Origin of the sequence: Paenibacillus oceani, from assembly GCF_014705615.1 — a bacterium.
GTDB classification, from domain to species: Bacteria; Bacillota; Bacilli; order Paenibacillales; family NBRC-103111; genus Paenibacillus_AB; species Paenibacillus_AB oceani.
Window position 1 is genome coordinate 230,686 of record NZ_JACXJA010000007.1, and the last position, 57,671, is coordinate 288,356.

The following is a 57,671-nucleotide window of genomic DNA, read 5'->3' on the forward strand; positions in this document are numbered from 1 at the left end:
GGAGGTAATCGCATGAAGGTGAAGCGGCTTGCCGCACTAACAGCAACATTAGTCGTGCTTGGGGCAGGAATCGTATACGCTGGCTCCCCGTGGGGAGATTATAAAGGTTTTGACAAAGTAAAAGTGCAGGTAAACGGATCGGCGGTGCCCGATGGCGATGTTCCTGCGTTTATGATCGACGGCCGCGTCGTGCTGCCGCTTCGTGCTTTATCCGATTCGCTTCAGGCCGTCGTCCAGTGGGACGATTCAGCGAAGACGGTTAATATGTATAAACCGAATGTACATATGTTCGTCGCCGAGAAGCTCGGCAAGAAAGATTCGCTCGAAACGCCGTTCGGAGCCGTACCGCTCGGCAAAAAGCTGGATTTTGTCGTATCCGCGCAGGTCGACAGCTTGACTACACCGATCGATGCGTTCAAGATCGATCTGGTGTCTCCGGCCGGTGACGTGATCCGGACGACGGAAGTGCCGATGGAACAAAGCAAGGAGAGCTTCTGGTATACATGGCCGCTTGAAGCCGTCCATTTTGAAGAGTCCGGCACCTATAAGATTGAGTTTAAAATCAAGATCGACAAATCGCAAGATTACGCCGTCGTCTCTGAGAAAAAAATCATTTCCCAGTAAGCTCCGCGCGCCATTCGTTTCATTGACCGTCGATAGGGAACATGGTACGATAGGATGGGTTTGAAATTCAATCGATGAAACGAGGGTTTTGCATGAGCGACCATCAGCACGACGAAAATTGCGGCTGCGGAGAGCATGAGGAAGACGTATTTATTTTAACCGACGAAGACGGCAACGAACACGAGATGGTGATCGTATATACGTTTGAAACGAAAGAGAAAGCGTACGCCGTATTGCTGGACCGCAACGACCCGGAATCGGACAGCATCATTTTCCGGATCGATGAAGAAGGCGAGGAGTCTTTCCTGGTCAATATCGAAGACGATGCCGAGTGGGAGCACGTTACGGCAGTATACGAGCAGATCGTAGAATCAGAAACCGAGGCATAAGATAGCGAAAAGAACCCCCTTTGCACGAGAGTGCAGAGGGGGTTCTTTGGTTTTGCTAGAAGAGTAGCGCCGGACAGAGAGAACGTGATTCTATCACTTGCGCGGATTAAAGTACATCGTCCGGCCGTTGAACAGCCGAAGCTCAGCCTTTAAGTGACGCGCCAAATATTTGCACAATTCGTTGCCTTTGGACTTGTCGCCGTGCGTCGAGTCATCGGGAAGCGTCACTTGAATGTACGTTTTTTCTTTCTCTTCTTCAGTTTGGGTGCCGACGCCGAACAATATGTATTTATACAGAGGATTGCTGCCTTTCAAGTAAAACCATTTGCCCTGGCCTTCCGGCTTCGTCTCGATCGAATAAGGAAACGCGGAAGCGGCATAGTCCCATCCTAGCTGACGGCCCGTTAGCCCGGTTTGCTCTTGGTAACGGCCGAGGTGATCTTTCAGTTCGTCCAGCGTCAGGGTGGATGCGGCCGATCCGTCCACCAAATAAATGTAAGCGCTTTGCGCCATCGTTACACCGCCCTTGTCGTTCCGTTTGTCAATGACCATCATAGCACTTCATCCCTTCATTGACAATATCCGCTGACGCCGGCGGATGAACCAATCCCTTATCCGGGACGAGACGGATACATTTATCATTGTCAAACTGGCGAGGAGAATGGTATAGTAACTGTAAAATATTATAAATATTCAGAAAATTCAAACGAACGGGGCGTGATTCGCATGTTTGAACGTTTGTATGATACGTCCGAGCAAGCTCAAGTACAATTTATCGGCTATGCTTCCGACCGGGCACGCTACGATTTCGGAATTGTGTATACGAACGCCTTTTTCGGCAAACCGATCGTATTTTGTATGCAGACGAACCGTTCGACTCTTCTCGATTATGAAGATCTCGATAATTTGACTTATCTGCAAAAAGCGTTCCAGCTCACAACCGCCGAAGCGGAGGAAGTATCGGCACTGATGAAGCAATTTATTCCGACCTTGTCGATTAAGGATCAATATTAAAGGTTCGGACCGGAAACCAAAACGGAGAGGGGCCAGGGGCTCCTCTCCGTTTTGTATGGGCTGCCCGCCGGCAGAACGGCAAATTTCTCAGAAAATCGGCTTGGTCTCGACGATCACTTTGACGAATTCGATCGTGCGGTCTTCCGGGCCTTTGACCGGCAATCCGACCTCCAGATGATCGACGATATAATCGATGTTGTCCTGAGAGATCACTTCGCCAGGAAGCAGGATCGGTATCCCGGGCGGGTATACATAAATAAATTCGGCCATAATGCGCCCCGCAGATTCTTTAAACGGCACAATCTCCGTATCTCCGTAAAAAGCGTCGCGGGGGGTCAGCGACAGCTGCGGAATTTCCGGAATGTGAATAACGAGCTCGTTCGAATGATTGACGTTGTGCGTTTCCTTGGAGAGCTCCGCCAGTGCCCGGATCAAAATGTCGACATTCTCCTGCGTATCGCCCGGTGTGACGAGGCAGAGAATGTTGTACATATCGCTCATTTCAATCTCGAGGTTGTACTTCTCCCGCAGCCAGTTCTCGGCGTCATACCCCGTAATGCCCAGATGGCGTACGTGCACGGTCACTTTGGTCGGATCGTAGTCAAACGTCGCTTCCGTTCCCAATATTTCTTCCCCGAAGCAATGCAGTCCGGGTATTTCATTAATCGCCCTGCGGGCGTATTGGGCCAGCTGCAAAGCTTTCTCCGCGATCGCTTTGCCGTTCAGCGCCAAGTTTCTGCGAGACGTATCGAGTGAGGCCAGCAGCAAATAAGACGTCGAAGTGGTCGTCAGCATGCTGATGATCGTCTGAATCCGGCGCTGGTTGATTCTCGGACCTTGCACGTTCAGAATCGAGCTTTGCGTCATCGAGCCGCCGAGCTTATGAACGCTGGTGGCCGCCATGTCGGCGCCGGCTTGCATTGCCGATATCGGCAAATCGTCATGGAAATGAATCAGCGCCCCGTGAGCCTCGTCGACGAGTACGGGAATATCGTAGCTGTGCACCAGCTCGACGATTTCTTTCAGGTCGGCGCATACTCCATAATAGGTCGGGTTGATCACGAGCACCGCTTTAGCGTCCGGATGCCGGCTTAACGCTTTTTTGACGGAGCTGGTCGTGACCCCGTGATCGATCCCCAGATTGGCGTCGCGCACCGGCGACAGGAAGATCGGTTTGGCACCCGAGAAAATGATGGCAGACAATATCGATTTATGCACGTTGCGGGGAACGATGATTTTATCGCCTTCTCCGACGACGGACATAATCATGGTCATAATCGCGCCGCTCGTGCCTTGGACGGAGAAGAACGTATAGTCGGCTCCGAATGCGTCGGCTGCGAGCTGCTGCGCTTCCAGGATTACCCCTGTCGGCTGGTGAAGATCGTCCAGCGGCGCTATATTGATCAGGTCGATCGAAAGTGCGTTATCTCCGATAAACGAGCGAAACTCGGGATCGGAGCCGACCCCCGTTTTGTGTCCGGGAATATGAAACTGAATCGGGCGTTTGGCCGCATGCCCGGTCAGTGCGGTAAATAAGGGGGTGCGGTTATGATCCATGCGGTCATCCCTTCCTTCCGGCGATTTCGAATGATATGCTTAAAGAGTTGCTCAAAAAGTCCACTCTTGATCACGGACTTTTTGAACTCACGCTTAAAACTAAACAAGCTTGAGTATATCAAATTGGGCGGGTGATGCAAGTTTTTATTTCATTAAAACTTGCACCATTGATGCAAAGTTTTTATTTCATTAAAACTTGCACCATTGATGCAAAGTTTTTATTTCGTGAAAAACATGCATCGTCGATGCGAACTTTTTATTTCATTAAAACTTGCACCGTAGACTTCCCTAAGCGAACATCGGCTTCGCGACGTTTTGCGGCCCTGCTCCTGGGGTAGACTAACCAATAAGTAGATTCTTATATCGGCTGAGGTGAACAAGTGAACCGGTTACTATCGTTTTGGAACGAACAGAAAAAATTTCTTACTCCTTTCGTGGTGATGCTTTTGGTCATTATGTTTATTGTTGAATTCGTAAAGGGAGCGATTCTCGTCTCGATATTGCCGATATATATGAAGTCGGTGCTCGGGATTACGACGTTTTTAATCGGGTGGACGCTTGCGCTTCAATACATAGGCGACAACTTGTTCCGTTCCCCGATCGGCTGGCTGATCGATAAAGTCGGCTATCGTCCGGTTATGCTGGGCGGGGTGATCGTGACGCTGCTATCGGTGCTTATTCTCGTGTTTTTTCGTCAGCCGTATTGGATCATGCTGTCCTGCACGCTGCTCGGAATCGGCACATCGCCTTTATGGCCCTGCGTCATTACGGGGGCGACGAATTCGACGGGAGAGAAGGCGACCGGCACTACGATGTCGGTCATCAATATATCGTGGTTATCCGGGGTCGGCATGGGGCCGGTCGTCATCAATTTTTTTATCGGAGACACCTACAGAACAGCGTTCGGAATTTTGCTCGGCCTGATGGTGCTGACTGTCGTCGTCTCGCTGTTTTTGCCTGGCAAAGGATACGGTTCGGATCTGAAGTCCCTGGTGAACGATTACCGGGCCGAGCACGGGTCGCGCGGGTCCGCAGAAGGCTTCTTTACCCGGCAGGCACGCAAGATCCGTTTATATATGGATGAAGTGCGCCGTTCGCTCCATGTCAGTTGGGTATTTTATCCTTCGTTGTTCGCCCAGACGTTCGCTCTCGGGTTGCTGACGCCGGTGCTAACGCTGTATGCGAGGACGATCCTGAACTTGACGCCTGCCCAGTACAGCCTGTTTCTGGTTGCCGGGGGAGCGGTTACGGTACTTTTTCTTATCCCTGTAGGCAAGCTTGTGGATCGTTTCGGCGTCCGCTGGTTTATTAATATCGGGCTCGTGCTCAGCTCTGTGACGCTGCTGACGTTCACTTCGGTGAAGTCCGTCGGCTGGGTGCTTGTGCTGGTGATGCTGCTCGGGGTCGGTTATGCCCTGATCATCCCTTCCTGGAATGCGCTTATCGCCTCGGTTATTCCGAAGGAGAAGCGCGGCGCGATCTGGGGGTTTTTCCTCACGATCGAAGGATCGGGCAACGTGCTCGGACCGATCCTATCGGGCAAGCTGTGGGATTCGATTGGCTATCAGGCGCCGTTTCTGTTAAGCGGGTGCGTGCTTGCCGTCCTTTTCGTTCTACAATTGTTCATTTTTGTCGACCGTAAAGTTATGGTAAGATGATTAAAGCGCCTGCAAACGCAACGGTTTGGCTAGTGTTGTATACTACGTTTTCGGAGGCCTTTCGTCCATGAACAAGCAGATTGGGGTCATCATGCTCATTCTGGTGACCATCTTTATCGGATTCGGCATTATCATTCCGGTCCTTCCGGAAATTGTCAGTCCTTTTCATCTCAGTATGATGCTAACGCTTTACTCCGCGATCTCGTTCGTGATGTCGCCGTTTTGGGGCTCGTTATCGGACCGGATCGGCAGACGGCCGGTGCTGCTGCTCGGTCTTGTCGGATTTGCCGTGAGCTTTCTGATTCTCGGCCTTGCCGGCGATTCGTTATGGCTGATGTATGTGTCCCGCATTCTTGGCGGCGTGTTCTCCGGCGCGGCGACTTCCTGTGCAGTCGCTTATGTGGCGGATATTACGACGGAGGACAACCGGACGAAAGGGATGGGGCTGGTCGGCATGTCGATCGGGCTCGGGTTCATTTTCGGTCCGGCGATCGGCGGGCTGCTGGCGGGCTTCGGCTTGTCGATTCCGTTTTTCGTCTCCGCAGCCTTGTCGCTGATCACGTTCCTGTTTGCGTGGAAACGGCTGGTGGAGTCGCTTCCGGCAGAGAGCAGGGGACAGAGCGGCCAGAAGCGGGTGTCCCGATGGACCGCTTTCTCGGGTCCGCTCAAATATTTGTATGTGCTGTCGTTTTTCGTGACGTTTACACTGGCCGGCATGGAGGCGACGCTGCAATACTTCCAGATGCTCCGGTTTAATGCGACTCCGATGGATATCGGCATTATGTTTCTGGCCAGCGGCATCGTAGGGGCGGCCATTCAGGGAGGCGTCGTCCGGAGGCTGGTTAAACCGGGGGACGAGCCCAAAGTGATCGCGATCGGGCTGCTGCTGTCTTCGGTCGGATTTTTCCTGATCCTCCTGTCGTCGAACTTGCTGACCGCTTCGATTTATTTAACCGTATTCGGCGCGGGCAACGCTTTGATCCGTCCGTGCGTGTTGTCGCTTATTACGCAGAAAACGAAAGTCGGCCAAGGCGTAGCGACGGGCTTGAACTCGTCCATGGACAGCCTCGGCAGAATCGCCGGACCGCTGATGGGGATGGGTGCCTTTCACCTCAACGTCAATATGCCGTTCGCGATCGGCGGCGTCCTGTGTCTGGCCGCAATCCTGCTGCTCGTTCCGTACCGGGCGCTTGACCGCCGGATGAAAGCGGAAAGCGCGGCCGGCTGATCGCAGCCTGCTTGCAATGGGAGTGGCTCCTGCCGGTAACATTCCTGCGTCCGCGTCCGCTGTGTTCACCTCGAGCCGCAGATTTTTTCTAGCTGCACATATCCGCTACGAAAACATATAAAGCCCCCCGGTAACGCCTGACGGCATTTCCGGGGGGCTTTGTTGATGCGTTGTGCGTCTGGCTTGTTACTTCGTTACCGAAACGGTAATCGATGCGCTGGAGGTCACTCCGGCATAGTTGACCAGCTCGGCCCGATACGTATACGTCCCGACCGGCTTGTTGCTTATAAGCGTCGCCGCCGATTGCGCCTGAGGCGTCCGGGCGGTCAACGTCTGCATGTCGATCAGCGTTCCGTTCTCGTACAGCCGGTACGACTCTCCGTTCGTTCCCCACCACATATTCATACTGATCGTAAAGTTCCCGTCCTTATCCCAATTATCGTGAGAGAGAATAGCTTTGGCCGGTGCGGCATCGGTTACGTTAACGGTCAGCACGCCGCTTTTCGTCGTGCCTTAAGCGTTCGTAAGCTCCGCATAGTAACGGTAGGCCCCGTTAGGTTTATAAGTGACGGACGTAACGGTCGCCTGCGCATGAGGCGAATTGTCGAGAAGCGTCCGGGTGTCGATCACCACGTCGTTCTCATACAATTTGTACAAGCTGCCGTTATTGCCCGACCACATGTTCATCATGATGTTGTAGCTGCCGTCCGCCAGCCCGGTGTCGTGTCCATTATCGTGGGATAAAACCGGTTTCCCCGGCACTCCGGTGCTTTTCGTTACAATATTCGTCACGGTAGCGGTTTGGCTGCCCCGATTGCCCGCCTCATCGATAAATTCGAACGTAAAGCTGCCGTTGGTTTGAAACGTATAGCTGGCCGATCCGCCGTTGTTCGTAATCGTAACCGGTTCGCCCGGCGCCAAGGCAGCCGTAACCGGGCCGCTGGTCGGCGAAGTGCTGCTGTAAGTGACGGAAGCGGCCGGTGCCGTCGTATCGATCCGCAGCGAAGCAGTCTTGACGGCTTCGCCATTGCCCGCCATGTCCGTCGAACGGTAGCTGATCGTATAGGAGCCATCCTGATCGAGGACGAACGGGCCCGTATAAGCGTTCCAGGCGGCTCCGCTGTTCAGGCTGTACACGGTGTCCATTACGCCCGCACCGCGGTCGTAGGCGGACATGGTGACCGTAACCGGGCTGACGTACCATCCGTTCAAGCCGTCCGGCTGCCCCGGCGACAGTTCCACAGTCGTTACGGGAGCCGTGCAGTCCATCAGCATGTTTTTCAAGTATATCTTCCGCTTGTCGTCCACGTTGTAGCGCAGCTCCATCCAGGTCCGGACGTTCTGGAACAGCTGATCCGTTTGCACCGCATTCAAGCTAGCCAGTTGGCTCATCGGAGCGCCTTTCGCCGTGCCGTCCTTAATCAGAGGCAGGACGACACGGTTATAGAAGGCGATGTCTTGCGTAGCGGGGTTCTGGGACCAATAGGCGGTCAACTCCGCCGATTTGGTTTGGAACGACGCCCAGGCTTTGGCCAGCACATATTTCTGGATCGCCATCCGCTGCTCCGCCGTCGGAGCCTGAAAGCGCAGCAGGTTGAACTTCCCGGGCTGATGGACGTGCCCTCCCCAAGTCTGGCCGTCGGATGGGGACCAGCGGATCAGGTTGAACTGCCAGTCTCCGCCGTCCAGAGGCAGACGGTCGTACACGTTCTCCCAAGGAATAACGACCACCGTTCCCCAGCCGGTCGGAATTTGTCCCGTATTCACCTTGACGCTGCCTTTCAGCGGACGGTTATCCCGGTACTCGGTCTGCCATTCGTAATATTCGATCGGCCCTCCGTCCGTCGGCACAATCATCTGATGGTAGGGGAGATCGCCTTCTCCAGGGACTACAAAAAACTCGAACGAGCTCGGCTTCAGGCTTCCGCCCGCATCGTTCTCCCATTCGTTCGCCTGGAAAAACATATACAAGCCGTCCTCGCGATATACCATATAAAAGGAAGTTTCGCGCGGGCCGCCCGGCGGAATCGGGGTACCGGGCCAGTAAACGCCGAACCGCGTCTCCTTATATGCCGGATTGTTGAAATAAGAGCTTTGCGCCCAATCCGTCGGAGATTGGAGCGATTGCTCCGTCCAAGTGACCGGATACATCTTCTTCGTCTCGGCCTGCGCACTCGCTGGGCTCATACCTGAAGCGGCCCATACAAGCGCAAGTAGCAGGATGATAACTCGCCCTGATTGTCGGAACATCGTACCGCCTCCTTAGTGGGTAGTTTCCAAATCAAGCAACAGCCCGATATGCCGGATCATCTCCAGCCGGAGCAGATCCTGATTCGTCGAACGTTCGTCGACTTCTTCGAGCCAGAACAAGGCGTTGTTCGCGGCGGCAACCCGATCGGCCTGACCCGACGCAATCGCTGCGGCGGCAGCCTGCTTCAGCTTGGTCGCATAGCGGATATCGTCGATCCCTTCGCGGAATCCTTCCCAGGCGATCGTGTCGATCAATTTCGTTCTTGTCGGATAGACGAGGTTGAAGTTACGGAATTCGTCCTGGATCGAGTTGTCGTTCCAGATGTTCGGAGGGCCTTCATAGAAAATATAATTGTATGTAGCGTCATAGTTGGCTTTGTACGTCCACATCCCGTGACGCTGGCGCATCAGGTCGGGATTTTCCGGTCCGGTATGCGGATACGCGTAATTCGTGATCATTTTGTCGCTGCCGAAGGAGTGCCACATATCCGCCTTTTCGCGGGTCGGCTCTCCGACGATGTTCAAGAAGTTTTCTTTCACATCCAGCTCGAAGTGGCGTTCGGTGCCGGTAGAGAACACTTTGACTCCCTTGTCGTGCATGTACTGCCACATCTCCTGCTGGAACTGCAGCATCGTCCAGGAAGGCTCATCCCAGCCGTCAAAATACAGGTTCGTGTGGCCGACGAAGTTGGAGACGTAATCGTACGCCTCGTCGAGCGCGGCCTTTTGCGCGTTAACGCCGTTTCGCCATGCGTAGTAGAGGGTGTCCATCGCCTGCTTGTTCGCTTCGGTCGGGTTCGCTTCATAAGTCGCCTTGGCAGCCAAATAACCTGTGTATTTATTGAATATATCGTAGGGAGGAAACGTCTGCTTCACGCCGAACAACGGGTTCAGACTGAGGCCGGCCTGCTGCATAAGCTCCAGCTGCTTCGTGAAGGTCGCCCGGTCGGCAACCGAATATAGCGGTCCGGGGATATGAAGCGCGTTATGATCGGCGAGATTCTGGTAATCGTTTAACAGCTTGGTCTCAACGAGAGCGAGATCCCCTTTGGCTTGAACCAAATGTTCCTTCACTCGGCTTTGGTGGTAAAGCATGACGTAAAAGTCTTTGTTCACATCGTAATACGTTTTCGGCTGAGGAAGCTCATAAGGAAGGACGCGGACATGTAAGGCGAGGCTGCCTGCCGGGACGCCGTCCGCTACGATGTCGATCGAGCCGGTATAAAAGCCGGCGGCGGCTTGGCCGGGAACTTTCAAGGTGAGCCACATCTGCTTCGATTCCCCCTGCTTCAGTTCGATTGGCAGAAGAGTCAGGCTGTCCTCGACCGGTTCCTCGTATGTGTTGAATTTGGTCGCCGGGATGTTGGAGATGTCTTTATACTGGGAGCCGGTCGGGTAGTCGACACGCAAGGAGTTGCCTTTGCGGTTATGGTCGACGAGAATGAGGTTTTCATCGTGCAGCAGCAGCTCGGGAACCAGCACTTGCTTGGAGGAGTCGCTAAAGTAGCTTTGCCAGGCCGTTCCGCCCTGATACCAGGTTTTGACGACCCGCAGGTCGATAGCGCCGGCCGGAATCGTGCCGCCTTCCCCTGTCAAATCGCTGACGGCAAAGGTGACGGAGCTTACGTCGGAGAGCGGGGCGAGGACGAAGGAAGCTGCTTCGAATTCCCCTTTCGCCGAGATGACCGACAACTGATCGGATAAGACGCCGTCTTGCGGAAGCGTATCCGGCAGCCGCTTTTCCGGGCTGATCGGGGGAGCCTCGTAGACGATAAAAGGCGAGTGCGTCCAAGGGGCGTAGCTGCCGAGAAGGTTGACGTCCGAAGCGAGCTTAATGGCGTAGCCCAGCGCTTTGTGCGTTTTCAGGCCGACCTCGGGCGTAATGTCGGCTGAGCCCAGCACTGTATTCGCTTGATTGCGAACGCTTTCAAGAAATTGCTTCAACGGAAGCCGGTCGGTAATGCCGAGGAGCGCATTCAGTTCACTGACTTGGGCGGCCAGCCTTTCTCTCGACCAGGAGTCGCCTGGAGCGGGGGAAGCAGAATTCGCCATAGCCGGCGAGACAACGAGAAGCAAGGTGCAGAGCATAGTGACGACAAGCATCAGACGCTTGAACAACAAGATCACTCCCTCGTATTCCATTGTGACGGTTGCAGTCTGCGCACACTGCAGCCTTATATTTCACTCCACTGCGGCTTGACTCGGGCGGCCAACCCCGATACAGCTGCCGCACTGCAGGAAATAACGAACTCTCCATATCTGCTTCACCCTGCTGTAGCTGTAACCATCGGCGTTCTCGTGTATCCATTCTCCTCCTGTCCTCTTAGAAAACGGTTCGATTCATATTATACATTATAATTTATGTATGTAAATGTTTTTCTCATTTGCGCATTTTGCATCGAAATCATGCGGGTTCAGGATAAAATAAGCAGATAAAATCTTTGTTTTTTTTCATTATGCAATTTATTTATATTTATAAAAGTGGTAATATGCAGTTAACTGGAACAGGAACGGACCTGGAGAAAGACGGATTCGGCATGAAGTATTCCCGTGGAGGATGGACGAATGCGGAACAGAATTAGCTGGTGGAGAGCGGGCTTGACCGGACTGGGGTGCCTGACGCTGGCTTTGTCCGGATGCACATTGTGGCCGAAGGAAGAATCGGTGCTGAAGCCGCCGCTCGTATTGCCGCAGAAGGAAATCTACAATTTGCACGAAGTGAAGCGGGGGACTGTGACCCGGCAGGTGAAAGGGATGGGCTTGTTCCAATCGTCCGACGTCGTCAGCCAGCACTTTTATTCTACGGGCAAAGTAACGGCCGTTCCGGCAAAACCCGGAGACCGGGTCCGGCAGGGAGACCCTCTGATCGAGCTGGAGATCGGGCTTGGCGATATCGCCGTCAAGGAACGGGTCCGGGACTTGGCGAAGGCGAAGCGCAATCTGAATCTGGCCAAGGAAATCCGGGACGAGGAGCTGATTCCGATCCGAATATTGGAGGTGGATATCGCCGAGCGATTATGGAACGATGCCCAGTCGCAACTGGACGGCAAAACGATGCGGGCGCAAATCGACGGCATTATCGTCGCTATGGAAGAGGTGAAGATCGGAGATACGGTTGAACCGGCTAAACCTTATGTAACGATAGCCGATCCGCAAAGGATCGAGCTGACCTACACATCGTCCGGCTCCGATAATGTGCAGGAGGTCCGGGCCGGGATGCGGGCCGACATCGTGTACCGGGACCGGCAGCTGCAAGGGACGGTGGTCCAAAGTCCGGCAAACGCACCGTCTATCGGTCAGAAATCGCAAAACGCCGGTTATGCGAACACGATATATGTGCGGCTGGACGATGCCGGCATCCGCCCGGAGCTGAACGACAGCGCGGAAATTCAAATCATGCTCCAAAAGAAGGAGAACGTCATCGTCATTCCGAGGTTCGCACTAACCTCTGTTCTGGGGCGTACTTACGTCAAAGTGCTGGAAGGAGAACGGATTCGGGAGGCCGATGTAGAGACCGGGCTCGAGTCGGCTACAGAAGTCGAGATCGTCAAAGGGCTGGAAGAAGGGCAGCAGATCATGATCCAGTAACGGCCGGGCTCCGCACTCCACTAAGTCGGGAGGTATCGTGTTGGCACTGCTTCTCATGATGGTGCGCAAGCTGGCGAATAACGGATGGCTGGCGGTTTGTCTTCTCGGCGGGCTTGTTATGTCCGTGGCGCTCGTAAGCAGCATCCCGATCTATACCGATGCGGTATTGCAGCGGATGCTCATTAAGGATCTGGAGCAATTCCAGATTACGTCCGGCCGTTATCCCGGAATTCATTATGCGAAGGCGGTTATGGGAGGCACTTCCTATTGGGATACCGGGGACTACAAGCCGGAGGACCGGCCGCAGGCGGTACGGACGCTGGACGACTTCATGCGCAAGGAAGCGGCTCCCGGATTCGGACTGCCGGTAAGCGAGCTGGTGCGCGAGAGAAGGACGACCTATTATTCGGTGATCCCGGCGGAACAGACCCGGATCGAATCGGGGACGAACCGGCAAATCGAGCTGGCGGCAAGGTCCGGCTTGTCCGAGCATGTTCGTCTGGCAGACGGCAGATTACCGGCCGATCGGCCTGTGGACGGGATCTACGAGGCGCTTGTGACCGAGCAGTCGCTGAAGGCGTTAAATATGGTGCTTGGCAACGTATTCGTTATAAACGACGAGGAAGCGAAGACGAACATCCGGATCACACCCGTCGGCGTCGTCGCCAAGAAGGATCATGCCGATCCTTACTGGTACAACCAGTTTGAAGACTACGCCAAAACGTTTTTTATCGACTTCGAGCTGTATGAACGCGACTTTACGACAGGGGATGTGCTGCCGACGGCAAGCGCCGGCTGGCTGTTCCTGCTTGATTACTCCCGGATGGGCCTTGATTCCATGCACCGGTTCGTTGAGACGAGCGAACGAATCGACACTTATTTATCAGACCGGTTCCGTACCTACCTTGCCGAAGTCCCTGCCATGCCGACCTTGCAGACGTACTTCCAACGGGAAGCCGACTTAAGGAAGATGCTCTGGTCGCTGTACGTGCCGATTATGATCATGCTCGCTTATTACCTGTATATGGTGTCCAGCCTGATTACGGAGCGCCAACAAACGGAAATTGCGGTGCTGCGCAGCCGCGGAGCCAGCCGGCTTCAAGTCGCGGTCGGCTATATGATCGAAGGGCTGTTGCTGGGGGCTGTTGCGCTGGCGGTCGGACCGCCGCTCGGCTTGCTGCTCGTCCGCTTGCTCGGCGCTTCGAACGGGTTTCTCGAATTCGTCAACCGTTCGGCTCTGCTGGTCCGGTTGAGCGGCGAGTCGTACCGGTATGCGCTGTATGCGGTCGCAGCCTCCGTCCTGATGACGCTTTTTCCCGCGCTTGCCGCAGCCCGCCTGTCGATCGTCAGCCATACCCGGCAGTTGGCCCGCCGCGGGAGCCGTTCGCTATGGCACCGATTCTACATAGACTTCGTGCTGGTCGCGGCCGCGGTATTCGGCCTTCGCCGGTTCGACAGGCAGCGCAGCGACTGGATGCGAATGGGAGCGGACGGCTCCGAAATGACCGTCGATCCGCTGCTGTTCTTTTTTCCCGCGATGTTTATCCTGGGTGCAGGACTGCTTATGCTGCGCTTTTATCCTTGGCTGATCCGACTCCTCTATTGGACCGGCAGGAAAAGATGGCCCCCGGCGCTTTATGCGACGCTGATCCAAGTCGGAAGAGCCGGAGCGCCGTATTTGTATGTGATGATGTTTCTGATCATGACGATCGCAATAGGCCTGTACAGCGCAAGCGCGGCAAGGACTTTGAACGATAACGCGGAGCACAAGATCCGTTACAATAACGGCGCGGACCTTGTGCTGAAGCAAGCCTGGATCAGCGACGCCCCGCTTTCGGGCTCCGCAGGTCCAACCGGCCGTTTACCGGGCAGCCCCGGAGAGCAGGCGAGCGCCGGCGCTATCGGGGGGGATACGCGTTCGGCGAAGCGGACTCACTACGTGGAGCCGCCGTTCCAGCTGTTCCGGGAGCTTCCGGGCGTACAGTCCGCGGCCAAAGTGTTCGTGAAGGAGGAAGCGAGGTATGCGGCCGGCAAGGAGGGCGGACCGATCCGGCTAATGGGCATTAACACCGCTGAATTCGGACGTACGGCATGGCTGAGGAACGGCTTGCTGGAGCATCATCTGAACGACTATTTGAATCTGATCGCGACCGATCCGTCAGCGGTATTGATTTCCCGAACGATGGCCGATCAGGGGATCAAGTCCGGAGACGTGATTTATATCGATTGGAGCGGCGTTCCTGCGAAGCCTTTTACCGTTTACGGCGTAGTCGATTACTGGCCGGCCATGAATCCGAATCCGTCCGGGCGTGTCCGGGGCGGCGTGCTCCCGGAAATCCCCCGCTTCGTGATCGGTCATCTCGAGTATATCCAGCTGGCGCTGGCACCCGAGCCGTATGAAGTGTGGATCAGATTAAAGGATGGGGAAAGCAGGCAGCCCCTGTACGATGCGCTCGCGGCGGACGGCATGAGCCTGATCTCGGTGGCGGATACGCGGGAGGAGGTCGTCGCAGCCAAAAACGATCCTTTTCAGCTGGCCGTAAACGGGGTGATGACGCTCGGCTTTCTCATCGCCTTGATCATCAGCTTTGCCGGTTTTCTGCTGCACGGGGTACTGTCGCTCTCCGGACGGCTCGTGCAGTTCGGGATCTTGCGGGCCATGGGCATATCGTTCCCGCAGCTGCTAGGGATGCTGGCTGCCGAGCAGCTGCTGACGACCGCCGCCGCCGCGGTTATGGGCGGGCTTGTCGGTTGGGTAACGTGCGCTTGGTTCGTCACGCTGTTCGAGATCTCCTTCAGCCCTGCGGCGCAAGTACCGCCATTCCGGGTAACGTTCGATTCCGGCGATTCGCTGAAGCTGTATGTGATCGTGACCGGTATGATCACGGCGGGGCTGGTTGTTCTCGGCTGGCTGCTGTCCCGTATCCGAATTCACCAAGCGGTCAAGTTAGGAGAGGATTAGGCGGTGATGATCTTGGGGCATGGACAAAGGACGGACCGATCCGCTGCGAGAGGAGGACGGCGCTTCACGGTCACCCTGACCGCCGTACTTCTGGCGGCAGCGCTCCTGGCGGGATGTTCGCTACTCCCGAAACGAAGCGAGTCCGGTCCCGGGCTGATCGAGAATGTCCGGGTAAAAGCCGACGTCTGGGCAGTGAAAAAGGGGACGCTGACCGTCGAATTAACTGGAGCCGCTATAGTCGTCCCGGCCCGGGAAGAGTTTTATTCTTTTCAGGTTAACGGCACGGTTGGGGAGGTACGGGTCAAGCGGGGGGACCGGGTCGGCCGGGGAGACGTGTTACTGCGGCTGCAAACCGCGGATTTCGCTTTATCGCACGCCCGGCAAAAGCTTGCCGTCGAGAACATGAAGCTGGTGCTTCGCCAATCGCTGAAGTCCGGTCATCCCGACGATATAATGATCGACCGGATGAACCTCGAGATCGAGCAGTTGAAGCTGTCCCGGCTGCTGGACAATCAAAGCAAAAGCGAGCTCGTCTCGGCAGCAGACGGAATCGTGACGTTTCTGGACGATATCGTAGCCGGGAGTAAGGCCGAGACGTACCGGAACGTGGTCGGCGTCGCTCCATCCGGTGCGTTGCGGCTTCAATATACGGGAGACCTGTCCGCTTACGTAGGCGGGATCAGGCCGGGGATGCCTGTCGCCATACAGGTGGAAGGGGCGACGGTGAACGCCCGGGTAGCGGGGGCGCCTTTGACGATTTCTCAAGATAACGGTCATCAGCAGCAAGCCGAAACTAACGAGGATACCCTTTTTTTCGAATTCGCAGGCCCGCTCCCGGACGGACTGACGCTTGGGGCCAGCCTGAATTTCAAGCTGGAGCTGGCCAGCAAGCCGGATGTGCTGACGATCCCGCGCCGGGCGCTTCGGTATGAGAACGGCGCGGTTTACGTACAGATTGCAGACGCGGATGCACGCCGGGCTGCGGAGGTGCAGACAGGGCTCGTCACCCGTACGGAAGCGGAGATCGTAAGCGGGTTGACGGAGGGACAGCTCGTTGTGATCAGTCCGTAGCCGACAGGCGAGTGGGATTGGATATTTCATACCTGTGAAAAATGTCGGATTTTCGCTGGATATTTCATTTGAGATTTTTATATTTATCACAAATAAGAAAATAGTACACATCTATGAAAAATTTGTTGACTATCCGGATTTGCGGATATAAAATTTTGTTAGCGTTTCCTATTCGTCGGATCGTGCGGAACAGTTCAAGGATAAGGGAGAGGACGGCCATGGGCGAAAGCGGCAAGAAGCTGAAAGTAGCAGTCCTCGTCACGGAATACCGGTACAACTCCCACGCGGATGTCATTTTGGGGCGTCTGTTGGGCGATTTTGCTTATTGCCCCCGGGTAGAGGTCGTTTCGATGTATACGGATCAGGTGCCGGACGGCGATATGAGCCGGGAGGCCGCGGACCGGTGCGGCATACCGGTCTGCCCGTCGATCGCCGAGGCGATCCGGGCCGACCATTCGGGAGGGCCTGTGGACGGCGTGATCATAATCGCCGAGCACGGAAATTACCCCAAGAACGAGAAGGGGCAGATTTTGTACCCCAGACGGCGTTTTCTCGAGGAAACGCTGGCGGCGCTCGATGAGCTTGGGCGTGCGGTTCCGATTTTCTCCGACAAACATCTGGCCTACACTTACCGCGATTCACGGTGGATGTACGACGAGATGAAGGCGAGAGGCATTCCGTTCATGGGCGGCTCCTCGATCCCGTATGCCGATCTGGTGCCGGCTCTCGATCTGGGGCGTGCGCGATCGATGAAGATGATCCTGGTGATCAGCAACGGAGGGCTGGAATGTTACGGTTTTCACGCCATGGAAGTGCTTCAATCGATCGCGGAGTTTCGCGAGGGCGGCGAGACCGGGGTGCGGTCCGTGGAGTTGATCCGGGGCGGCCAAGGAGAAGTATGGGAAGCGATGGACCGCGGGGAATGGCCGGAAGATTTGCTGCTGCATGCGCTCTCCGTTTATCCGGATTTGCCGCAAGTGCATCCGAGAACGAGCGAGCCGGACCCGGCTATGTACAGAATCGAATATGCGGACGGCACGAAGGCTTTCATTATTCAGTTCAAGCGGCTGCACGAGCATTGGGCTTTCGCCTTTCGCGACCGCGAAGGCCGGATCGCCGCTTCGCGATACGACAACGACCTCGACCGGCCGTTCAGCCATTTTGAACGGTTGACCCGGGCTATCGAGACGTTTTTCCTTACGCGGCGGCCGCCGCAGCCGCCGGAACGGACGCTGCTCACATCGGGCATGATCAGCTTTGCGATGGATTCCTTATTTGCAGGAAAGAAGCTGGAGACGCCCGAGCTGATGATCCAGTATGCGGCGCATCCGGTCTTGGAGGGAGAAGAATGAATAACAATCTGTTTGCCGGAATTCCGGAGGAGCTTACCCGGTTTACCCAGCTGCCCAATCAGGAAGGCCACAATGCGGTGTGGGATTTCGTGCGGTCGCCGGACGACCGGTTTTATGTAAGCGTATGCGGGGAGAACGAAAAGCCGCTCACCGCTTTACTGTACGAGTATTACCCCAAGTCGGGCGAGCTTCGGCTTATATTCGATGTGGCGAAAGTGTGGATCGTCGATTCGCAGCAAATGCCGCCGAGCAAAATCCATACGAGCATCGATTTTTTGCCGGACGGCAGACTGATTATGGCAACCCATAACACGGCCCCGGCGCCGGGCCACAAGCAGTGGATGTATGAGCAGTATTACGAGCATCCGTGGGAAGGGTATCCCGGCTCGATCCTAATGATCGTCGATCCGGATACGAACGAGGTTCAGGTGAGAGGCATTCCCGTGCCGAGGGAGAGTATGTACGGCGGCATGCTGGGCAATGATCCGCGTTATTATTATTTTCTCGGTTACATGAGAGGGCACTTGTACCGGATCGATCTGGAGACCAATGAGGTGAAGGATTACGGCAAGGTGTCGGAATTCTCCTCCTGCCGGCTCGTCAAGGATGCCCAAGGCCGGTTGTACGGCAGCTCCTATACAGGGGGGATCTGGCGATTCGATCCGGAGCGGGAAAAGGTGCAGGATTTGAAGGTGAATTTCGTCTCTCCTAACGGAACGAAGCATCGGAGGCAGTTTATTTTCGCCGTGCATTCTCCGCGGAATTCGCTGTTTCTCGTAGACAATATGGACGGGGAGATGATCGAGCTCCATACGGAGACGCTTGCGGTTACGAGGCACGGCCCGATCCATCTGCGCAATGAAACGCCGGTGAATCCGTACGGGATCGGAGGACTGGCGGCCGACGACAATTTCGTTTTGTATTACGGCTTGAAAACATATGACGGCTATTTCCCGATCCGGCTCGTCCGGTGGGATATTTTGAAAGGCGGAGAGCCGGAAAATCTGGGGCTGATCGCACCGCAAGGCAAAGACTCCCAGTACATATGCGAGATGATTTTCGACCGCGACGGCTGGCTGCATATGGTGGACGTATGCGGAGAGTTTTCCCCGTACATCCTCGCCGTCGATCTGAAGAAGCTGCAGCCTCCGGGACCGGGCGCCCCGAACGTGCCGCTGAGGCCGTACACCGAACCGGACTATAACGATGTCGGCCGCCCGGCGTTTATGCATATCGTGGCGGGCGGCACGCGGACCATGCCGCTTCACCAGTATATGAGCTGGAACGATACGGCGGTCCGTCATGTGCGTTCCATCGCGGAGCGCGTATTCACGATAAACGGCGGCGCTCAAGTGCTGCTGGCCGAGTCGGATGCCGGAACGGGACGGCTTATGCAAACAACGGTGATTTATGACGGGGGCGCTCCTCTATCGTGTGTGGATGTGGACGGCCGGAGGACGGCGGTTCTTACGGCGGACGGCAAAATCGTGGAAACGGATCTGCAGGCCGGCACCGGTACGATTATTTTCGAAACGCCGGAGGGAACGAAGCTCACGAAGCTGCACCTGACTCTCAAAGGAAACAGGCTGCTGGCCAGCGACCCGGCAGGCGCCGTGTACGTATGCGATCCGCAGAAGCGCTCCCTTCAGTTGCTGCATGGTCTGGTCTTGACCGAGCCGGATGCCCATCCGATCCGGCTGGACGACGACCGGCTGCTGCTGTCTGGCGCCGCTGACGAGCTGGTGCTCTACGATCTGGCGGAGGAACGTGCCGTGACGCTGCCGGTCAAGGTTCCCTCCATCCGGGGAAGAACGTTCCGGGCGACGGTAACGGGAGGAGCGGCGCTCGCAGACGGAACCGTAGTTGCGGGGACGGCGGACGGCATGTTGTTCACGTTGTCCGCAGATCACCGGAAGACGACGTCCTACGCCCGGTTATATTCCAGCGGGCAACTGCGTTGCTTCGTCAGACGGAACGGGGAGGAAGTATTCGGCGTATACGGCGGAGCCAGGGACGCCGGCCATGTGTTCCATTTTTCGCGCGAGCACGGGTTTACGGATCTGGGAAGACCGCGGGTTATTAAAGACAATGCGGAGCTGAGGGAGCTGGATTCCGAGTGGGCCAGCATCCATTCCATCTCGTGTCTCGCCTACTCGCCCGAGGACGATTCCTTATGCGTCGGTTCGGGAGAACTGTACGGCTGCGTGGTGCGTTATACGAATGTCGCGGTTCCCGGACAGGGCGGGGAGTTAGGTTGAGTGACGAATACGAGGCCGGCGTCACGCGGGAAATGGCACCGAAGGCCGACTATATGCTGGGCAACGATTCGAGACGGATGATCAACGGACAGGGCCGAAAGGGGAATGCAAGATGAAGGGACGGGAGCAGACGAAGGCGGGTTTTCGTTCCGTCGAAGAGCGATACGATGTCGTGGTGTGCGGCGGCGGACTGGCGGGTTTCTCCGCAGCCGTCGCCGCGGCCCGTCACGGCGCGAAGGTGTGTCTCGTGCAGGACCGGCCGGTGTTCGGCGGCAACAGTTCGTCGGAAATACGCGTTCCCCCGCAAGGAGCGGCCAGCTTCCATGCTTACGCACGGGAAACCGGCATCATCTCCGAGCTGCTGATCGAGGAGAGGGCGCGCAACCACGAGAATCCGACGTGGGACAACGGATATATCAACAGCGTCTGGGATATGGTTATGTACGATATGGCGATGCACACGCCGAATCTGACGTTCCGGCTGAATTCGACGGTTACGGATGTAAGAATGCGGGATGAACGGACGGTGGAGGCCGTAATCGCCCGCGTCAGCCATGCGGAGACCGAGCTGACGATTTATGCGGATACGTTCGTCGACTGTACCGGCGACGGTATCGTTGCCGCGTTGGCCGGCTGCGAATGGAGGCTCGGGACGGAGAGCCGGGACGAATTCGGCGAGCCGCACGCTCCGGAGCAAGCCAGCGATGCGGTCATGGGCAATTCGATTCATTTCAAAGCAAAGGATGTAGGCTATCCGGTGCCGTTTACCGCTCCGGACTGGGCGGTCCGCTACGACAACCCGGACTTTTTCTACAAGCAGGGCAGATGGCCGAGCGATGTGCGAAGCGGGTTCTGGTGGATCGAGCTGTCCGTGCCATGGCATACGATCTACGACAACGAGACGCTCCGCCACGAATTAACCCGGCACGTATTAGGCGTCTGGGACTGGATCAAAAACCGGGACCCGCGGCTGAAGGAGGAAGCGAGGACGTACGCGCTCGACTGGATCGGGCAAGTGCCCGGCAAGCGGGAAAGCCGGAGGATCGTCGGCGAATACTTGATGACCGAGCATGATCCTTTGCAGAAGACGGTATTCCCGGACGAGGTCGCCTACGGCGGCTGGTTTATCGATTTGCATGAGCCTGGAGGACTTCTCGCTCCGTTCAGCGAACATTCTGCTATAGGGGGAAATTCTGGAACTTCCTACATGTCGAAAAGTTATGTCGGACCGTACGGAATCCCGCTGCGCATCTTGATAGCGAACAAGATGAATAATGTGATGATGGCCGGCCGGAACGTCAGTGTCACTCATGCGGCGCTCGGCACGGTGCGCGTCATGGGGACGACGGCGGTGATGGGGCAGGCGGCGGGGACGGCTGCCGCCCTGGCGATTCGCGCCGGCATCCCGGTGCGCGACGTTCCGGAGCGGGCGATCGGCGATGTCCAACAGGCGCTGTTGCGCGACGGGTGTTTCCTGCCGAACGTGGTGAACGAGGATGAGCGCGATCTGGCCAGACGGGCCGAGGTCCGTGCGAGCAGCGAAGCGGTTCTGGCCGGCGCACTTCCTCCGCCGGACGGGGAAGACCGGCCGGCTGCACAGCCGCTAACGCACAGGAGAGGCCAATGGATCTGCGTCGGCGCGGATCGTGTGGAGGTGTTGACCGTATGTCTGGCCAACGGGTCGGGCGCCGCTCAGACTGTGGAAGCCCGGTTATATGCCGCGGAGCATATATGGGATTACCGGGTCGAGCCGGGAGAGCCGCTCGCAGCGGCCGCGCTCACGGTACCGCCGGGAGAGGAGCAATGGGTGGAATGGCCGGTCGGCCTCGACGTATCGCAGCTCCGGGGAAGCTATATCCGCCTGGATCTGCTGGCGAATCCGCTCGTCGGCTGGCACGCAGCGGCCGCGATCCAGCCCGGGCATGTAAGCGCCTACGAGATCGGCAACGGCCTGATGCGGCGGTTCGGAAGCGGGACGACGATGAGCTTCCGCATCTCGCCGTCCCAAGCGTGTTACGGGGCGGACAACGTCCGCAGCGGCGTCACCCGCCCTTACCGGAGCACGAACTTGTGGCGCTCCGACCCGTCCGAGTCTGACGCTCCTTGGCTGGAGCTGACATGGGCGGGGCCGGTGGAGATCGGGCGGATCGAACTGACCTTTCCCTGCCAGCTGCTTCGCGACTACCGGAACTATCCGGGGCTTTACCGCGATCCGGAATGTCCGAAGGATGTTGCGGCAGAAGCGTTTGTAGACGGCAACTGGACCGGGATCGGGGCGATCGCCGGCAATTATCAGCGGATGCGGTCGATCGTTCCGGAACGCCCGGTCCGGACGGAACGGCTGCGAATCACCGTTCGTTCCACGAATGGCGATCCGTCTGCGGGGATTTATGAAGTCAGGTGTTATCCTACTTCCTAGAAAGTGGTGAACCGCGTGAGTATGCTGGACAATAAAGTGGTGCTGATCACCGGCGGTTTAGGCGCTTTGGGCCGGTCGGCCGCGCGCATGTTTTTGGCAAGAGGAGCGGCGGTGTTCCTATGCGACCGCGCTTCTCTTGCGGCATTTCCGGAGATCGGAGCGTTGGAAGCGCAGTACGGGGACAAGCGGTTCGCCTTCATGCAGGCCGACCTGTGCGACGAGCGGCAGGTGATGGACGTCGTAGCCGAAGTCGAACGCCGCTTCGGCAGGCTGAACGGGACGTATCATAATGTGTTCGCGAATGTATGGAAGCCTGCGCTTGAGATCACGCTGACGGAATGGGAGGATACGATCCGGGGGACGCTGACGAGCACGTTCCTGGTTAATAAATACGCGCTCGCCCTGATGATCCGCTCGGGCGGCGGATCGATCGTTAATACGTCCTCGATTCTCGGGGAGATCGTGTCGGAGGGCTGTCTGGCTTATGGAGCCGGCAAAGCGGCGATCCATCAGTTTACGAAAGTGCTGGCCGCCGATTACGCGTCAAACGGGATACGCGCGAATGTGCTCGTTCCCGGCGATTTCAGGGCGAAGGAAGATTTCGCGCGCCAATCCGAGAAGGAAAAAGAAGCGATTCGCAGCCGAACCTGGCTGGGCCGCAGCGGCAGTGCCGACGAGATTAACGAGATGGCCGCCTTTTTATTGTCGGACGCTTCCTCTTATATAACCGGCTCGATTTATAAAGTGGATGGAGGGTTTCATGCATGATGCCAAAAACGATAGAATGCAAATTTACAGAGGATGAGACCAGGAGATGGGAGACGCTGCAGGCGGAACAACTGGTCGATGTCGTCAGCGGCGGTCAGGTGCAGCAACCGACGCGGGTGAAAACGTGCTGGGACGGGGATGCGGTTTATTTCCGGTTCGAATGTGTCGATGATCATACGGTCGCCGATTATACGCAACGCGACGATCCGTTGTACGAACAGGATGTAGTGGAAGTATTTATAGATGAAGAGGGGACGGGGCGGCATTATATCGAGCTGGAGCTCAGCCCCTTGAACGTAGTGTTCGATGCCCGCGTGGACAACGAGGACGGGCGGATTCGCGTACATACGGAGTGGGATGCGGATGGAATGGAGACGAAGGTATGGAACGAAGGCGATCTTCGACTCTACGAGATCCGCTTGCCGTTTATCCATTTTAGCCGGCGGCCGGAAGCGGGCGCGTTGTGGAGCATCAACTTTTACAGAATCGACGAGGAGCGGGACAACAAACGGCATTACCAGGCATGGTCGCCGACGGGGGCGGTCAATTACCATATTCCGTCGCGATTCGGCACGTTACGGTTCGTCAAGTAACCGTACGCCATGGGGGAGGAGACGGGGCAAATCATGAAATCCTTCTTGTATCACGAGCATACGAGGGAAGAACTAACGGCCAAAGCCAAACAGGGTTATATGGCCGTCGTTCCGCTGGCGGCAACGGAACAGCACGGGCCGCATCTCCCCGTATACACCGACAGCCTGATCTGCGGGCATATCGCTAACCGATCGGTGCTTCGGGCGGCCTCTTCGGTTCCGCTCCTGCTCTGTCCGCTTATCCCGATCGGCTGCTCGCATCATCATCTCGCCTTCGGAGGAACGCTGAGCTTCTCTTCGGCGACTTATATGCAGATGCTTCGGGATATCGGGGAAAGCCTCGTCGCGAACGGGTTCCGTAAAATTGTATTCCTTAACGGCCACGGCGGAAACGATCCGATCATGCAGCAGACGGCGAGCGATCTGGCCGTTTCGCATCCGATCTGGACCGCCTCGGCTTCCTACTGGAGCGTTGCGAAGGAAGCGCTGCGGCTCGCCGATGCGGAACAAGTCGGCATGGTGCCGGGCCATGCGGGAGGGTTCGAGACGTCGGCGATCTTGGCCTTGCGCGAGGAGCTGGTTCATACCGACAGGGCTTCCGAGGAACATCCCCAGCGTCCCTGGATTCTTTCGGGGCCGCCCGGAACATTTATTGGCAGGCACGGAGAACTGACCGGAGCGGACGGATATACCGATTCCCCGCACCGGGCAACTGCGGAGAAAGGGCGCGTATATTTGGATGTAATCAGCCGTAGCGTCGCCGAATGGCTCGTCCGGACGTATCAATCGATGGAGACCGGGGAGAGGAGCCTGGCTGAGGGCGAAAAGCAGGAAAATGGCATATAAGCCAAGAACATACAAAGGGGAGGGCGAGCCGCAGCTCGTCGCTCCCCTTCACTGAACGTACGGGATTTATGCTTTCAGTTTGGCGATCACGTCGATTTCGACAAGCAAGTCGAAATTGAGTTCGCAATAGACGAGGGTGCGCGCCGGGTAAGGGCAGGGGAAGAGGCGGGCGTAAATTTGGTTGAACAGCTCGTAGTGTTCCCGTTTGCATAGATATACGTTGACCTTTACCACGTCCCGCAGCGTTAATCCGGATTGAGACAAGATGCGTTCAATGTTCTGGACGGTTACGATCGTCTGATGTTCCAGATCGTCCGCCGTAATATCGCCTGTATGCGGATCCACTCCCCCTTGCCCGGATACGAACAGCAGCGATTCCGTAGGCGTAGCAGACGAGAAGGGAACTTCATCCATTCCGTATTTTTGTAACTTCGTATCCAATGCTCATGTTCCTCTCCGCGGAAAAGGTTCTGTACGTATCCGATTGGCCCCGGGGAGGCGAGACGGCCGGTTTCCGCTTACTTCCGCCCCGTTCCTCCTCCGAGGGGCCGATATCTACCAGCCTAAAGCTTTGCGGGTCTCCAGAGCTTTGGTGTTGTAAGCCTCGATCACCGGGAATACGGTGCTGATATTGCCTCCTTCGCGGATCAGTTTATCGATGGAAGCGTTGACCTTGCCGGCCAAATCGCCAAGATTGACGGTGCGCGGATCGCTGGAGAAGCAGCACATTTTGGCGGACAATTGCAGCGCCTCGACGTTTTTGCCTTTCCAGAGCGGCACCTCGCCGAAATATTTCTCCAACACGGGATCTTTGACGAACGCGCTGGAGCCGGTTTCAATCATCGTTTTCTGGGCTTCGATATCGAACAGGAAGCTGATGTACAGGAACGCTTCCTCTTTATGTTTGGACGCTTTCGGAATCGAGATCGGGCCTGCCTGATGAATCGTCGCCTGCATCTTTTTGCCCTTCGGCATCGGCAGAACGTCCCACTCGAACTTCGCTTTCTGAATTGTCTCCAGCATCCAGTCCGCACCGAGCATGAACAGGACATTGCCTTTTATGAAAGCTTCTTCCGCTACGGCAGGGATACCCAAATCTTTTTGCTCTTGGACGGTAGGCTGAACGTGCCATTTGTTCGTCAAATCCTGAACCCATTTGAAGTCTTCCTGAATGGCCGGCGTATGGGCGACGCTCTGGGAAGAGTCTTTGTTCATATACCGGTAGTTATCGGCGCTTCCGTTCGCCATCGTCAGGATGCTCGTAAATTCATGGCCCATGCCGACCATGCCCCAATCGTTTGCCGCCGTGTTCGTCGCTTTTTTGGCCATCTCGAGGAAGTCGTTGTACGTCCAATCGTTTTTGGGCATCGTCATCCCGTATTTCTTCATCAAATCTTTGTTGACGATGATCCACATCGGGATGTCGGAGAAAGGGACGGTCCACTGTTTGCCGCCGGTTGCGAACGATTCCAGCAAGTTATCGATTTTGTTCGCGCTTTGAATTCTTTGATCTTTCTTGATGTAAGGAGTCAAATCTTCGAGCAGATCGCCGCTCATCCATTCCGATAACCCGTTGTCGAGAAAGACGAGGTCGGCCTGATCGCCGGCTATGACGTTTTTGATGATGCCCCCGTTGATCTTCGTACTGGCGTCGATCGTAATCCAAGGGTACTTCTCGGTGAACTTGTCGAACAGCTTCTGGAAAGGTCCTGCGTTCCAGGTTAATACTTTTAAAGTAACCGGGTCCTTTTTCTCAGGTGCGGCGGTATTCGGAGCCGGGGTGGTGCCGGCCGGATCGGCAGGTATCCCGGAGCTTCCGCCGGAACAAGCGGCTAATAAAGGCAGGAAGGTGAGGACCAGGATGAACATGCTGATCAGCGCGAATTGCCGTGAACGCTTTTTACGGAATTTCATTGGATCGCCTCCACATATCGATTCGAGTGACACCCAGTTTCATCATTTCATAACCCTTATCTGCGACAGCGATTGTCGCGGTTCATCCAGATGGTTACAATCCCGTAATCCCCCCTACATATCATTCGCATATTCGGATAGTAAGCGCATACATCTCGGGTTTTCTGAACGATTCGGAATAGGGAGCCGGATCAAGCGAGAAGCGGAACCGCTCATCGAAAACGCTTCGGACGAAAGCTTTTCTTTCTCGATTTTATCATGAACATTTCTCAAGTCAAGAAATAAATTTCATGTATACGATAAATAAATAAATGATAAGCGCGGACAAAAAGTGATTTACCGTATATATATGTAATAATATTTGTGTTTACGTGATTATTTTATTTTGCTATGATTTATTCATGTATAGGAAAAGTTTTTAAGATTTGAATGTGGGGGTAGGTCCGTATGGGAAGCGTTGCATTCAACCACGTGTATAAGTACTACAAGGGGGAAGCGAATCCGTCGGTCAACGATTTTCACCTGGATGTAGCGGACGGGGAGTTCCTTGTCTTGGTCGGACCTTCGGGATGCGGCAAATCCACGACCCTTCGGATGCTCGCCGGCCTGGAGGAAGTATCGCAGGGCGATATCTACATAGACGGCAAATTCATCAACTACGTATCCCCGAAAAATCGCGATATTGCGATGGTTTTCCAAAACTATGCCCTGTATCCGAATATGACTGTGTTTGAAAATATGGCGTTAGGCTTGCAGCTTCATAAGGTGGCGAAGCACGAGATCGAGCAGCGGGTCAGCCGGGCGGCCAAGATGCTGGAGATCTCGCATTTCCTGACGAAGCGGCCCGGTCAGCTGTCCGGCGGGCAGAAGCAGCGCGTAGCGTTGGGGCGTGCCCTCGTGCGGGAGCCGCAAGTGTTTCTGATGGATGAGCCGCTCTCGAATCTGGACGCCAAGCTCCGGACGCAGACCCGTGTGGAGATCAGCAAGCTGCACAGCGAGCTGCGAACGACGATGGTGTATGTCACCCACGATCAGACGGAAGCGATGACGATGGGAACGCGGATCGTCGTGATGGAGAAAGGCAAGATCCAGCAGGTGGCCCCGCCCCAGCACTTGTATGACCATCCGAATAACATGTTCGTAGCCGGATTTATCGGCACCCCGCAGATGAACTTTATACCGGGGGCGATCGTATCGGAACACAACGTTTTTTATTTTGAGAACAGGCGGCTGAAAATACGGGTGCCGGAAAGCCGCTGCGCCCAAATTGCCGCAGCCCGGACGAATTTGCGCCAAGTCGTGCTCGGCATCCGGCCGGAATATGTGCTGAGCGAGTCTTGGGCGCTCGAACAGTATCCGGATTGGCGAATAACCGCCATCGTCGATTCGAGGGAACCGATGGGCTCCAACACGTTTCTGCATGCCAAGTCGGGGGACGATACGTTCATCTCACGAGCGGAAGCGCATACACCGATTCAGCCCGGCGATACGGTATCGCTTGTCGTGCGTATGGATCGGGCGCATTTCTTCGACTCGGAAAGCGGAGTTTCCTTTGCGGCGCAGGGGGATCTTCGATCATGAGCCGGCGCTGGAGAAGAAGCGGACGTATCTTGTTCGGCACGTTAGCAGTGTGCGGGATCGCATGGATCTTCTGGCGCTCGTCATCCGCGGAGCCTGCCAGCTTCCCGGTTGTCGCCCAGTCGGACATCCGTCTGTCTGCCGCGGCCGCGGACCGGCAGCCGGTCTCTTACGTGTTGTGGCAGCGCAGCAGCGAATTCAGCCGGTTCCAGCCGGCCGGGACATCGGGGGTCCGCGTGCTCGCGGCCGAATACAGCGGGATGTCGCCGGATGCCGGCGTCCAGCGCCGCCGGGATGACGCGACGAAGGCGGATATCGTGGAATGGACCCATGCGAAAGGCTGGCTCGAATGGAACGTGGAGGTGCCGGAGGACGGACTGTACGATCTGATGATCGAGTATGCGCCTATGAAAGGAAGCTTCTCGGAGATCGTCCGGGGCGTTCAGATCGACGGCAAATATCCGTTCGTCGAAGCGGGGCGGATCGTCCTGGACCGGCAGTGGAGAGACGCCAAGTATCCGTACGACCGCAATGGGATCGGCAATGAGATCCGTCCGGTGCAGGAGGAAAGAACCGGCTGGCAGACCGCGCGCATAACCGATTATTCGCTCTCCTCGGAGCCGCTGCGCTGGGCGCTGACCAAGGGCACGCATACGATCCGGCTGGTCGGAGTGAAAGAGCCGGTTGCCTTGTATTCGCTTACACTCGCTTCGCCCGAGAAGCTGCCGGCTTACGCCGAATACGTCGGCCGGCATCCGGCCGGCAGCGGGCCGCAGAAGGACTGGTATCACCGGTACGAAGCAGAACAATATCTGCAGAAGTCTGCGGTCAGTACCCGAACGTTAAGCGTGGCGGAGCCGCTGGTCTCCCCGGATGCGAAAGGCAAAATAACGTACAACGCGCTCGGAGGCACTTCGTGGGAAAAGGCGGGCCAGTCGGTCGAATGGGAGATTGCCGTACCGGAGACCGGTTATTACGCAATCGATCTGAAGTATTTTCAAGGCTATAACGGGAATGCGTCCGTGTACCGGACGGTGCTGATCGACGATCGGGTACCGTTCCGGGAAATGCTGCATTACCGCTTCGCCCCGAACCGCGCTTTGGAGATCAAACCGCTTGCGGACCCGGACGGAGAGCCGTACTTGTTCCATCTGACCGAGGGCACGCACCGGCTTAAGCTGGTCGCGGATAATTCGATCGTCCGCCCTGCGGTCGAGGCGTTGCATGAAATTAGACAACGGGTCATGTCGATCGAGAAGGAGATCCGGGCGATCTCCGGCAACTACGGCTTCGGCGCTGATCAGAACATCGACACCGCTCGGACATGGGAGATTAAGAAATTCGATCCGGAGATCGAAAACAAGCTGCAATCCGTCATCGATGAGATGGAGGTCGTCCGCGACTACTTGCTCGGACTGAACCAGGCGGTTACCGATCCGACTACGGCTCTGAGCGCGCTGATCGACCTGATCCGGTCGCTTAAGGAAGACGTCAACGATATTCCGAATCAGGTGACTGCCTTCTCGGATATCGTGTCAGGCATCGGTACCTGGATCAAACCGATGGAAAGCCAGGCGCTGCAGCTCGATTATATCGTCGTGCGAACCCCGCAGACGAACCCGCCGTTCCAGATCCCGAACGGTTGGGACAAGGTGCAGTATACGGCGGTGAATTTCGCCCGCTCCTTCTTCGAGAATTACGATACGAACGAGCTGAACGACGAGAACGCCCTGACGATCTGGGTGCAGCGCGGACGGGACTACGTCGATTTGCTGCAATCGCTGATCGAGCAGGAATTTACTCCGCAGACGGGCATTAAAGTGAATGTGAATCTGATCCCGAATCAGAACGTGCTGCTGATGGGCAATGCGGCAGGCGATCAGCCGGATCTGGCGCTTGGCGTCGGGATGGAGACGCCGGTCGACTTCGCCATGCGCGGTGCGGCGGAAGACTTGTCGCAGTATGACGGGTTCGAGGAAGTGATCAAACGGTTTAATCCCGGGATCATGCGATCGTATAACTACGGAGGGGGCGTATACGGGCTGCCGGAGACCCAGACATACAACATGATGTTTTACCGGACCGACATCTTCGAGCAGTTGGGCATCCAGCCGCCGGATACGTGGGACGATCTGATGCGTTTGCTGCCGACCTTGCAGGAGAGAGGCATGTCGTTTAAGTATCCGAGAAAAATCGACGGTACGATCCACTCCAACTTGACGACGTCGGGCGCCTACAGCCTGCACTATGCGCTGCCCTTTTATCAGCAGGGAGCGGAGTTTTATACGGAAGACGGCTTGCAGACGGAGCTGACCAGCACGGAGGGGCTGGCCGCGTTCAAGCAATATACGGAGTGGTTCAGCAAATACAGCCTGCCGCAGGAAGTTCCAGCCTTCATCAACCATTTCCGGTATGGGGATATGCCGATCGGGATCAGCGATTTTATGCTGAACATTCAACTGACGGTCGCCGCTCCCGAGCTCGCGGGACACTGGAAGATGGTTCCCGTCCCGGGCATCCGGCAGCCGGACGGCACCGTGGTGCGATGGGCGCCGCAGGAAACGACGTCGGCTTTTATAATGAAGCAGAGCAAGCGCCAGGAAGAGGCGTGGAAGTTTCTGGAATGGTGGACGTCGGGTAGTGTCCAGAGCCGGTACGGCAACGATATCGAATCGTATGCCGGCATCGAGTACCGCTGGTATACGGCGAACGTGGCCGCGATGCAGACGCTGCCCTGGTCCGACGACGACTTGAAGGCGTTGAACGAACAAGACCGGTGGGCCAAAAACGTGCCGTACGTTCCGGGTTATTATTTTCTGACCCGCGAGATGGATTTTGCCTGGATCAATACGGTCATCGGCGGAAAACCGGCGCGGGAGACGCTCGGCAAATCCGAAATGTCGCTGCAGCGGGAAATGAGGCGCAAGCAGGAGGAGTTCGGCCTCATGCCGGACGACAATCTGCAAGTAACGCCATACAACCAGCCTTACGGAAGGGAGTAACCTATGGAACCCGTACAACTGTCTAAGGCCGCTACGCTGCCGCCGGGCGAGACGAGAACCCCGGCTCCTAAGTCGATAGTGAGAATCAAACGATTTTTACGGGAATGCTGGCGCGACCGATTGTCGTATTTATTTCTGGCTCCCTTTCTCATCTGCTTTGCCTGTTTTATTATCGTTCCGGTGCTGATGGCGGCTTTGCTTAGCGTCACTTCCTTTAACGGAATCGAGTTTCCGCGATTGATCGGAGCGAGCAACTTCGTCTACATGCTAACGCAGGACATCGTGTTTATGAAATACACGCTTCCGAATACGCTGAAATTCGCCATTATAGTAGGACCAGGCGGTTACATCCTATCGTTCGTATTCGCCTGGCTCATTCATCAGCTGCCCTCCGGCATCCGCGATTACTTCACGCTGGCGCTGTATGCGCCGTCCATGGTCGGGGGAGTGGCACTGTCGGTCGTCTGGGCGGCTACGTTCAGCGGCGACCGGGTCGGGTATTTGAACAATGTGCTGATGCGCCTGGGGTTTATCGAAGCTCCGCATCTATGGCTGCAGGACCCGAAATATTTGATGACCATCATGATTGTCGTGACGTTATGGACCAGTATGGGGGTCGGGTTTCTCGCCATGCTCGGCGGGCTGCAAACCGTGAACAAGGAGCTGTACGAAGCGGGCAGAATCGACGGGATCAAGAACAGCTTGCAGGAAGTGTACTATATCACGATTCCGGCGATGAAGCCGCAGATGCTGTTCAGCGCGGTCATGGCGATCGTCGGCACGCTGAAGGCGGGGGCGATCTCGACCCAGCTCACGGGACTGACGATTACGCCGGACTATGCCGGACACCTCATCACGAACCATATCGACGACTACGCTTATTTGCGGTATGAATGGGGTTACGCTTCCTCGTTGTCCGTCGTGCTGCTGATCATGAGCTACGGCCTGATGAAGCTTAGCTACAAGCTGTTCGGATCAAAGGGGGAATAGCGGTATGCTGCTTTCGATTCGCAAGCTCTCGTTCTCCCGGGTAGTGCTGGTCGGTTTCCTTGCCGCTGTGGCCGCGTTTATGCTCGTGCCGATTGTTTTTTTGTTTAATAACGCCTTCAAGCCGTTAAACGAGCTGTTTTTGTTTCCGCCGACGATCTTCGTCAAGCACCCGACGATGCGCAATTTCGAGCAATTGCTGCTTCATACGTCGGCCGGACTCGTTCCGGCGACGCGATACTTGTTCAACAGCGTCCTCGTATCGGCGGTGTCCACCGTGTCCGTCATCCTCGTCAGCACGATGGCCGGTTATGTGCTTGCGAAGCACCGGTTTCATTTTAAAACGGCCATTATGGCCTTCATCTTGATCGCGCTTATGTTCGCTCCGGAGACCGTAGCGATCCCCCGCTATCTCGTCGTAAGCAGTTTAGGGCTGAAAAACACGTATCTCGCTCATATTTTGCCGTTTATCGCTTCGCCGGTCGCGGTGTTCCTGATGAAGCAATTTATCGACCAAATCCCGGACTCCTTGCTGGAAGCGGCCAAGCTGGACGGCGCCGGCGATCTGTACATCTTCTCGCGCATCGTTATTCCGCTCACGGCGCCGGCGGTGGCAACGGTCACTATCATTACGTTTCAGGCCGTGTATCTGGATGTGGAAACCTCGACGCTGTACACGACGAAAGAAACGATGAAGACGCTGGCCTTTTATGTGACCAGCCTCACGACGAATGTCCCCGGCGTTGCGGCGGCCAGCATGGCGGCGGCGGTCGGACTGCTGATGTTTTTGCCGAATCTGATCCTGTTCCTGCTGTTCCAGCGGAAAATGATCGAAACGATGCTGCATTCGGGTGTGAAGTAATATGGGGAAAAAGAGAGGGCTTCCGATGATCCGACGCGCCGCATCCGGTGGGAGGATAACCACTGTGACTATGCTCACCGTCCTATGTCTGCTCGGCTTGCTGGTCCCGCAGGCGGCATGGGCCAAGCTGCCCTACAGCACGTATTATGTCGATCCGGTCAACGGCGAGATGAATCAGATTCAGCCTTTATATGTACCGGACCGCATTATCGACGGGAACCTGATGAAGAAGCCGTTCTCGGCGCCAAGCGACCTGTTCATAGCGGACAACGACCATGTCTACATCGCCGACACGGGGAACGATCGCATCGTCGAGCTCGGTCCGTCCGGACAATTCATCCGTTCGATCGGCGAGGAGGAGGGGCCGGGCAAGCTGAGCCGTCCGGAGGGCGTGTTCGTCGCTGCAGACGGTATGATCTACGCGGCCAATACCGCCGGGGAGACGATTGTGAAGTATGCGCCGGACGGCAGCCTGTTGAAGGTGTTCGCCAAGCCGGACTCCAGCGTGCTGGGGAAAGACTACTTTTTTATTCCGACCAAACTGGTCGTGGATAACCGCGGGTTTCTGTATGTCGTCATTAAAGACACCTATCAGGGCTTGCTGCGGATGAATCCGGAAGGCGAGTTTACCGGGTTTTTCGGGGCGAACAAAGCGAAGCTGAGCTGGATGGACCGGCTGAAGCGGACGGTGCTCAATCAGGTGCAGTTGGCTCAGGAGGTCGCGAAGCGCCCGGACTCGATCGCAAACGTCACCTTGTCCGAAGACGGCTTTTTGTTCACGACGACCGCAACCGCACTTAACGACGGGCAGATCAAAAAGCTGAACGCCGGAGGCTCCGACGCGTTCAAAAACAAAGAGTTCGGGGAAACGCGGCTGGTCGATATGACCGTGGACGGCCACGGCTTTTTGTACGGGATGAACCGGCAGTTTAATGAAATCTCGATCTACGACCCGATGGGCGGCGTGTTGTTTTATTTCAGCGAGGGCGACAAAAACGCCCGGCAGATCGGGGTAACGAGCTTTGCCAGCAGTATCGCAATCAATGGACGAAACGAAATATGGCTGGCCGACAGCCGCTCCAATCTGATTCACGTCTTTAAGCGAACGAGCTTCGGCGACGCTTTTATGACAGCGGCCCATCATTACTACGAGGGCGATTATGTCAAAAGCAAGGCGTACTGGGAAGAAGTCGTCCGTCAGAACGGGATGCTTAACATCTCGTTTAACGGATTGGGCAAAATCGCCCTGCACGAGAAACGGTATGACGACGCGCTGTATTATTTCAAGCAATCGTACGACCCCGAAGGATATTCGGACGCCTTCTGGAATTTGCGGTACGAATGGATTCAGGACCACTTCTTCATAGCGGCTCTGGCAACGGCTGCCGGGATCGGAGCGCTCGTTTTTCTCGGGAGGAAGGGAAGGGCGTTCGTCCGCAGCCGGACATGGCCCCGGGGGTTGGAGCGTTATGCGGCCGAGCTTAAGGATGCGATTTATTTGATTTTCCATCCGTATGAAGGGTTTTACCGGTTGAAGGACCGGCAAATTTCCTGGTTCGTGCTGCTGCTGATCGGCTTTCTTGCCGTCGGGGTCCATCTGCTGTCCATATTCGGCTCCGGTTTTATCGCGTATCCGTTCGATCTCGGCAGCTATAACCTGAAATGGTCTTTGGGCCTGCTCCTGGTGCCGTGGGCGACGTGGGTAATTGCGAACTACCTGGTCAGCTCCGTGAAGGGCGGGGAAGGGCGGTTTCGTGAAGTGCTGCAGGCCAGCACCTATGCGATCGTTCCTTATATGGTGATGCAGATTCCGGCGATTGCGCTCTCCAACGTCGCTGTGCTCGAAGAATGGATATTGATCGACCTGATTCATCAGCTCATGTGGATCTGGATCGTACTGCTGCTGTTCGTTATGACCCAGGTCATTCATAATTTCGACTTTACCGAAGCGATCAAAAATGCAGGCATCACCGTATTTACGATCGGGGTTATGTGGGTGTTTGCGGTCATCATGACCGGGCTCGGTATGAACCTGTACGATTTTCTGGAACAGATCTACCGGGAGGTGACGTTTCATGGTTAGACGGCTATGGCCTGTGCATCCGAAAAGGCGCATCCAACTGATCGCGGCAACTGCGGCGGTTCTGGCGATCGTATTGCTGTGGGCGTTCAACCGGGATACGCTGCCGAAGCTGGAGGCGATGAATATCGAAGTTCCTGCCGCCGCCAGGCTGTCCGTGGCGCAAGGAGAGGATTGGAAGCCGGCGGCGGTCGATCCGGAAGGCTACGCGACGGTGGCAGCGAACAGCCGATTCTCGCTGCGGCTCGATCCGAAGACGAGTCAGATCGCCATGCTGAATAAATCAAACGGCTACTTGTGGCGAAGCAATCCGCCGGCCGGCCAACTTGCCGGGGAGACGGTAAAGGGGACGCTGCTGGAAAATATGCAGTCTCCCTATATTCTCGAATACACGTCGGGAACGGAGACGAAACGTTCGGTCACGAATGCGCTCGATCCGAAAATGACGACCCGGTACACCCGAATCGGAACGGACGGCATTCAGGTAACCTATACCCACACTGAGCTGCACATCTCTTTCGTGCTGCAGTACCGGATAACCGACAGCGGGTTCGAAGTGTCCGTCCCCAGCTCGGGAATTGCCGAAACGGGAGAAGCCCGATTGTTTGCGCTTAATGTGCTGCCTTTTTTCGGAGCCGTTTCGAAGGCGGAAGAGACCGGTTATTTATTCGTTCCGGACGGTCCCGGGGGGCTCGTCTACTATGACCGCAAGCGGCCGGCGATCGGAACCGTCTACGAGTTCCCGATCTACGGGGAAGACCCGTCGCATCTGAAAGAGCGGGAGAGGAAGACGCCGCGCGAGCAGATCGGCTTTCCGGTATTCGGCCTGAAGCGCGGACCACAAGCGTTCGCCGCGATCGTTAAGGAGGGGCAATATACCGCCTCGGTCAAAGCGGTCCTGCCCGGCAACATCTCGAGCTACAATACGGTGAGCGCCAACTTCAGCTACAGGCAGGAGTACGGGCGCAAAGTGAGCGGGATTACGAAGGATGTCGTCGGCACGATTCAAAAAAACCGGAATGAGGACGACCGGCGCGTGGAATACCGGCTGTTGTCCGGCGATGCCGCAAGCTACGTCGGGATGGCGCAGGCGTACCGCGCATATTTGAAGGAAGGGGGCGCGCTCGCCGCCGAGCTGAAACCGGTCGATCAAGTCCCGATGCAGCTGTCGTTTATAGGCGGAGCGACGAAGCCCCGATTCGGCGGCAGCCGATACGAGACGGCGACCACGTTCGCACAAGCGGAGAGCATGGTGAACGAACTGATGCGGCTGGGTGCGGGCAACATCCGCGTGACGTATCAGGGCTGGCAGCATAGCGGATACGCCCGGTCCGATCAACGCTTCCCCGTCGTGCCGGAGATTGGAGGAACCGAGGGAGCCGGGCGATTCGTCCAGGCCATGCACGATAAAGGCATCCAGGTGCTGTTCGAGGATTATATGTCGTGGAAACAACCGGATTACAGCCGCTTCCAAGTCAAGTCGGACGGCATCCGCGGGATCGATACGGCCGTCTTGCAAGACCGCGATGGCCGATTCATCGTTGATCCGGTGAAAGCTGTTCGCGGGCAAAAAGACGTCGTCGACCGGTTGAAGGAGCTCGGCGCGGACGGTATCCATTACGTCGAAGGCCCCGGCGATCAAGTGTTCAGCGACTACAATCCTTCCTCTCCCCTGGCGAGAAAGGATACCTCCTACTATTACCGGGAACTGCTTGATTATGTCCGTAACCGGCTGGGGACGGTCGGAGTGGTCCGGGGCAATGACTATTCGCTCGGACACGTCAGCTTTATCGAAGAGCTGCCGTTCAGCTCCAGCTACGACCTGATGATCGACGAGACGGTGCCTTTTTACCCGATGGCGCTCCATGGGTCGGTGGAATATACGTCGGCGGCCGGTAATTTGCGGGACGTGTATGACGAGCAGCTGCTGAAAGCGATCGAATACGGTGCCGTTCCGTATTTCAGGCTGACCTACTCGGAAAGCCGTGTCTTGAAGGACACCGATTACAGCCATATCTACAGCGGGGAATATGCAGTCTGGAAAGACCGGATCATCGAGGAGTACCGGAAGTTCAATCAGCTCGCTGCCGTCTACCATCAACCGATGACCGGTCACGAGCGGGTCTCGGAAGGGGTCTACAAGACGACCTATGCGGACGGAACGAGCGTGACCGTCAACTATAATACGAAACGATTCGACGTAACGAAAGGAGGAGGAGCCTAGATGGTCAGCAAGACGGAACGGCGCCTGGGATACATCAAGCTTCTCCTGAAAGACTACGCCATCGGTTATCTCTTCATGCTGCCGTGGCTGGTCGGTTTTGCATGGTTCGTCGCGTTTCCGGTCGGCTGGTCGCTCTACAACAGCTTCAATAAAGTAACGCCGTCCAGCGGCAGCTTCAAGTACGAATGGGTGGGTCTCGACAATTACAAGCGAATGCTGGTGACGGATAACGCTTATCCGATCGTCCTGTTCTCGTTGTTTCAGGAGATGCTGATGATCATTCCGCTCATCCTGATCTTTTCGTTTTTCGTATCGCTGCTGCTGAATCAGAAGTTTCCCGGCCGGGGGCTGATGCGGGCGATCTTTTTTCTCCCGGTCTTATTTGCGACAGGGCAAGTGCTGCTGGAGCTGTTCGCGCAAGGCGCGGGGGAGATGCCGTTTCTCGAGCAGTACAACGTGGCTGCGATCGTCAAGCAGTATTTCAGCGAACGGACGGCGGCTACCGTGATGAATGTGCTGAGCCGGGCGGTCATTATATTATGGTACTCGGGCGTGCAGATCCTCATCTTCTTGGCCGGTTTCCAGACGATATCCAGATCGATCTATGAAGCGATTCGGGTAGACGGCGCTTCCCCGTGGGAAAGCTTCTGGAAGATTACGTTTCCCGGCATGCTGCCCTTTATCGGGTTAAACGCCGTATTTACGATCGTTGATCTGTTCACGTTCCCGTTTAATCCCGTGCTACAAATTGTCAAAAACAATATGTTCTCCCCGACCACGGGGTACGGATATGCGAGCGCTCAGGCGTGGTTGTATTTCTTGCTCATCCTGATCCTGCTTGGCGTGACCGTGGGGCTGACGTATCGGGCGACGAAAGGAAGGGGCGAGCTGCGATGAGGTTGACGGAGCGATACCGGCAAGTGAGGCTGGAGGCGGTGAGATTCACGGAGAGCCGCCGGGCGCAGCGGGTAGGCAAGCTGCTGCTCGGTCCAAACGTGAATGACGGATACGTGGCAAAAACGGTGATCATCGTCTTGTTGTCGGTCATCGCCTTCCTTTACTTGAAACCGATTATTTACATGGTCTCCACCAGCGTGAAAAGTTTGGAAGACTTGATTGATCCCGTAGTCGGACTGATTCCCAGGAGCGTGCACAGCCAAAACTATATCGATGCGTGGAAAGGGCTCCGCTACCCGGAAGCGTTTACTAACACGTTTATTATCGCTTTTTTCGGTTCCTTGTTCCAGGTGTTCTCCTGCGCTCTTACCGGGTATGCGCTGGCCCGCCTCCGGTTTCCGGGGAAATCGCTGTTTTTCGTCTTGATTTTAATTACGTTTCTCGTTCCGCCGGAAATTACGATCATCCCGCTGTATATGATTTTCAACAAGCTCGGCTGGCTGAACACGCCGCTCGTGTTTCTCGTGCCGGCTATACTGGGTCAAGGGATGCGCGGGGCATTGTTCATTATCATCTTCCGGCAGTTTTTCCTGTCCCAGCCGAAAGCGCTGGAGGAAGCGGCCAAGATGGACGGGGCATCCGTGTTCCGGTTGTTTTTCCGGATCATGATGCCGCTCGCCGGCTCCGCCTGCCTTGTCGTGTTTCTGTTCTCGTTCGTCTGGTATTGGAATATGCATTTCGAGCCGTCGATGTTTCTCAGCAAAGACTTCATTCCGCTGTCGCTGCGCCTGAACGAGCTGTCGACCGAGCTGCTCGGGAACAAGTCGCTGAGCTTAAGCGTAGCCGTCGGAAAAGATCCGGTCTCGGAAGGGCCCAAGATGGCCGCCGCGTTTCTGATTATTTTGCCGCCGCTGCTCGTGTATTTCATCGCACAGCGCTGGTTTACGGAAGGAATCGAGCGTACGGGGCTGGTCGAATAGGACGGCACGGCGCGTTGCGTCAAAAAGGGGGGCTCAACTCAACAGTCAGGCCGCGATGATTCGGGCCCCGCTTAGAACCGGTTGACTGGAGAAAAAGGACCTCGGCCTCCACATTACAGTGGAAGTTGAGGTCCTTGTCCTTTCGACCGGGAAATGGGGATGTTCCCTGACATGCGAGCATTCCCGGGACCGCCCCGAAGCGGAGCGGGTGAGGGCAGCCAAACGGAGTCGCCCCCTCCGCGCCTGTTAATTTTGGCGGTATACCTTGTTGCTAAGCTCCTCGCACGAGCGTCTGATCCAATCGTGCACGTTCCCCCACACCTCGCCGGTAATGCGCACGACCGGGATAGAGATGCTGATCGAGGCGACCGCACGGTCGTCCATATCCTTGACCGCCCCGGCGACACAGTGTACGCCGTCGACCGTCTCGCCCATGTTGTAGCCGAATTCCTGCTTGCGGACCTTGTCCAGCTCCTTGAGCAAGTCCGAGAAGGAGGAGATCGTCTTGCCCGTCACTTTCTCCAATTCGTCGGTCGGGTACAAGGCGCGCAGTTCCTCCGCCGACAGATCGGCCAGCAAAATTTTGCCCGACGCGGTGGCATGCAGGGGCAGCGTTACGCCGAGACTCGGATTAAACCGGAGCGAATGCGTGCTTACCTTTTCTCCGATATATAAAAGCTGATTGCCGGTTCTTATCGATAAACTGACCGTCTCGTTCAGATTGTTGATAATCTTCTCGGCGATGTAGTTGAATTCTCCGGTTAAGCTGGCGTTGCGCATATAGCCGGAACGAATCGCAAACAATTTGTAGCCGATGCGAAACTGCTTGCCGGACCGGTCTGTCTCCAAATATCCGCGGCTGAGCATGTTTTGCAAAATCAGATACGTGCTGCTGGAAGGCATGTTCAGATTTTTGGATATTTCCGTCAAATTGTACGAATCTTTCTCTCCGGTGAACAATTCGAAAATATCCAGGACGCGATCGGCAGATTTAACTTTTGGCGCTTGTTGTTCCATTGGATTCACCCTCCATAGAAAAGATTTCATAAATATGAAATCTATAATGATTCTATCGTATTTGCTTCAAATTGTCGACATCATTATTTGGCCGTTGCAGGCAGGCCCGGGCCTATTCGGAAACCGGGGGCTGTCCGCGAAAAGCAGACAGGCCGGTGCATCGTATGGATTGACAACTTACTGGTAAATGTAGTATAGTGGGATATGGAAATGGAATTTTTTGAAATTCGCATATCGATAAATGTTATCATCCGTCGTTATGGTACCTTTATCAATATGTGAATTTTTTTCGTTGCAGATGTTCCTGAACGTTCAATCGCTTCTGCTTTGAACCGGATTCCAGGCTTCTGTCGTAAAAAACAGAACATGTTAGTTTATTCAGAAAGGAGCGATTTCCATGCAAACAGGAACAGTAAAGTGGTTCAACTCTGAAAAAGGGTACGGCTTTATTGAAGTAGAAGGCGGAAATGACGTTTTCGTTCATTTCAGCGCCATCGTCGGTGACGGTTACAAGTCGCTGGACGAAGGTCAACAAGTTCAATTCAATGTGGTACAAGGCAACCGCGGACCGCAAGCTGAGAACGTTGTGAAGCTGTAACACCGGACAAGAGTAGTAAAAGCTGCCCTGCCTCGTTGTATGGGCGGCTTTTTTTCATACAGAAAGGGTCCACTACAATCGGAAGGGGTACGTGAGAGAGATGAACAAACGCAGACGGTTTACGGAAGAGCTGCCGCTCGAGGAAACGGAAATCTGGTCCTGTACGAAAGAAGCTTGCAACGGATGGATGAGAGACGACTTTGCTTTCGAGAGCACGCCCACTTGCCGCCTTTGTTTGTCGCCGATGACTCGCGCTTTAAAGATGATCCCTGTGGTGTCGAACTCAAACGGAAACCTGAAACCGTTTAAAGCGGAATAGAACCATAACGATCGATCACGAGGTCCGGCCGGACATTCGCGTTACCCGAAAATCCTTTTCTTCCTTGTATCGGACGAAGAGGATTTTTTTGATGATTTATGTAAGCGGTTTAAGCTATAATACAACCATACTGCGTGCTGTTCGTTTTGTTTATGGATAGAAATTGGAGTTATACCGGTTTCCATGGGGGATTTTGTTCAAGCATCTGGAGGGACCAACTGTGAAACGTTCGTTGACCGCGCTTCGACCCCGCTCGCGTATTCTGATAGCCGCTGCGGTCGTATTCGTTATGTTGTACATGCTGCACCTGGAGTCCGCCGTAGGCAACGACAACAGGCCGAAGCAGATCATGATCCGGCTTGAGGACGTCGGTCCGGGAGGACAGTACGAAGGTGCGGAACAGCTCGGCAAGCTGCGGGCCGTGTTTACTTTATTGAAGGAACGGGACATTCCCTATCAGATTGCGGTCATCCCGCGCTGGAAAAACGTCTTGAAAGACGGTACGGTATACGACGTGTCGATCGACCAGACGGATAACGAATACGCGCGGTGGTTTGCGGCTCTGCTGCACAATGCGGCAAGATCGGGCGCTGTGATCGGGATGCACGGGTATACGCATCAGGTTGGCGATACGGTCCGTCCGGACGGATACCAGGAGTCGGGAATCGGCGACGAGTTCTACGTCCCCGACGTCGCAGAGACGTTAACGACGCAGTTCGCCTCCCGAAGAGTAGAGGAGGGTGCGGAGACTCTCCGCCGTGCCGGCTTGTTCCCTTACTTTTGGGAAGCTCCCCATTACCGGACGCTTCCCGAGCAGGACGCCGTGTTTCGCAATTATTTCGGGCTTCATTTTCAAGCCGACGTTCATCAGAATGCCAACACGTTATATACGCAATACAAGACGGAGCGAAACGAAGGTTACGGCTCGTCCTCCCTTGGCGCGATCTACGTGCCGACACCGTTCTCTTATATTCCTTATAACCGGGATTCCGACATCATCATGAACCAGCTGGACCAATCGGATAAGCTGCCCTCTTTTTTTTATCATCCTTTTCTCGAGTTTGGTCATTTGCTTCCGGTTACTGACGAGCTGGGGGAGCCGGTCCTTCAGGACGGCCTGCCGCTGTACCGTTATCCGGCATCGGATAAGAGCAATCTGCAAAAGCTGCTGAGCCGTCTTAGGGATAAAGGCTACAGCTTCGTCCCGATTACGGACTACATCCCGTTCGTTCCGGCGCACAGCGTCCAGGTCGGCACGGGGATGGAGGGGGCGGTGTCGGCCGCGGATGTGACGGGAGACGGCCAGGCGGATGTCGTCGTCTGGGACCGTAAGAACGGGCAAGTGACCGTTAAGAGCGGCGAGTTCCGGGGACTGCGGAACGAAAGCTCCGGTGCGCCGAAAGTATGGTGCCGGCTGCCCTATACGAAAGGGGACGCCTGGACGCTTCTGGACGAAAACGGCGACGGAAAAGCCGACTTATGGGTGATGCGCACGGACGGCACCCTGGAGTCGTACCGTTCCCGCGGAGACAGCTTCGTGCCGGGCCGTTCCTGGAAAACGGGCAAGCCGGGATGGAGCTCGATGTATGCCCTGAAACGAAACGGCGGCGAATGGATAATCGCGGGCGAGACGGCGGATAACAATCAGCTGGAGAGCTTCTCGTTCAACAAAGGCGAGCTGCAGCCGCTGGCTCCCCGTCCCTGGGACCGGAGACTTCCCGTACGGCTGGTCGCCGGCGACCTGGACGGAGACGGCAACGAATCGCTGCTGATCCCGTTCCCTCATTCCTCGAGATGGATCGAGCTGAGTCCCGACGAGACGTCCCGGAAATGGAAACGCCGCGTGCTGCAGCTCGATATCCCGACCGGAGAGGACGGCACGGTGAAGATCGGGGATTTTAACGGGGACGGGAAGACGGATATTTTGTTCTGGAACCGGGAGGAGAAAACGTTCGCCGTATACCGGCAGACCGGTCCGCTGCAATTCGAGCTGTCCTCGCGAATGGGGCCTTGGGGGCATTCGGACGGGGAACTGCTCGTCTGCGATATGAACGGGGACGGACGCCAGGACGTCGCGGAGCTGGACGACGGGCAGCCGTACATCGATATGGCGCTGTCGTTCCAGACCAAGAAGCCGCCGGTTCCTGTCAAGGCGCCATAACATACAAAAGCTTCGGCCAGGGAAGGGAATTCCGCTTCCTTGCGCCGAAGCTTTTTTCGTTAACCGGGACGTTCCGAAGTGGATAACCCGTACAAAATAAACTGGATGGTGTGCTCGATCTCCTGCTCGTCCTCCCATTCCAGATGGGGCAGCAGCATATAGCGCATCGCCAAAAATCCGAGGATGGCCGAACCTGTCAATCGCAGCGCGGTCTTGGACGGAATCGGGACGATTTGCCCGTTCGCTTGAAACTTTTCGATGATCGGCGTCAATCGTCCGAGCACTTGTCCAGCGACAGCATCGAGAAATTGTTCCTTCAGCTCGGGATGGAACGGAATCTCCTGGAGCAATATTTTGACGACCGGCAAATGCTTTTTGACGAACTCGATGCGGTTCACGATTACGGCACGCAGAAATTGTTCGTAGGAAGCATAGTCGGCGTCAAGCACTTTCGTAAAATCGCGAAGCACGAACGGGGCCAGCAGCTTGGTCATCATCGGTGCCACGATGCTTAGCAGCAGTTCTTTTTTCGTCTTGTAATGCCGGAAGATCGTACCTTCGGCGACAGCCGCTTTTTGGGCGATTTCGCTCGTGGAGGAAGCCGCATACCCTTTCTCGGCAAATACTTCGATGGCAGCCGATAAGATTCGCAGCTGCTTTTCCGTTTTTTTCTCATCCTCGTCGTAAAACTTCAACTGCTCCTGCAGCCATAACTCCATTTGGTCCGACATAGGGCGCGGGCCTCCTCCCGGTGCGATATAGGGGACAAGTAATTCCTTGCGGATTTCGGGACCAATCAGATCCGCCGGTGTTTTTTCAGCGCCAGCACGTTCAAGAACATGATCACGGCCGAGAAGGCGAGCAGCACGTAGACGTCAGCCGCAATATCGGACCACCCCTGGCCCCGGACCATAATGTTCCGCAGCGCATCAGCTCCGTAGGTAAGCGGCATGCACTTGCCCAGCCAGCGCAGCCAGACGGACATCGTGTCCATATTAAACAAACCGGAGAAAAACACTTGCGGAACGATAACCAGCGGTATAAATTGTATCATCTGAAACTCGTTGCTGGCAAATGCCGACAAAAACGTGCCGAGCGCCAAAGCGGTAACCGCGAGCAGCAGCGTAACGAGCAGCACGTACCAGAACGAGCCGGCCATCATCATGCCCAGCACGTGGATCGCATACCAGGCGATCAGGGCGGACTGAATCATCGTAAACAGGCCGAATCCTAAAATGTAACCGGCCACGATCTCCCAGCGCCGGATCGGAGTGGCGAGCAGCCGTTCCAAAGTCCCGCCCGTCCTTTCGCGCAAAAACGATACGCCGGATATAAGGAAGACGAAAAAAAAGACGAAAAACCCGATAAGCACAGGGCCGAAATGATCAAAAGCCGCCATCTCCGCCGATCCGTGCAAATAAGTGACGGCAGGCTTGGGAGCGTCCGCTGCCGGATTCAGGTCCTGGAGCACGTTTTGGAGCAGCAGAAGCACCGCTCGGTTGGCCGTCGGGTCGCTGCCTTCCAGCTTCACGACAGGTGCCGAGCCTTGCAGGGTGACGATGGCATCGATTCGCGCGTCCGCCAAAGCCGTCTCCGCTTCTTCCGGAGTATAGCGGTAGATGTCCACGCTGTGCTGCTCCAGTTTCTGAACGAGCGGCTCGGGCAGCCCGCCGACCGAAAGGGCAGGTCGGAACGTATCGCCGTTAAAGACGAGCGACATCAAAGTAAGTACGAGCATCGGCGCGACAATCATAAGCGCGAGCGTCCGTTTGTCATGCCAAAACTGGCGCAAAATCCGGATGACCAGTGCGCGGATTCTCATGAGGCGGCACCTCCGAAATGCAAAAATGCTTGTTCCAGCGTAGCGGAACCGGTATCCTTCTTGAGCGCTTCGGGTGTACCTGCGGCGATAAGCGTGCCGTCGCGAATCATCCCGAGCTGCCCGCACCGTTCGGCTTCGTCCATCACGTGGGTGGTGACGACGATCGTCGTGCCGGAACGGCTTAACTGCTCCAGCTCGCTCCATATCGATTGGCGCAGGACGGGATCGATGCCGACCGTCGGTTCGTCCAGGATAAGCACTGGCGGCTGGTGGAGCAGCGCGACGGCCAGCGACAGCCTTCGTTTCATCCCGCCGGAATAACGGGCGACCTGTTGCTTCATATGAGCGCCGAGATTGACCAGTTCCATAACCTCCTGCATGCGGCGCTTTTTATCGGCTCCGCCGAGACCGTACAAAGCGCAGAAAAATTCGAGATTTTCCTGTGCGGTTAATTCCGCATACAGCGCATCGGATTGACCCATGTACCCGATCTGCTGCATATGCGACAGTTTGGGCATGCGTTCGCCCAGCACATACACGTCGCCGCTTGTCGCCTCGTCGATTCCGGCGATCATTTTCACAAGCGTCGTTTTGCCGGAGCCGGATGGTCCCAGCAATCCGAATATGTCCGAGCGGCCCACTTGAAGCGAAATCTCCTTGATCACTTCCTTGCTTCCGAATGTTCGGCAGACCTGATCGAGCCGAATACAAGTCGCACTTTGCATAAATAATCGCCCTCCTCACGAAAGTGAGTAATCACTCATTTTTAGTATAAAGCGGACTTCGGCTATTGTAAATAAAAAAGGCGAGGGGGTGAAAAATGGCTGCGAAATAATTTAAGAATACGCATTCTTTATGATTGAAAAGTAACCGCATACATGATATATTGAAACCGAGAAATCGATTTCTATTAAATCGGGGTCAAAAAAAGGAGGTATATGGAAAGTACGGTTTTACTGGATAATCGAGCGTCATAATGCGGATCTTGCTCCGATTAGGCAGGGCCATCGGGCATCGGGCAAGCAGTGGCAATAGGTAAAACATACGTATAAGTTAATAGCGAATCCGTACAGCTTATAAGCAGGCTCGACACATGGAAGGATAAGAACGGAACCATTGGGAAGCATCTACTAAAGGGAGGGTTCAGCATGTCTGTTAAACGCGCTTTGGTCGCTTCGACCGTAATGGCTGCGATGCTGCTTGCAACCGCTTGCGGAGGCGGCGGAAAATCGGCCAGCCAAACAGAGAATGGAGAGAAAGGCCAGCCGTCCGCACCGGATATTACGAAGACGCCTGCGGAACTTAATTTTTTCACGATGGCCGGAGATACGGATGAAGTATTTAACGAAAGGTTCGGCAATTCGATCCGCAAAAAATTTCCTAATTATAAAATCAATTATATCCGCGCCCAAAAAGGGAGCACTTTGCCGGAGCTGCTGGCAGCGGGGACGACGATCGATATTTATTACGATTCGATCGGCAATTTCAGCGAAGGGCTGCTGGTCAACAGGCTGGAGTACGATCTTTCCGAGCTGATCAAGAAAAATTCGGTCGATCTGAACCGGTTCGAGCCGACGGTCGTCGATGCGATGAAGCAAATATCCGGCGGCAAAATGTACGGATTGCCTGTGTACATGAACAATCTGGCTTTATTTTATAACAAGGCGGTATTCGATAAGTTCGGGGTGCCGTATCCGAAGGACGGCATGACGTGGGACGAGACGCTGGAGATCGCCCGCAAGCTGAACCGGACCGACGGCGATAAGCAATATATCGGACTGGCCGTATCGGGCTCGCATATGCTCCGGATGAATCAGTTCTCGCTTCCGTATGTCGATATGCAAACCGACAAGCCGACGATCCAAAACGAGAAGTGGAGACGGTTGTACCAGGCGACGATAATCGATCCGGCCCAGGATGCCGGTTATAAAGCGAAAATTACCGAATTGAAAAATGCGCTGCCGTATCGCGACGCGCTGACGAAGGACCAGTATCTCGGCATGTTCGTCTTTTTGTCTCAAATGCCGTTTACCGTGCCGGAGATGAAAACGATGAACTGGGAAATGGTCTCCCTGCCTACCTTCAAGGAGCTTCCGAACGTCGGCTCGCAGTCGTATCCTTCGTACTTCACGGTCACTTCGCTGTCCAAATCGAAAGAGGCGGCGATGGAAGTGCTGAAATACCTGATCTCCGACGAGTATCAGATGGAGATTTCACGCAAAGGAACGATGCCCGTTCTTAAAAACGAAGCCGTCCAGAAAGCGTATGCCCAGGATACGGAGTATAAGGATAAAAACTTTGCTTCCGTGTTTTATAACAAATTCGCTCCCATATCGAACAAATCGATCTATGACGTAGCGGTCGAAAAGACGTATACGAAAGATATCGGTCTAATCGCGAAGGGCGAGATCGATATTAACACGGCATTCCGCAACGCCGAAGAGGCGGCGGTTAAAGCGATCGCCGAGGCGAAGAACAAGTAATGCGGCGGTTCGCTTGGAACGGATGAACGGAGCAATGGATGAACAGATGACGGGACAGCAGGCCGCAGCCTGCTGTCCCGTCTGCGTGTGCGAAGAGAGAAGGGCGGGTGCAACCGAGCCGATTCCCGCTATCCGATCCGGGAATTCCCGGATCGATCCGCCTACGGATTCGTAATCGTTCCGAGGAACAGCCAGGAGCCGGTGTGACTGTCCTCGATGGCGAAGAAAAAGGGACGGTTCACGACCATGTCGACCGGCTTGGAAGGCGGGGCCGAGCCTGCCATCATGGCGCCGGTAGCGGCGGCGGCTTCGGTGCCTTCTTCGTTTACGTCCAGATACGTCTTGTGCGTAACGCCGCTAATGTAAAGAGGATGAACGTCGGCCATTTTACGGAAATCCGCCCGGCCCGGATCAAAAGCTAGGGACATGCCGATACCGGTTAGCGCGTCTTTCAGCTGCGCTGTATACTCCACCTTGAACTTGGGGAGACGGAGATCGACCCGGACGGGTTCGAACGTCTGCCTGCAGGGGAGACAATCGGACCACAGCTGGCGGTTTAATTCGTCCAGGGAGGACGTCTCCTTCGGCAGGACGAGCAGCATATTCATCCGTCCGTCGCCGTAGGGAAGCTTGACGGCTTGCCAAGCTTCGTGTTCGGAGTAGGCATAGGTGCGGGTTTGCCGCATCATGGGCACTTTTTTGACGGCACCGTCCGGCAGCGTGAAGTTATCGTCTTGAGTATCGCCCTTCTTGAACGGGTCCGTCCAGGACGCGTTGAAGTAGACCGCATTCAGCAGCACCGCTGCGCTATCGGCGGGGAGCCGTTCCTCGAGCAGCTTGCGGATTTTGCCTTCCGTCCGCTTCGACACCCAGCTGTTGATAACGTCCGTCGTCTTCGGGGAGGCGAAATCTGCAGAGCGGACCTCCGCTTGATAATAATCTTTGACGGTCTGAAGATAAGGCTTATGGAAGACCGTATGTGCAGCGGTCCATACGGAATTCGCGATCGTTAGCTTGACGCCGCCCCCGGATGCGGTCAGCAGCTCCGTCATCCTGCGGTTCGCCTCGTTTAACTCGTTCTCACTCATTCCGTCCCAGCCTAGCGCAGCCGCGATTTCCTTCGCCGTCTCCCCGGAGCTTCCCGTATAGGCCAGAGCAAGCGCGGCCGATACGCTTGCCGGCGAGATTACGACATTTTCCCCTTTTCCGGCATCGCTCATCTGCTGGTGCAGCTTAAGTCCGAATGAGCGGCTCGCTTCGGCGATTCGCGGATCGATCGCGGCCGCGGCCGCTTTTCGTTCATCCGCCGACCACTTCGGTCCGGAAGGCCCGGCGCCTGCACAGGCTGTCAGCAGGAGTAGCAGAGCACCCGCCGCAGCAGTCCTTTGGTTCATCTTCATAACCCGTCCCCCCAAAAAAAATCTCCCCAAAATGTATCTCATCCTAGTCCAGACGAGTTCAAGACGCCGAAGGTTGCGCCTCCGGACGACAATTGTGCCGGACAGCAAGTCCAATCAGAGAGGAGCGATTGATTAGAACCGTTTTATCCGGATGCGCTTCCAATTTTGAAACGGTATAATACATAAGCTCCGCAAGAGAAGACCATCTGAATAGGAGGGGCCGCCGTTAATCGGATGATCCGTTGTTTTCTCCAAGCTGCTTCCATTCTTTATCAGGTAGAGAAGCGGCCGGTAGTCGTACTCGCCGCTGCCATGCTGACCATCGTCCCGGTATTGCCGGCTGAGCTATGGCTGATGAAAGAGTTGATAAATCGTATCCAAGGCTGGAACCCCTCCCTAAGTAGTTACCCGATCCTAACCGCTGCCGCCTGGCTGGCCGCTCTGATGCTGGTGAACAATATCGGGCTGGGCGTACCGATCCCCATGGCGCTAACCCGGATTAACGAGATCGGAGCGCTGGAGCACCAGCGGCTGGTGCTTGAGAAAACGTCCCGCCTTCCTCTCCAATCCGTAGAAGCTCCTTCCGTCAAAGATATCCGGGAGCGGGCCTTGCTGGTTTCCCTGCACGAGGTCTACAGTACGGGCCTTCAATGGATACAGCAGCTGATCCAGGCCGCCCTGCTCGTCTCGATCCTGCTCGCCTTCGGGCAATGGATTCCTCTTGCTGCCGTAATCGGCGCTACGGTCTTGCTGTCAATCGTTACCGGCAAGTCGGTGCGTTCCCTCGAGAAGCTGTCCCGTAGCCAGACGCCGGATCAGAGATTGATGGATCATTATGCGGGGCTGATGACCGGAAAAGAGGCGGCGAAGGAGATCCGGCTGTTCGGTCATGCGCCTGAGCTGGAGAAACGCTGGCGCGGCCTGTATGAGCGGCAATCCCGGGACAGACGGACCGCCGTCCGCGTCTCCGAATTGCGCAAGCTGGGGCCGGAGCTTCTGCTCGCTCTGCTGTCGGGACTGCTGCTGGCGTTGCTGGTGCTGCTGCCGGGAGCGCGGACGTTTACCGCAGGAGACTTTGCGGTATTGTTCATGACGATGTCGATGCTGCTCGCGAAGCTGCCGGACATCGTTCGGACCGGAGGTTCCTTCCAGAAACTATATATGAGGTGGGAAGACTTCCGGACTTATCTGGAGCTGGAGGAGGACGCCTCGGAGGAAAACGCGGGGAGGGCGGAAGCGTGCGGCAGGAGCGCAGCCGGCGGAGGATTGCGGTTATCCGATGTTTCGTTCCGTTATCCCGGGGTGGACCGCAAAGCGCTGGATGGAATCCGGATGACGATACCGCCGGGCTGCCGGGCCGCGCTCGTCGGCGAGAACGGCTCCGGCAAATCGACGCTGGTGAAGCTGCTCGCCGGGTTTTATCAGCCGTCGGAAGGTGGTATCGATTGGGGCGGTTTACCAGCCAGCGGGCTGGAGTTGGACCGGGAGCCGGAGAGAGCGCGGAACGTGAAGCTGGCCGCCGTCTTTCAAGACTTCTCGCAGCTGCATGTGCGGCTTCGAGAAAATGTCGCGCTCGGTCAACTGGCGGAGCTGCATAACGATCCGGCGATCGAAGCGGCGCTCCGGTCCGCCGGATACCGAAAAAGCGGACTGGACACGCAGCTTGGCACCGCGTTTGGCGGAATCGAGCCTTCCGGGGGCGAATGGCAAAAAATCGCCACAGCCCGGGCGCTGATGCGCGACGCGGATTTCGTCTTTTTCGACGAACCGACGGCCGCGCTTGATCCGCAAGCGGAGCGGGAGGCGTTCGAGCTGTTTATGAAAGTGACCGAAGGCAAGTCGGCGCTGCTCGTCACCCACCGGCTCGGAGCGGCGAAGCAGGCGGACCTCGTGTTCGTCCTCAGGCAAGGCAAGCTGGTGGAGCAAGGGACGCACGAGGAGCTGATGCGGATGAACGGCGAGTACAGCCGGATGTACCGGACGCAGGCGTCCTGGTATAGCGGGGATTAGGCGGCAAGAGTATTTGTTCCATAAAGAAACTCCGGCCGAAGCCGGAGTTTGCGCCACCTTCTAGAATGATCGTGCGGAGCGACCGTTTCAGCGCACCCGTTACCGTTTCAGCAGCGTGATCGAAAATAAGGTGCTGCCTTGGTTAACGGCTGTTCCTGACGGGTTGAGAAGACGGAGGGACACCGTTCCTTTTGCCGCTACATAGGCGGATGCCACGAGCTTTTGCAGCGCGACATTGGTACCGACCGTTACGGCATCGCCGTCTACCGCCTCCGGATGGGCGATGTTGACGGTTGCTTCTCCGCCTCCTCCGGCGATTGACGGAACGTTCCACGTATAGTCGACAGAGAGCAGTTGGCGGTCGTTATAGCGGTTCGTATCGTCCGCGAAATAAGCGTTGCTCAGGCCGTTCGGGTCGGAGCCGTTTCCGTAAACAGTCGGGAAGGGGATATCGTAAAAGCGGTTGCCGATCAGCACCGGCTTTGCCGCCGTTCCGGCGTAGGCCGTCGTCCAGGCCCACCGCCAAGTAATGCCGACCCCGCTTTTGCCCGCGATGTTGTTATTGCACAGCCGGATGTTCATATAACCTTCGCTTGTCGTCAGCGGCAAGTTTTTGGCCGGATCGCAGTAAAACATCACGCCATTATGGCGAATGCTACACCCGCGCACCTCCAGTCCGTCGATGGAATTGATTTCAAGGATGTTGGACGAGGCAATGGTAGGGTGAACGTTGATCCGGTCCAGAACGGAGTTATGGAATTTCAAGACGCGGGCGTGAAAGGAACGGATGCCGTCGAACGTAATATTGCTCCATTCGCAGTTTTGCAGAACGTGCGACAGCGAGTCGATTCCAAAATGAATGACGGAAGCGTCCGCCTTCAGGACGAGATCCCGGAAAGAGCAGTTGACCAGGGAAGCCGGATAATAAACCGCTCCGTCCGTATGCGTAAACGTTTTGATCCGGTTGCCGGCGTTAAACAGGTGACGGGCATTCATATCGGGCGGAATAATAATTTTGACGCACGACTGCTGCGCGGCCGATCCGGCCGGGATCTCCAGCGTCGAGCGGCGGAACGTGAGATGAACCGCCTGCGGCAAATAAGAATGCTCGTAGTAGCGCCACTGATTGACTCCCCCGAACACGACATTTTCCTTGGAGTCGTAATGGCCGTCATACGTCCAGCCTGCGGAGTTCGGCACGAGCGCCGGATCGTCGGCATTGGCCCGGTAAGCGACGTATTTTTTTCCGCTCTGGAAGACGACCGGCAGCTTGGATACGATATGGCAGCCGTCGACCAGAACGTGCCGCACCCGGTTAAAGACGAACCCGTTCACCGTTCCATGGAAGTAGCTGTCCCTCACCTGCAAATGTTCGCTATAGTCGAATTCGTCGCTGCTCCGCAGCCAGATAGCGGTAATGTAACCGCGGACGTCCGCCCGTTCGACGCTGATATGTTTGCTGCCGTAGCCGACGTTAATGCCGCGGGCTCCGATCGTACCGTCGCTGACCACTTGAATGTCGGACACGCTGCACTTGATGCCGTGCTTGTACTCGTAGCCCATCGTATTCGTTTTGCCGACGCGGATGCGGCGGTCGTGAATCGCATAGCTCCAAAAAATAAACACGCCGTATGTAATGTTCGCGTTGTCGTCGATCCGGACGTTCTCCCAGCTTCCTTCAGAGCAATAAAACGTCCGGATGACGTTGCCCGCCGAAGGAAGCGGTCCGGCGGAAGGGCTGGCAAACGTAAAGTGAAGGTTGGCGTTGCGGAAGCCGTCGACCTTCCGCATCGTAATGACGGTGCCCGTATTCCGGGTCAGGCACAGCTCCAGATCGGAGATGCCGACGTTGCTGAGACGATAGTCGTCGCCGCCGTATTGCGCAGGGTCGAACGTATCCATGTCCGCGTAATAAGGCAGGTTGCTCGGATTCGTTCCGCCGAACCCTCCGCGGCTGTCCCAGACATGGATACAGCTGTCGCCCGTTCCGGGGGACTGAAACAGCAGCCGGGTATGGCCGGTGCCGCACAGAAAGACGTTGCTCCGCTGGATCGAGACATGGCTTCCCTGGACGACATACGTTCCGTCCGGGATTACTACGGTGCCGCCGCCCGCGTCGTAGGTGGCGTCGATCGCGCTTTGCAGCGCCGCCGTATCGTCGGTAACGCCATCGCCTTTGGCGCCGAACCACTTGGCGTTCAGAACGTCTTCGTACGAACGCTTGAACCTCGCGCCGGCGGCGGATACGAGCACCGTCCCCGTATTATCCGCAGATGTCGTATCGGCGGGGTCGTAATAGTAGTGGCCTTCCTGGCCCGGGTCCGTTACATAATACGCCGTATCCGCGTCCGGCAGCGTCATCGTGCGCAAGCCGGATACCGTCGTCGCAACGACGCAAACGCCTGTAGCCTCTGTCAGGCCGTAAACCGATGAAGTAACGGAACTTTGCGCAAATGTTCGCGTAGCGAGGCTGGTCTGGACGAGGCCGCCTGCGGTCAACGCGGCGCCGGCAAGGCCGGCGGCTGCCAGCAGCTGTCTGCGGCTTAATTGTTTCGGATCGGAAGTCATAAACGGTCACTCCATTTCCCCATGGTTATTGTCAGACTGCGGGACCGCGCGGGCTCCGCAGCCGTCGTGCCTGAATCCGTCTTGCGCCGCCGGCTACTTGTTGGCGGATTCCAATTCCGCGATTTTTTGATTGGTCCGCTCCTCGGCTTCCCGGATCGCCGAATTGTAATCTTTGCCTCCGGCCATCAGCTCGGTGAACGCCTTGTTCAGCTCCGCGACGCCGTAGCCGTTATATTTGGACATGTACGCGGGCGGCGCGAACGTTTCCGGCAGGAACGCCTGCAGATTTTTCCCTTTATATTCGGGCGCATCCTGGGCGAACGCTTGCCGGATCTCTTTGTTTCTCAGCACGGTCAGGATGCCGCTGCGCGACTTCTGCAGCTGGAATTCGTCCGACGCCAGAAAGGCGAGAGCCTGAAACGCCTCCTCCTTGTGCGCGCTCGTGCTCGTCAAGTAGAAGAACAGCGGCCACGACTGCGGTCCGATGCCGGGCGCCTCTTTAAACGACGGGATTTTCGCGAAATCGTAATTGATCCCTTCGAACGACAAATCGTGAACGCCGGTACCGGACACCGGAAGCCACATGGCAAGCCGCTGCTCCTTGTGAAACAGCGTTCTCGTCTCGCCTCCCGCGAGCTGGGCGGGCGACAGCTGATTGCCGGGAATCTGGTAAAAGCGGAGCAGGTTGTGAACGTAGTCCCTCCACTTGCTGCTTGACAAATCGGCTTTTTGCGTCGTCGGCTTGATGAAGCCGAGCGAAAACGAATTGCGCAGCAGCGCATCGACCGGCGAGATGACGGTTCCGTAATACGATACGCCGCCTTCGCTCCGGGACAGCTTTTTCGTCATCTCGTACAGATCGTCCCACGTCATATTGTCCGTCGGATAGGCGACCCCGAACTTGTCGAACAAGTCCTTGTTGTAGACGATCGGCGAAGCGGCCCCGTTTACCGGCATCCCGTAGATGCCGCCCCCGGCGAGCTGCTTGGCGAGCGCGACCGTCGTCGGGTCGATGCGTTCCATATCAAAGCCATGCTTTTTGATGTAAGGCGTCATGTCGAATTGCAGCTTGTTATCTTCGATATTCCCGTAGAAGCCCGACAGCGCTACAATAACGACATCAAGCTGCGCTTTGGTCGTCAGCATCTCCTTGATCGGAGCGGCGCTTTTCGGCACGAACGAAATTTTCATATGCGGATATTTGTTCTGAATCGCATTGCCGTAGTCTTTCATGAATGATTCCGCTGACCAGCCGAACGTCGCATCCTTAAATACGAGCTCCACCGGCTCCGGCGGCTTGGGCGTTTCGGGACGAGTCCTGGTCTGCGGCGCTTCTCCGGAGCTTCCGCTTCGGCTCCCGCAGGAGGTCAGCAGCAGCGGCGCGATCATCAGGCTGGCCAGGACGACCGTTCCGCTTCGCGCCCGGCGGCGTTTCCGGCCCCTCGTATACTTGTCCTCCTGTTCCGGGTTATTGCTGGATCGTGACATGTTACGTACACCCCTTCGATTTGTTATGGCGACTGCATTCTTATTGTCTGATATTCCGGCCGGCGGGCCTATATTAAATTTTTAAGATTCATTACATTTGTTTGCGCAGCGGCATTACAGTTTTTCTGCGGAGTACGTTTTTTTGCGCGGCAGGGCGGGTGATTCGGCTTGGAGTGAGGGAGGGAGAACGGATGCGGCCCACTGTTTACAAGTCGTATACCGCATGTTACGATTCAAGTTACATAAGGGAGAGAACGGAACGGGAAGGCGACGTGGAATGGGGGCATTCGGATGAGAAAAGAGAGGGTACGCCGATTCAGCGCTTTATTCGAAAACGCTTACTTTCGGCGGTTGTTCGTATCGTATGCGGTGACAACCGCCCTGATCGCCTGCTTATGCGGCGCCGTCCTGTACGACAGGGCCGGAAGAGCCGCCCATGAGGAGCTGGAGCGGCAAAGCCGCAGCAAGCTGCTGGGCGTTCAGGAGCATCTGGAGAATACGTACCCGAACGTATTCAAAAACGCGTTCGTCAGCAATTTGCTGTCGGCGGTCGATAAGCCGGGGCGGGACGCGTTTTCCGTCTATTACGAAGAGTACGGACAAAATGTATATCAAATGTATCATTTGGCCGCTCACTTGAAAACGATCGTTTCCGGCCGGCCCGAAGCGGAGAACGTAACGGTTTATTTCAAAAATACGAATTTTATGGTCGACAAGCACGCCTTCTTCCCGAAGGAGGAGCATACGCCGGGCGCCGAACTGATCCAGCGGCTGCAAAAGGACGAAATCCCGACAAACCGCTGGCTGCAGCGCAACGTGTATTACGGCGAAGGGGTGTACGACCGGCTCATGACGTTCGTATATTCGTTTCCCGAACGGGCGAAGGGCGGCGAGATCCAAGGGTATATGCTGATCGACATTCGCGCCGACCGGTTCCGCGACATCCTCAGCGGGCTTGCCGGCGATTCCGGAGAGAAATTTGTGATGCTGAGCGTCAAGGACGGCTATATGACCGGCTCGGATCACGTTACGGAAACGGATTTCACTCGGGTGCTGAACGTCCGGGAACGGGGGGCAGGGAGCGGCGACAAAGGAGTGAGCCTGCTTCCGGCGTCCGAAGGGAACGGCGATTGGGCATATGCCTCGATCCGGCCGAAAGGGATGGTAGCTCCGGCTTCCGCCCAGATGCAGCGCAACGTCGTTTTCGTATGTCTGGGCGTGATCGCGTTAGGCGTGCTGATCGCTTATTATTTGTCGCTCAAATCGTATAAACCTGTGCAAACGATGCTGCTACGGCTGAAGGAACGCGACAACGGGCTGCTTCCGAATCAGCAGCGCAATGAATTTCTGGCGCTCGATCTCGTGCTGAACGGGCTGTACAGCACGATCCAGCAGCTGTCCCAGCAAGTGGACGGGAATATGCTGCACGCCTTGCTGAACGGCCGATTGTCCGAGGACGAGATGCCGAAGCAGGTGCCGGTCAAAGCCGGTTACGTCGTGGCGGCTGTCAGGATGGAGAACGGCGGCGCGCGCGAGCTCGTCCCGGCCCTTCAGAGCGGCAGTCCGATTACGCAGTTAGTCGCCGAGAAAGATGCGCATGAGATCACGATCCTGTATTTCAGCGATGAGACGGGGACCCTCCGGGAGCGCATCCGGGAGGAGCTGGAGCGCTTGCTGCCTTCACTTGCCGGGGATCGCGGTTATGCGGCCGGGATGGGCGGTCTGGTACAGACGCGCGAGGATATCGCCAAGTCGAACGAACAAGCGGCCAGCGCTTTGAAATACACGTTTCTGCTCGGGATGAACCGCGTGTTTGACTCCGAGGAACTCGGATTGCGCTGCGATATTCCTCAGATCGATTACGAGCCGTTCGAGCGCGCGCTTCGTGCGGGAAACAGCGAGGCGGCGAAGCAGTTTATCGCCGATTTTTTGGAGAAGATCGAGGGCCGGCCCGTCCCGCTGGAAACGGCGGAGCTTTCGCTTGCGCAGTTGACGATGATCATGTCCAAGGTAATGATCGATATCAATACGAAGGAACGTATCTTTCCCGACGTTTTGCCGTATCAGCGGGCGAGTCAGGGGACGTTTGCCGAAACGGTCGCCTTGATTTGCGAGCAGAGCATGCAGATTGCCGGTCATATCGGGCGGCATTTGCTGCCGCATGCGCAGCACGAAGTCATAGCCGGACTGATGCGGTATATCGATGCCCATCTGCACGAAGATATATCGCTGGACCAGCTGGCGGGAATGGCCGGGCTGTCGACCCAATATTTGTCCAGACAGTTCAAGGAGATCGCCGGGATTTCCTTTATCGAATATTTGACGAATGTGCGGATGGAGCGGGCCGGCGGACTTTTGCAGAACAGCCGCTCGTCCGTAACGGAGATCGCCTCCGCTGTCGGATACAGCAACGCTCAATATTTTTGTGCAAGGTTTAAAAGCAAGTTCGGCGTCACGCCGATGCAATACCGGAATTTATTCAAAGCAGAGGGTGACCGGACCGCGCATGCGGGACGCGGATAGACGGAGGGAGGGGGCCGGCGTCCGTCCGCTGTCCGGGATTTCGCTTCATCCATAGGAGGGGAAATGAAAAGATCTAGCCGCTATTCGTTAGGGCGCTGCATGATGCTGCTCGTATACCGGATATGGAGGGCTATGCCCGTGCTTGCATCGGTATGGCTCGCCGTTCCGCTGCTGCTCGGGC

The 57,671-nt window shown here is 56.1% G+C and carries 42 protein-coding genes and 2 pseudogenes (1 of these 44 running past the window's edge); 30 read left to right on the top strand and 14 right to left on the bottom strand.

Features of this window, described 5'->3' with window-relative positions:
• The first annotated feature begins 12 nt into the window (after positions 1-12).
• On the top strand, positions 13-624 hold the full coding sequence (locus tag IDH45_RS07990; protein ID WP_190926331.1) for a stalk domain-containing protein: 612 nt from the start codon (positions 13-15) through the stop codon (positions 622-624).
• Between the two features lie 92 nt (positions 625-716).
• Positions 717-1,013: a DUF1292 domain-containing protein gene (locus IDH45_RS07995; RefSeq protein ID WP_190926333.1), complete on the top strand. Its 297-nt coding sequence runs from the start codon at positions 717-719 to the stop codon at positions 1,011-1,013.
• Between the two features lie 93 nt (positions 1,014-1,106).
• On the opposite strand, the gene IDH45_RS08000 is transcribed toward IDH45_RS07995, so the two are convergent.
• Positions 1,107-1,526 (bottom strand): DUF1885 family protein, encoded by a 420-nt coding sequence (locus tag IDH45_RS08000; RefSeq protein ID WP_190926512.1) that lies wholly within the window; start codon positions 1,524-1,526, stop codon positions 1,107-1,109.
• A 213-nt stretch (positions 1,527-1,739) separates the two neighbouring features.
• Between IDH45_RS08000 and IDH45_RS08005 the strand changes: the two genes are divergently transcribed.
• The gene (locus IDH45_RS08005) at positions 1,740-2,027 is read left to right on the top strand and encodes a DUF3055 domain-containing protein (RefSeq protein ID WP_190926335.1); all 288 of its coding nucleotides are present in this window, start codon (positions 1,740-1,742) and stop codon (positions 2,025-2,027) included.
• 87 nt (positions 2,028-2,114) lie between these two features.
• On the opposite strand, the gene IDH45_RS08010 is transcribed toward IDH45_RS08005, so the two are convergent.
• Entirely contained in the window at positions 2,115-3,584 is a 1,470-nt protein-coding gene (locus tag IDH45_RS08010) for an aminotransferase class I/II-fold pyridoxal phosphate-dependent enzyme (protein ID WP_190926337.1), read from the bottom strand.
• Positions 3,585-3,964: 380 nt separating this feature from the next.
• On the opposite strand from IDH45_RS08010, the gene IDH45_RS08015 reads away from it, so the two are divergent.
• On the top strand, positions 3,965-5,242 hold the full coding sequence (locus IDH45_RS08015; RefSeq protein WP_317891168.1) for an MFS transporter: 1,278 nt from the start codon (positions 3,965-3,967) through the stop codon (positions 5,240-5,242).
• Between the two features lie 67 nt (positions 5,243-5,309).
• Positions 5,310-6,470, top strand: a complete 1,161-nt coding sequence (locus tag IDH45_RS08020; protein WP_190926339.1) for an MFS transporter — start codon at positions 5,310-5,312, stop codon at positions 6,468-6,470.
• Between the two features lie 186 nt (positions 6,471-6,656).
• Here IDH45_RS08020 and IDH45_RS35410 read toward each other — a convergent pair.
• From IDH45_RS35410 to IDH45_RS08030, 3 genes and pseudogenes are all read right to left on the bottom strand, one after another.
• Positions 6,657-7,262: pseudogene (locus IDH45_RS35410) on the bottom strand (chitinase N-terminal domain-containing protein); the annotation flags it as partial.
• A gap of 213 nt (positions 7,263-7,475) precedes the next feature.
• Positions 7,476-8,720 (bottom strand): annotated as a pseudogene (locus IDH45_RS08025) (OmpL47-type beta-barrel domain-containing protein); the annotation flags it as partial.
• A 12-nt stretch (positions 8,721-8,732) separates the two neighbouring features.
• Positions 8,733-10,838, bottom strand: coding sequence for a hypothetical protein (locus tag IDH45_RS08030; protein ID WP_190926341.1), 2,106 nt, complete (start codon positions 10,836-10,838; stop codon positions 8,733-8,735).
• Positions 10,839-11,285: 447 nt separating this feature from the next.
• Here IDH45_RS08030 and IDH45_RS08035 point away from each other — a divergent pair, with 447 nt between their 5' ends.
• The 9 genes from IDH45_RS08035 to IDH45_RS08075 all read left to right on the top strand — a co-directional run bounded on the left by IDH45_RS08035 (position 11,286) and on the right by IDH45_RS08075 (position 24,577).
• Positions 11,286-12,308, top strand: a complete 1,023-nt coding sequence (locus IDH45_RS08035) for an efflux RND transporter periplasmic adaptor subunit (RefSeq protein WP_190926343.1) — start codon at positions 11,286-11,288, stop codon at positions 12,306-12,308.
• A gap of 37 nt (positions 12,309-12,345) precedes the next feature.
• The gene (locus tag IDH45_RS08040) at positions 12,346-15,270 is read left to right on the top strand and encodes an FtsX-like permease family protein (protein ID WP_317891170.1); all 2,925 of its coding nucleotides are present in this window, start codon (positions 12,346-12,348) and stop codon (positions 15,268-15,270) included.
• A 3-nt stretch (positions 15,271-15,273) separates the two neighbouring features.
• Positions 15,274-16,341 (top strand): efflux RND transporter periplasmic adaptor subunit, encoded by a 1,068-nt coding sequence (locus tag IDH45_RS08045; RefSeq protein ID WP_190926347.1) that lies wholly within the window; start codon positions 15,274-15,276, stop codon positions 16,339-16,341.
• A 218-nt stretch (positions 16,342-16,559) separates the two neighbouring features.
• The gene (locus IDH45_RS08050) at positions 16,560-17,693 is read left to right on the top strand and encodes a hypothetical protein (RefSeq protein WP_190926349.1); all 1,134 of its coding nucleotides are present in this window, start codon (positions 16,560-16,562) and stop codon (positions 17,691-17,693) included.
• On the top strand, positions 17,690-19,951 hold the full coding sequence (locus IDH45_RS08055) for a ligand-binding sensor domain-containing protein (protein WP_190926351.1): 2,262 nt from the start codon (positions 17,690-17,692) through the stop codon (positions 19,949-19,951). Before IDH45_RS08050 ends, IDH45_RS08055 begins: the two co-directional genes overlap by 4 nt.
• Positions 19,952-20,063: 112 nt before the next feature.
• A complete protein-coding gene (locus tag IDH45_RS08060; protein ID WP_190926353.1) occupies positions 20,064-22,370 on the top strand; it encodes an FAD-dependent oxidoreductase in 2,307 nt (768 codons plus the stop codon).
• A 21-nt stretch (positions 22,371-22,391) separates the two neighbouring features.
• Positions 22,392-23,138 carry an SDR family NAD(P)-dependent oxidoreductase gene (locus IDH45_RS08065; protein ID WP_223836480.1) on the top strand — a complete coding sequence of 249 codons (747 nt, stop codon included), beginning with the start codon at positions 22,392-22,394 and terminating at the stop codon, positions 23,136-23,138.
• Complete coding sequence (locus tag IDH45_RS08070) at positions 23,135-23,731, top strand: carbohydrate-binding family 9-like protein (protein ID WP_190926357.1); 597 nt, start codon at positions 23,135-23,137, stop codon at positions 23,729-23,731. Before IDH45_RS08065 ends, IDH45_RS08070 begins: the two co-directional genes overlap by 4 nt.
• Positions 23,732-23,764: 33 nt before the next feature.
• On the top strand, positions 23,765-24,577 hold the full coding sequence (locus IDH45_RS08075) for a creatininase family protein (RefSeq protein WP_190926359.1): 813 nt from the start codon (positions 23,765-23,767) through the stop codon (positions 24,575-24,577).
• A 66-nt stretch (positions 24,578-24,643) separates the two neighbouring features.
• Here the strand turns inward: IDH45_RS08075 and IDH45_RS08080 are convergent, their stop codons facing one another.
• Complete coding sequence (locus IDH45_RS08080; RefSeq protein ID WP_190926361.1) at positions 24,644-25,018, bottom strand: RidA family protein; 375 nt, start codon at positions 25,016-25,018, stop codon at positions 24,644-24,646.
• Between the two features lie 114 nt (positions 25,019-25,132).
• Positions 25,133-26,491 carry an extracellular solute-binding protein gene (locus IDH45_RS08085; protein ID WP_190926362.1) on the bottom strand — a complete coding sequence of 453 codons (1,359 nt, stop codon included), beginning with the start codon at positions 26,489-26,491 and terminating at the stop codon, positions 25,133-25,135.
• A 447-nt stretch (positions 26,492-26,938) separates the two neighbouring features.
• Between IDH45_RS08085 and IDH45_RS08090 the strand changes: the two genes are divergently transcribed.
• The 8 genes from IDH45_RS08090 (at position 26,939) to IDH45_RS08125 (ending at position 39,101) form a co-directional block, all read left to right on the top strand.
• On the top strand, positions 26,939-28,072 hold the full coding sequence (locus IDH45_RS08090; RefSeq protein WP_190926364.1) for an ABC transporter ATP-binding protein: 1,134 nt from the start codon (positions 26,939-26,941) through the stop codon (positions 28,070-28,072).
• On the top strand, positions 28,069-31,071 hold the full coding sequence (locus tag IDH45_RS08095) for an extracellular solute-binding protein (RefSeq protein ID WP_190926366.1): 3,003 nt from the start codon (positions 28,069-28,071) through the stop codon (positions 31,069-31,071). Before IDH45_RS08090 ends, IDH45_RS08095 begins: the two co-directional genes overlap by 4 nt.
• A 3-nt stretch (positions 31,072-31,074) precedes the next feature.
• Positions 31,075-32,061 (top strand): carbohydrate ABC transporter permease, encoded by a 987-nt coding sequence (locus IDH45_RS08100; RefSeq protein ID WP_190926368.1) that lies wholly within the window; start codon positions 31,075-31,077, stop codon positions 32,059-32,061.
• A gap of 4 nt (positions 32,062-32,065) precedes the next feature.
• Positions 32,066-32,920, top strand: a complete 855-nt coding sequence (locus IDH45_RS08105; RefSeq protein ID WP_190926369.1) for a carbohydrate ABC transporter permease — start codon at positions 32,066-32,068, stop codon at positions 32,918-32,920.
• 70 nt (positions 32,921-32,990) lie between these two features.
• The gene (locus tag IDH45_RS08110) at positions 32,991-35,003 is read left to right on the top strand and encodes a YIP1 family protein (RefSeq protein ID WP_223836481.1); all 2,013 of its coding nucleotides are present in this window, start codon (positions 32,991-32,993) and stop codon (positions 35,001-35,003) included.
• A complete protein-coding gene (locus IDH45_RS08115; RefSeq protein WP_190926373.1) occupies positions 34,996-37,224 on the top strand; it encodes a DUF5696 domain-containing protein in 2,229 nt (742 codons plus the stop codon). The genes IDH45_RS08110 and IDH45_RS08115 overlap by 8 nt, the downstream gene beginning before the upstream one ends.
• Positions 37,225-38,121, top strand: a complete 897-nt coding sequence (locus tag IDH45_RS08120) for a carbohydrate ABC transporter permease (RefSeq protein WP_190926375.1) — start codon at positions 37,225-37,227, stop codon at positions 38,119-38,121. It begins immediately after the preceding gene.
• On the top strand, positions 38,118-39,101 hold the full coding sequence (locus tag IDH45_RS08125) for a carbohydrate ABC transporter permease (protein ID WP_190926376.1): 984 nt from the start codon (positions 38,118-38,120) through the stop codon (positions 39,099-39,101). The genes IDH45_RS08120 and IDH45_RS08125 overlap by 4 nt, the downstream gene beginning before the upstream one ends.
• Positions 39,102-39,347: 246 nt before the next feature.
• Here the strand turns inward: IDH45_RS08125 and IDH45_RS08130 are convergent, their stop codons facing one another.
• Positions 39,348-40,118, bottom strand: a complete 771-nt coding sequence (locus IDH45_RS08130; RefSeq protein ID WP_190926378.1) for an IclR family transcriptional regulator — start codon at positions 40,116-40,118, stop codon at positions 39,348-39,350.
• Between the two features lie 397 nt (positions 40,119-40,515).
• Here IDH45_RS08130 and IDH45_RS08135 point away from each other — a divergent pair, with 397 nt between their 5' ends.
• The 3 genes from IDH45_RS08135 (at position 40,516) to IDH45_RS08145 (ending at position 43,196) form a co-directional block, all read left to right on the top strand.
• The gene (locus IDH45_RS08135) at positions 40,516-40,716 is read left to right on the top strand and encodes a cold-shock protein (protein WP_190926380.1); all 201 of its coding nucleotides are present in this window, start codon (positions 40,516-40,518) and stop codon (positions 40,714-40,716) included.
• A 100-nt stretch (positions 40,717-40,816) separates the two neighbouring features.
• Entirely contained in the window at positions 40,817-41,035 is a 219-nt protein-coding gene (locus IDH45_RS08140) for a cold-inducible protein YdjO-related protein (RefSeq protein ID WP_190926382.1), read from the top strand.
• A 220-nt stretch (positions 41,036-41,255) separates the two neighbouring features.
• Positions 41,256-43,196 (top strand): DUF2334 domain-containing protein, encoded by a 1,941-nt coding sequence (locus IDH45_RS08145; RefSeq protein WP_190926384.1) that lies wholly within the window; start codon positions 41,256-41,258, stop codon positions 43,194-43,196.
• 59 nt (positions 43,197-43,255) lie between these two features.
• Here the strand turns inward: IDH45_RS08145 and IDH45_RS08150 are convergent, their stop codons facing one another.
• The 3 genes from IDH45_RS08150 to IDH45_RS08160 form a co-directional block, all read right to left on the bottom strand.
• Positions 43,256-43,927, bottom strand: coding sequence for a TetR/AcrR family transcriptional regulator (locus tag IDH45_RS08150; protein ID WP_190926385.1), 672 nt, complete (start codon positions 43,925-43,927; stop codon positions 43,256-43,258).
• Positions 43,928-43,992: 65 nt separating this feature from the next.
• Positions 43,993-45,018, bottom strand: a complete 1,026-nt coding sequence (locus tag IDH45_RS08155) for an ABC transporter permease (protein ID WP_190926387.1) — start codon at positions 45,016-45,018, stop codon at positions 43,993-43,995.
• Positions 45,015-45,743, bottom strand: coding sequence for an ABC transporter ATP-binding protein (locus IDH45_RS08160; protein WP_190926388.1), 729 nt, complete (start codon positions 45,741-45,743; stop codon positions 45,015-45,017). The genes IDH45_RS08155 and IDH45_RS08160 overlap by 4 nt, the downstream gene beginning before the upstream one ends.
• Before the next feature lie 423 nt (positions 45,744-46,166).
• Here IDH45_RS08160 and IDH45_RS08165 point away from each other — a divergent pair, with 423 nt between their 5' ends.
• Together IDH45_RS08165 and IDH45_RS08170 are read left to right on the top strand one after the other, a co-directional pair.
• Positions 46,167-47,501: an ABC transporter substrate-binding protein gene (locus IDH45_RS08165; RefSeq protein ID WP_190926390.1), complete on the top strand. Its 1,335-nt coding sequence runs from the start codon at positions 46,167-46,169 to the stop codon at positions 47,499-47,501.
• A gap of 34 nt (positions 47,502-47,535) precedes the next feature.
• Positions 47,536-47,676 (top strand): hypothetical protein, encoded by a 141-nt coding sequence (locus IDH45_RS08170; RefSeq protein WP_190926391.1) that lies wholly within the window; start codon positions 47,536-47,538, stop codon positions 47,674-47,676.
• On the opposite strand, the gene IDH45_RS08175 is transcribed toward IDH45_RS08170, so the two are convergent.
• The gene (locus IDH45_RS08175) at positions 47,663-48,901 is read right to left on the bottom strand and encodes a serpin family protein (RefSeq protein WP_190926393.1); all 1,239 of its coding nucleotides are present in this window, start codon (positions 48,899-48,901) and stop codon (positions 47,663-47,665) included. The two genes, IDH45_RS08170 and IDH45_RS08175, sit on opposite strands and share 14 nt — an antisense overlap.
• Positions 48,902-49,135: 234 nt before the next feature.
• Here IDH45_RS08175 and IDH45_RS08180 point away from each other — a divergent pair, with 234 nt between their 5' ends.
• Positions 49,136-50,911 (top strand): ATP-binding cassette domain-containing protein, encoded by a 1,776-nt coding sequence (locus IDH45_RS08180; RefSeq protein ID WP_190926395.1) that lies wholly within the window; start codon positions 49,136-49,138, stop codon positions 50,909-50,911.
• A gap of 99 nt (positions 50,912-51,010) precedes the next feature.
• Here IDH45_RS08180 and IDH45_RS08185 read toward each other — a convergent pair whose 3' ends face one another.
• Positions 51,011-53,479 carry a glycosyl hydrolase family 28-related protein gene (locus tag IDH45_RS08185; protein ID WP_223836460.1) on the bottom strand — a complete coding sequence of 823 codons (2,469 nt, stop codon included), beginning with the start codon at positions 53,477-53,479 and terminating at the stop codon, positions 51,011-51,013.
• A 93-nt stretch (positions 53,480-53,572) separates the two neighbouring features.
• Positions 53,573-54,967, bottom strand: coding sequence for an ABC transporter substrate-binding protein (locus tag IDH45_RS08190; RefSeq protein WP_190926396.1), 1,395 nt, complete (start codon positions 54,965-54,967; stop codon positions 53,573-53,575).
• A gap of 291 nt (positions 54,968-55,258) precedes the next feature.
• On the opposite strand from IDH45_RS08190, the gene IDH45_RS08195 reads away from it, so the two are divergent.
• Both IDH45_RS08195 and IDH45_RS08200 read left to right on the top strand, forming a co-directional pair.
• A complete protein-coding gene (locus IDH45_RS08195) occupies positions 55,259-57,490 on the top strand; it encodes a helix-turn-helix domain-containing protein (RefSeq protein WP_190926398.1) in 2,232 nt (743 codons plus the stop codon).
• A gap of 63 nt (positions 57,491-57,553) precedes the next feature.
• A protein-coding gene (locus IDH45_RS08200; RefSeq protein ID WP_190926400.1) for an ABC transporter ATP-binding protein crosses the window boundary here: on the top strand, positions 57,554-57,671 show its beginning. It continues 1,772 nt past the right edge of the window; the window shows 118 of its 1,890 coding nt (coding positions 1-118); the start codon lies at positions 57,554-57,556; its stop codon lies beyond the right edge, outside the window.

What these genes read in the sequence shown, in the direction of transcription:
- IDH45_RS07990 (WP_190926331.1), top strand. Translation starts at nt 13, where the DNA reads ATGAAGGTGAAGCGGCTTGCCGCACTAACAGCAACATTAGTCGTGCTT.
- IDH45_RS07995 (WP_190926333.1), top strand. Translation starts at nt 717, where the DNA reads ATGAGCGACCATCAGCACGACGAAAATTGCGGCTGCGGAGAGCATGAG.
- IDH45_RS08000 (WP_190926512.1), bottom strand. Translation starts at nt 1,526, where the DNA reads ATGGCGCAAAGCGCTTACATTTATTTGGTGGACGGATCGGCCGCATCC.
- IDH45_RS08005 (WP_190926335.1), top strand. Translation starts at nt 1,740, where the DNA reads ATGTTTGAACGTTTGTATGATACGTCCGAGCAAGCTCAAGTACAATTT.
- IDH45_RS08010 (WP_190926337.1), bottom strand. Translation starts at nt 3,584, where the DNA reads ATGGATCATAACCGCACCCCCTTATTTACCGCACTGACCGGGCATGCG.
- IDH45_RS08020 (WP_190926339.1), top strand. Translation starts at nt 5,310, where the DNA reads ATGAACAAGCAGATTGGGGTCATCATGCTCATTCTGGTGACCATCTTT.
- IDH45_RS08035 (WP_190926343.1), top strand. Translation starts at nt 11,286, where the DNA reads ATGCGGAACAGAATTAGCTGGTGGAGAGCGGGCTTGACCGGACTGGGG.
- IDH45_RS08050 (WP_190926349.1), top strand. Translation starts at nt 16,560, where the DNA reads ATGGGCGAAAGCGGCAAGAAGCTGAAAGTAGCAGTCCTCGTCACGGAA.
- IDH45_RS08055 (WP_190926351.1), top strand. Translation starts at nt 17,690, where the DNA reads ATGAATAACAATCTGTTTGCCGGAATTCCGGAGGAGCTTACCCGGTTT.
- IDH45_RS08060 (WP_190926353.1), top strand. Translation starts at nt 20,064, where the DNA reads ATGAAGGGACGGGAGCAGACGAAGGCGGGTTTTCGTTCCGTCGAAGAG.
- IDH45_RS08065 (WP_223836480.1), top strand. Translation starts at nt 22,392, where the DNA reads ATGCTGGACAATAAAGTGGTGCTGATCACCGGCGGTTTAGGCGCTTTG.
- IDH45_RS08070 (WP_190926357.1), top strand. Translation starts at nt 23,135, where the DNA reads ATGATGCCAAAAACGATAGAATGCAAATTTACAGAGGATGAGACCAGG.
- IDH45_RS08075 (WP_190926359.1), top strand. Translation starts at nt 23,765, where the DNA reads ATGAAATCCTTCTTGTATCACGAGCATACGAGGGAAGAACTAACGGCC.
- IDH45_RS08085 (WP_190926362.1), bottom strand. Translation starts at nt 26,491, where the DNA reads ATGAAATTCCGTAAAAAGCGTTCACGGCAATTCGCGCTGATCAGCATG.
- IDH45_RS08090 (WP_190926364.1), top strand. Translation starts at nt 26,939, where the DNA reads ATGGGAAGCGTTGCATTCAACCACGTGTATAAGTACTACAAGGGGGAA.
- IDH45_RS08095 (WP_190926366.1), top strand. Translation starts at nt 28,069, where the DNA reads ATGAGCCGGCGCTGGAGAAGAAGCGGACGTATCTTGTTCGGCACGTTA.
- IDH45_RS08100 (WP_190926368.1), top strand. Translation starts at nt 31,075, where the DNA reads ATGGAACCCGTACAACTGTCTAAGGCCGCTACGCTGCCGCCGGGCGAG.
- IDH45_RS08105 (WP_190926369.1), top strand. Translation starts at nt 32,066, where the DNA reads ATGCTGCTTTCGATTCGCAAGCTCTCGTTCTCCCGGGTAGTGCTGGTC.
- IDH45_RS08110 (WP_223836481.1), top strand. Translation starts at nt 32,991, where the DNA reads ATGCTCACCGTCCTATGTCTGCTCGGCTTGCTGGTCCCGCAGGCGGCA.
- IDH45_RS08115 (WP_190926373.1), top strand. Translation starts at nt 34,996, where the DNA reads ATGGTTAGACGGCTATGGCCTGTGCATCCGAAAAGGCGCATCCAACTG.
- IDH45_RS08120 (WP_190926375.1), top strand. Translation starts at nt 37,225, where the DNA reads ATGGTCAGCAAGACGGAACGGCGCCTGGGATACATCAAGCTTCTCCTG.
- IDH45_RS08125 (WP_190926376.1), top strand. Translation starts at nt 38,118, where the DNA reads ATGAGGTTGACGGAGCGATACCGGCAAGTGAGGCTGGAGGCGGTGAGA.
- IDH45_RS08130 (WP_190926378.1), bottom strand. Translation starts at nt 40,118, where the DNA reads ATGGAACAACAAGCGCCAAAAGTTAAATCTGCCGATCGCGTCCTGGAT.
- IDH45_RS08135 (WP_190926380.1), top strand. Translation starts at nt 40,516, where the DNA reads ATGCAAACAGGAACAGTAAAGTGGTTCAACTCTGAAAAAGGGTACGGC.
- IDH45_RS08140 (WP_190926382.1), top strand. Translation starts at nt 40,817, where the DNA reads ATGAACAAACGCAGACGGTTTACGGAAGAGCTGCCGCTCGAGGAAACG.
- IDH45_RS08150 (WP_190926385.1), bottom strand. Translation starts at nt 43,927, where the DNA reads ATGTCGGACCAAATGGAGTTATGGCTGCAGGAGCAGTTGAAGTTTTAC.
- IDH45_RS08155 (WP_190926387.1), bottom strand. Translation starts at nt 45,018, where the DNA reads ATGAGAATCCGCGCACTGGTCATCCGGATTTTGCGCCAGTTTTGGCAT.
- IDH45_RS08160 (WP_190926388.1), bottom strand. Translation starts at nt 45,743, where the DNA reads ATGCAAAGTGCGACTTGTATTCGGCTCGATCAGGTCTGCCGAACATTC.
- IDH45_RS08165 (WP_190926390.1), top strand. Translation starts at nt 46,167, where the DNA reads ATGTCTGTTAAACGCGCTTTGGTCGCTTCGACCGTAATGGCTGCGATG.
- IDH45_RS08170 (WP_190926391.1), top strand. Translation starts at nt 47,536, where the DNA reads ATGGATGAACAGATGACGGGACAGCAGGCCGCAGCCTGCTGTCCCGTC.
- IDH45_RS08175 (WP_190926393.1), bottom strand. Translation starts at nt 48,901, where the DNA reads ATGAAGATGAACCAAAGGACTGCTGCGGCGGGTGCTCTGCTACTCCTG.
- IDH45_RS08180 (WP_190926395.1), top strand. Translation starts at nt 49,136, where the DNA reads ATGATCCGTTGTTTTCTCCAAGCTGCTTCCATTCTTTATCAGGTAGAG.
- IDH45_RS08185 (WP_223836460.1), bottom strand. Translation starts at nt 53,479, where the DNA reads ATGACTTCCGATCCGAAACAATTAAGCCGCAGACAGCTGCTGGCAGCC.
- IDH45_RS08190 (WP_190926396.1), bottom strand. Translation starts at nt 54,967, where the DNA reads ATGTCACGATCCAGCAATAACCCGGAACAGGAGGACAAGTATACGAGG.
- IDH45_RS08195 (WP_190926398.1), top strand. Translation starts at nt 55,259, where the DNA reads ATGAGAAAAGAGAGGGTACGCCGATTCAGCGCTTTATTCGAAAACGCT.